General features: G+C 70.4%; 52 protein-coding genes and 1 riboswitch (1 of these 53 only partly in view). Of the genes, 38 read left to right on the top strand and 14 right to left on the bottom strand.

Going from position 1 to position 57,671, the window contains the following annotated elements; translation table 11 throughout:
* Positions 1 to 65: the 5' portion of a hypothetical protein gene (locus IEY79_RS15090; RefSeq protein ID WP_189107965.1), read on the bottom strand. It extends 148 nt beyond the left edge of the window; the window shows 65 of its 213 coding nt (coding positions 1-65); it begins with the start codon at positions 63 to 65; its stop codon lies off the left edge, out of view.
* 180 nt (positions 66 to 245) lie between these two features.
* Between IEY79_RS15090 and IEY79_RS15085 the strand changes: the two genes are divergently transcribed.
* The 3 genes from IEY79_RS15085 (at position 246) to IEY79_RS15075 (ending at position 3,932) form a co-directional block, all read left to right on the top strand.
* The gene (locus tag IEY79_RS15085; protein WP_189107964.1) at positions 246 to 1,220 is read left to right on the top strand and encodes a carbohydrate kinase family protein; all 975 of its coding nucleotides are present in this window, start codon (positions 246 to 248) and stop codon (positions 1,218 to 1,220) included.
* 297 nt (positions 1,221 to 1,517) lie between these two features.
* Positions 1,518 to 3,137: an AMP-binding protein gene (locus tag IEY79_RS15080; RefSeq protein WP_189107963.1), complete on the top strand. Its 1,620-nt coding sequence runs from the start codon at positions 1,518 to 1,520 to the stop codon at positions 3,135 to 3,137.
* 57 nt (positions 3,138 to 3,194) lie between these two features.
* Positions 3,195 to 3,932: a transmembrane-type terpene cyclase gene (locus IEY79_RS15075; protein WP_189107962.1), complete on the top strand. Its 738-nt coding sequence runs from the start codon at positions 3,195 to 3,197 to the stop codon at positions 3,930 to 3,932.
* Between the two features lie 25 nt (positions 3,933 to 3,957).
* Here the strand turns inward: IEY79_RS15075 and IEY79_RS15070 are convergent, their stop codons facing one another.
* Positions 3,958 to 4,938: a sigma-70 family RNA polymerase sigma factor gene (locus IEY79_RS15070; protein ID WP_229700877.1), complete on the bottom strand. Its 981-nt coding sequence runs from the start codon at positions 4,936 to 4,938 to the stop codon at positions 3,958 to 3,960.
* A gap of 140 nt (positions 4,939 to 5,078) precedes the next feature.
* Between IEY79_RS15070 and IEY79_RS15065 the strand changes: the two genes are divergently transcribed.
* From IEY79_RS15065 to IEY79_RS15050, 4 genes are all read left to right on the top strand, one after another.
* Positions 5,079 to 7,310: an MMPL family transporter gene (locus IEY79_RS15065; RefSeq protein WP_189107961.1), complete on the top strand. Its 2,232-nt coding sequence runs from the start codon at positions 5,079 to 5,081 to the stop codon at positions 7,308 to 7,310.
* 123 nt (positions 7,311 to 7,433) lie between these two features.
* A complete protein-coding gene (locus tag IEY79_RS15060) occupies positions 7,434 to 8,192 on the top strand; it encodes a class I fructose-bisphosphate aldolase (RefSeq protein WP_189107960.1) in 759 nt (252 codons plus the stop codon).
* 73 nt (positions 8,193 to 8,265) lie between these two features.
* Entirely contained in the window at positions 8,266 to 9,381 is a 1,116-nt protein-coding gene (locus tag IEY79_RS15055) for a 3-dehydroquinate synthase II domain-containing protein (RefSeq protein ID WP_189107959.1), read from the top strand.
* 46 nt (positions 9,382 to 9,427) lie between these two features.
* Complete coding sequence (locus IEY79_RS15050) at positions 9,428 to 9,844, top strand: FAD/NAD(P)-binding protein (protein ID WP_229700876.1); 417 nt, start codon at positions 9,428 to 9,430, stop codon at positions 9,842 to 9,844.
* A 106-nt stretch (positions 9,845 to 9,950) separates the two neighbouring features.
* Here IEY79_RS15050 and IEY79_RS15045 read toward each other — a convergent pair whose 3' ends face one another.
* Both IEY79_RS15045 and IEY79_RS15040 read right to left on the bottom strand, forming a co-directional pair.
* A complete protein-coding gene (locus tag IEY79_RS15045; RefSeq protein WP_189107957.1) occupies positions 9,951 to 10,532 on the bottom strand; it encodes a hypothetical protein in 582 nt (193 codons plus the stop codon).
* 128 nt (positions 10,533 to 10,660) lie between these two features.
* Positions 10,661 to 11,632: a UbiA family prenyltransferase gene (locus IEY79_RS15040; protein ID WP_268240590.1), complete on the bottom strand. Its 972-nt coding sequence runs from the start codon at positions 11,630 to 11,632 to the stop codon at positions 10,661 to 10,663.
* Between the two features lie 202 nt (positions 11,633 to 11,834).
* Here IEY79_RS15040 and ispH point away from each other — a divergent pair, with 202 nt between their 5' ends.
* The 4 genes from ispH to ispG all read left to right on the top strand — a co-directional run bounded on the left by ispH (position 11,835) and on the right by ispG (position 17,099).
* The gene (gene ispH / locus IEY79_RS15035; protein WP_308426671.1) at positions 11,835 to 12,854 is read left to right on the top strand and encodes a 4-hydroxy-3-methylbut-2-enyl diphosphate reductase; all 1,020 of its coding nucleotides are present in this window, start codon (positions 11,835 to 11,837) and stop codon (positions 12,852 to 12,854) included.
* A 77-nt stretch (positions 12,855 to 12,931) separates the two neighbouring features.
* On the top strand, positions 12,932 to 14,005 hold the full coding sequence (locus tag IEY79_RS15030; RefSeq protein ID WP_229700874.1) for a polyprenyl synthetase family protein: 1,074 nt from the start codon (positions 12,932 to 12,934) through the stop codon (positions 14,003 to 14,005).
* A gap of 5 nt (positions 14,006 to 14,010) precedes the next feature.
* Positions 14,011 to 15,939: a 1-deoxy-D-xylulose-5-phosphate synthase gene (gene dxs / locus IEY79_RS15025; RefSeq protein WP_189107955.1), complete on the top strand. Its 1,929-nt coding sequence runs from the start codon at positions 14,011 to 14,013 to the stop codon at positions 15,937 to 15,939.
* Positions 15,936 to 17,099, top strand: coding sequence for a flavodoxin-dependent (E)-4-hydroxy-3-methylbut-2-enyl-diphosphate synthase (gene ispG / locus IEY79_RS15020; protein ID WP_189107954.1), 1,164 nt, complete (start codon positions 15,936 to 15,938; stop codon positions 17,097 to 17,099). Before dxs ends, ispG begins: the two co-directional genes overlap by 4 nt.
* A 69-nt stretch (positions 17,100 to 17,168) precedes the next feature.
* On the opposite strand, the gene IEY79_RS15015 is transcribed toward ispG, so the two are convergent.
* Positions 17,169 to 18,551 carry a cysteine desulfurase/sulfurtransferase TusA family protein gene (locus IEY79_RS15015; protein ID WP_189107953.1) on the bottom strand — a complete coding sequence of 461 codons (1,383 nt, stop codon included), beginning with the start codon at positions 18,549 to 18,551 and terminating at the stop codon, positions 17,169 to 17,171.
* 269 nt (positions 18,552 to 18,820) lie between these two features.
* Here IEY79_RS15015 and ctaC point away from each other — a divergent pair, with 269 nt between their 5' ends.
* From ctaC to IEY79_RS14995, 4 genes are all read left to right on the top strand, one after another.
* Positions 18,821 to 19,783 carry an aa3-type cytochrome oxidase subunit II gene (gene ctaC / locus IEY79_RS15010; protein WP_189107952.1) on the top strand — a complete coding sequence of 321 codons (963 nt, stop codon included), beginning with the start codon at positions 18,821 to 18,823 and terminating at the stop codon, positions 19,781 to 19,783.
* Positions 19,780 to 21,519: an aa3-type cytochrome oxidase subunit I gene (gene ctaD / locus IEY79_RS15005; RefSeq protein ID WP_189107951.1), complete on the top strand. Its 1,740-nt coding sequence runs from the start codon at positions 19,780 to 19,782 to the stop codon at positions 21,517 to 21,519. The genes ctaC and ctaD overlap by 4 nt, the downstream gene beginning before the upstream one ends.
* Positions 21,516 to 21,914 (top strand): cytochrome c oxidase subunit 4, encoded by a 399-nt coding sequence (locus tag IEY79_RS15000; RefSeq protein ID WP_189107950.1) that lies wholly within the window; start codon positions 21,516 to 21,518, stop codon positions 21,912 to 21,914. Before ctaD ends, IEY79_RS15000 begins: the two co-directional genes overlap by 4 nt.
* A 126-nt stretch (positions 21,915 to 22,040) precedes the next feature.
* A complete protein-coding gene (locus IEY79_RS14995; RefSeq protein WP_189107949.1) occupies positions 22,041 to 23,294 on the top strand; it encodes a L,D-transpeptidase in 1,254 nt (417 codons plus the stop codon).
* Between the two features lie 33 nt (positions 23,295 to 23,327).
* Here the strand turns inward: IEY79_RS14995 and IEY79_RS14990 are convergent, their stop codons facing one another.
* Positions 23,328 to 23,729 (bottom strand): hypothetical protein, encoded by a 402-nt coding sequence (locus IEY79_RS14990; protein WP_189107948.1) that lies wholly within the window; start codon positions 23,727 to 23,729, stop codon positions 23,328 to 23,330.
* A 228-nt stretch (positions 23,730 to 23,957) separates the two neighbouring features.
* On the opposite strand from IEY79_RS14990, the gene ctaE reads away from it, so the two are divergent.
* The 6 genes from ctaE to IEY79_RS14960 all read left to right on the top strand — a co-directional run bounded on the left by ctaE (position 23,958) and on the right by IEY79_RS14960 (position 31,415).
* Positions 23,958 to 24,578 carry an aa3-type cytochrome oxidase subunit III gene (ctaE, locus tag IEY79_RS14985; protein WP_189107947.1) on the top strand — a complete coding sequence of 207 codons (621 nt, stop codon included), beginning with the start codon at positions 23,958 to 23,960 and terminating at the stop codon, positions 24,576 to 24,578.
* Positions 24,579 to 24,658: 80 nt separating this feature from the next.
* Complete coding sequence (gene qcrC / locus IEY79_RS14980; protein WP_189107946.1) at positions 24,659 to 25,468, top strand: cytochrome bc1 complex diheme cytochrome c subunit; 810 nt, start codon at positions 24,659 to 24,661, stop codon at positions 25,466 to 25,468.
* On the top strand, positions 25,465 to 26,520 hold the full coding sequence (gene qcrA / locus IEY79_RS14975) for a cytochrome bc1 complex Rieske iron-sulfur subunit (RefSeq protein ID WP_189107945.1): 1,056 nt from the start codon (positions 25,465 to 25,467) through the stop codon (positions 26,518 to 26,520). The genes qcrC and qcrA overlap by 4 nt, the downstream gene beginning before the upstream one ends.
* Positions 26,517 to 28,145 carry a cytochrome bc1 complex cytochrome b subunit gene (gene qcrB / locus IEY79_RS14970; RefSeq protein ID WP_189107944.1) on the top strand — a complete coding sequence of 543 codons (1,629 nt, stop codon included), beginning with the start codon at positions 26,517 to 26,519 and terminating at the stop codon, positions 28,143 to 28,145. Before qcrA ends, qcrB begins: the two co-directional genes overlap by 4 nt.
* Positions 28,146 to 28,361: 216 nt before the next feature.
* A complete protein-coding gene (gene trpD / locus IEY79_RS14965; RefSeq protein WP_189107943.1) occupies positions 28,362 to 29,429 on the top strand; it encodes an anthranilate phosphoribosyltransferase in 1,068 nt (355 codons plus the stop codon).
* 94 nt (positions 29,430 to 29,523) lie between these two features.
* A riboswitch (SAM riboswitch) is annotated at positions 29,524 to 29,641 on the top strand.
* 406 nt (positions 29,642 to 30,047) lie between these two features.
* Positions 30,048 to 31,415, top strand: coding sequence for an aminotransferase class V-fold PLP-dependent enzyme (locus tag IEY79_RS14960; RefSeq protein WP_189107942.1), 1,368 nt, complete (start codon positions 30,048 to 30,050; stop codon positions 31,413 to 31,415).
* A gap of 15 nt (positions 31,416 to 31,430) precedes the next feature.
* Here IEY79_RS14960 and IEY79_RS14955 read toward each other — a convergent pair whose 3' ends face one another.
* Together IEY79_RS14955 and IEY79_RS14950 are read right to left on the bottom strand one after the other, a co-directional pair.
* A complete protein-coding gene (locus tag IEY79_RS14955) occupies positions 31,431 to 31,712 on the bottom strand; it encodes an Lrp/AsnC family transcriptional regulator (RefSeq protein ID WP_189107941.1) in 282 nt (93 codons plus the stop codon).
* Complete coding sequence (locus tag IEY79_RS14950) at positions 31,709 to 32,419, bottom strand: rhomboid family intramembrane serine protease (RefSeq protein WP_229700873.1); 711 nt, start codon at positions 32,417 to 32,419, stop codon at positions 31,709 to 31,711. The genes IEY79_RS14955 and IEY79_RS14950 overlap by 4 nt, the downstream gene beginning before the upstream one ends.
* A 175-nt stretch (positions 32,420 to 32,594) precedes the next feature.
* Between IEY79_RS14950 and IEY79_RS14945 the strand changes: the two genes are divergently transcribed.
* From IEY79_RS14945 to IEY79_RS14925, 5 genes are all read left to right on the top strand, one after another.
* Positions 32,595 to 32,837: a hypothetical protein gene (locus tag IEY79_RS14945; RefSeq protein WP_189107940.1), complete on the top strand. Its 243-nt coding sequence runs from the start codon at positions 32,595 to 32,597 to the stop codon at positions 32,835 to 32,837.
* Positions 32,838 to 32,872: 35 nt separating this feature from the next.
* Complete coding sequence (locus IEY79_RS14940; RefSeq protein WP_189107939.1) at positions 32,873 to 34,234, top strand: NYN domain-containing protein; 1,362 nt, start codon at positions 32,873 to 32,875, stop codon at positions 34,232 to 34,234.
* A 339-nt stretch (positions 34,235 to 34,573) separates the two neighbouring features.
* Positions 34,574 to 35,599 (top strand): C40 family peptidase, encoded by a 1,026-nt coding sequence (locus IEY79_RS14935; protein ID WP_189107938.1) that lies wholly within the window; start codon positions 34,574 to 34,576, stop codon positions 35,597 to 35,599.
* A 281-nt stretch (positions 35,600 to 35,880) separates the two neighbouring features.
* On the top strand, positions 35,881 to 36,903 hold the full coding sequence (locus tag IEY79_RS14930) for a C40 family peptidase (RefSeq protein WP_189107937.1): 1,023 nt from the start codon (positions 35,881 to 35,883) through the stop codon (positions 36,901 to 36,903).
* 81 nt (positions 36,904 to 36,984) lie between these two features.
* On the top strand, positions 36,985 to 38,256 hold the full coding sequence (locus tag IEY79_RS14925) for a hypothetical protein (protein ID WP_229700872.1): 1,272 nt from the start codon (positions 36,985 to 36,987) through the stop codon (positions 38,254 to 38,256).
* A 49-nt stretch (positions 38,257 to 38,305) separates the two neighbouring features.
* On the opposite strand, the gene IEY79_RS14920 is transcribed toward IEY79_RS14925, so the two are convergent.
* Entirely contained in the window at positions 38,306 to 39,634 is a 1,329-nt protein-coding gene (locus IEY79_RS14920; RefSeq protein WP_189107936.1) for a glycosyltransferase 87 family protein, read from the bottom strand.
* Between the two features lie 109 nt (positions 39,635 to 39,743).
* Between IEY79_RS14920 and IEY79_RS14915 the strand changes: the two genes are divergently transcribed.
* The gene (locus IEY79_RS14915; RefSeq protein WP_189107935.1) at positions 39,744 to 40,898 is read left to right on the top strand and encodes a glycosyltransferase family 4 protein; all 1,155 of its coding nucleotides are present in this window, start codon (positions 39,744 to 39,746) and stop codon (positions 40,896 to 40,898) included.
* A 33-nt stretch (positions 40,899 to 40,931) separates the two neighbouring features.
* Here IEY79_RS14915 and IEY79_RS14910 read toward each other — a convergent pair whose 3' ends face one another.
* Entirely contained in the window at positions 40,932 to 42,728 is a 1,797-nt protein-coding gene (locus IEY79_RS14910) for an AMP-dependent synthetase/ligase (protein ID WP_189107934.1), read from the bottom strand.
* Between the two features lie 279 nt (positions 42,729 to 43,007).
* Between IEY79_RS14910 and IEY79_RS14905 the strand changes: the two genes are divergently transcribed.
* The 6 genes from IEY79_RS14905 (at position 43,008) to IEY79_RS14880 (ending at position 48,219) form a co-directional block, all read left to right on the top strand.
* Positions 43,008 to 43,877 (top strand): metallophosphoesterase family protein, encoded by an 870-nt coding sequence (locus tag IEY79_RS14905; protein WP_189107933.1) that lies wholly within the window; start codon positions 43,008 to 43,010, stop codon positions 43,875 to 43,877.
* 100 nt (positions 43,878 to 43,977) lie between these two features.
* Entirely contained in the window at positions 43,978 to 44,463 is a 486-nt protein-coding gene (locus tag IEY79_RS14900) for an SRPBCC family protein (protein WP_189107932.1), read from the top strand.
* A gap of 50 nt (positions 44,464 to 44,513) precedes the next feature.
* The gene (locus tag IEY79_RS14895) at positions 44,514 to 45,755 is read left to right on the top strand and encodes an ArsA family ATPase (protein ID WP_189107931.1); all 1,242 of its coding nucleotides are present in this window, start codon (positions 44,514 to 44,516) and stop codon (positions 45,753 to 45,755) included.
* A gap of 89 nt (positions 45,756 to 45,844) precedes the next feature.
* Complete coding sequence (locus tag IEY79_RS14890; RefSeq protein ID WP_189107930.1) at positions 45,845 to 46,321, top strand: DUF5304 domain-containing protein; 477 nt, start codon at positions 45,845 to 45,847, stop codon at positions 46,319 to 46,321.
* A gap of 66 nt (positions 46,322 to 46,387) precedes the next feature.
* A complete protein-coding gene (locus tag IEY79_RS14885; protein ID WP_189107929.1) occupies positions 46,388 to 47,329 on the top strand; it encodes an ROK family glucokinase in 942 nt (313 codons plus the stop codon).
* 143 nt (positions 47,330 to 47,472) lie between these two features.
* Positions 47,473 to 48,219, top strand: a complete 747-nt coding sequence (locus tag IEY79_RS14880) for an endonuclease/exonuclease/phosphatase family protein (protein WP_189107928.1) — start codon at positions 47,473 to 47,475, stop codon at positions 48,217 to 48,219.
* A gap of 149 nt (positions 48,220 to 48,368) precedes the next feature.
* Here IEY79_RS14880 and IEY79_RS14875 read toward each other — a convergent pair whose 3' ends face one another.
* Positions 48,369 to 49,106: a hypothetical protein gene (locus tag IEY79_RS14875; protein ID WP_189107927.1), complete on the bottom strand. Its 738-nt coding sequence runs from the start codon at positions 49,104 to 49,106 to the stop codon at positions 48,369 to 48,371.
* The gene (locus IEY79_RS14870; RefSeq protein WP_189107926.1) at positions 49,099 to 49,878 is read right to left on the bottom strand and encodes an alpha/beta hydrolase; all 780 of its coding nucleotides are present in this window, start codon (positions 49,876 to 49,878) and stop codon (positions 49,099 to 49,101) included. Before IEY79_RS14870 ends, IEY79_RS14875 begins: the two co-directional genes overlap by 8 nt.
* Positions 49,879 to 50,023: 145 nt before the next feature.
* Here IEY79_RS14870 and IEY79_RS14865 point away from each other — a divergent pair, with 145 nt between their 5' ends.
* The 4 genes from IEY79_RS14865 (at position 50,024) to IEY79_RS14850 (ending at position 53,965) form a co-directional block, all read left to right on the top strand.
* Positions 50,024 to 50,785 carry a lysophospholipid acyltransferase family protein gene (locus tag IEY79_RS14865; RefSeq protein ID WP_189107925.1) on the top strand — a complete coding sequence of 254 codons (762 nt, stop codon included), beginning with the start codon at positions 50,024 to 50,026 and terminating at the stop codon, positions 50,783 to 50,785.
* A 47-nt stretch (positions 50,786 to 50,832) separates the two neighbouring features.
* On the top strand, positions 50,833 to 52,068 hold the full coding sequence (gene macS, locus IEY79_RS14860; RefSeq protein WP_189107924.1) for a MacS family sensor histidine kinase: 1,236 nt from the start codon (positions 50,833 to 50,835) through the stop codon (positions 52,066 to 52,068).
* Positions 52,069 to 52,136: 68 nt separating this feature from the next.
* Positions 52,137 to 52,781 carry a response regulator gene (locus IEY79_RS14855; RefSeq protein WP_189108108.1) on the top strand — a complete coding sequence of 215 codons (645 nt, stop codon included), beginning with the start codon at positions 52,137 to 52,139 and terminating at the stop codon, positions 52,779 to 52,781.
* 155 nt (positions 52,782 to 52,936) lie between these two features.
* Positions 52,937 to 53,965, top strand: coding sequence for a 6-phosphofructokinase (locus IEY79_RS14850; protein WP_189107923.1), 1,029 nt, complete (start codon positions 52,937 to 52,939; stop codon positions 53,963 to 53,965).
* Positions 53,966 to 54,035: 70 nt separating this feature from the next.
* On the opposite strand, the gene IEY79_RS14845 is transcribed toward IEY79_RS14850, so the two are convergent.
* Together IEY79_RS14845 and IEY79_RS38630 are read right to left on the bottom strand one after the other, a co-directional pair.
* Positions 54,036 to 55,991 (bottom strand): anthranilate synthase family protein, encoded by a 1,956-nt coding sequence (locus IEY79_RS14845; protein ID WP_189107922.1) that lies wholly within the window; start codon positions 55,989 to 55,991, stop codon positions 54,036 to 54,038.
* Positions 55,992 to 56,115: 124 nt separating this feature from the next.
* On the bottom strand, positions 56,116 to 56,172 hold the full coding sequence (locus IEY79_RS38630; RefSeq protein WP_494338546.1) for a trp operon leader peptide: 57 nt from the start codon (positions 56,170 to 56,172) through the stop codon (positions 56,116 to 56,118).
* Between the two features lie 108 nt (positions 56,173 to 56,280).
* Between IEY79_RS38630 and IEY79_RS14840 the strand changes: the two genes are divergently transcribed.
* Complete coding sequence (locus IEY79_RS14840; RefSeq protein WP_189107921.1) at positions 56,281 to 57,636, top strand: class II 3-deoxy-7-phosphoheptulonate synthase; 1,356 nt, start codon at positions 56,281 to 56,283, stop codon at positions 57,634 to 57,636.
* Positions 57,637 to 57,671 lie beyond the last annotated feature (35 nt).

Genomic DNA, 57,671 nt, shown 5'->3' with positions numbered 1-57,671 from the left:
AGTTCGGCCAGGCTGGTGTCGGACTCACGGACGTCACGCTCACGGGGGACGGTGTCATTCCTCATGTACGCACCGTAAGCACGGAGCGCTCGGGAGGAAAGCCGTACTATCGGGTAGTTTGCCGTTTCGAGGCTCCGGGGCCGACCCGATAGCGTTGAGGTGTTCACCCTCTCTCCCGTCGCCCACCGCCACCCTCGCCGGAGCGCTGGCGCGCACACCTTCGTCTTCCCCAGGAGCAGTCAGCCGTGAGAATCGCAGTCACCGGCTCCATCGCCACCGACCACCTCATGACCTTCCCCGGTCGCTTCGCCGACCAGTTGGTCGGAGACCAGCTCCACACGGTCTCGCTTTCCTTCCTCGTCGACAACCTCGACGTGCGCAGGGGCGGTGTCGGCGCCAACATCTGCTTCGGCATGGGTCAGCTCGGCACCGCGCCGATCCTGGTCGGTGCCGTCGGCCCCGACTTCGACGAGTACCGCGCCTGGCTCGACCGCCACGGTGTCGACACCGCGTCCGTCCGGGTCTCCGAGGTGCTGCACACCGCGCGCTTCGTCTGTACGACGGACGCGGATCACAACCAGATCGGCTCCTTCTACACCGGCGCCATGAGCGAGGCCCGGCAGATCGAGCTGAAGTCGGTCGCCGACCGCGTCGGCGGTCTCGACCTGGTCCTGATCGGCGCCGACGACCCGGAGGCGATGCTCCGCCACACGGAGGAGTGCCGCACCAGGTCCATCCCGTTCGCCGCCGACTTCTCGCAGCAGATCGCGCGGATGGACGGCGAGGAGATCCGGCTGCTGCTCGACGGCGCGACGTACCTCTTCTCCAACGAGTACGAGAAGGGGCTCATCGAGTCCAAGACCGGCTGGACCGACGCCGAGATCCTTGGCAAGGTCGGCCACCGCGTCACCACCCTCGGCTCGCGCGGCGTCCGGATCGAGCGCGTCGGCGACGACCCGATCGAGGTCGGCTGCGCGGAGGAGACGGCCAAGGTCGACCCGACCGGCGTCGGTGACGCCTTCCGGGCCGGCTTCCTCTCCGGTCTGTCGTGGGGCGTGGGCCTGGAGCGCGCGGCGCAGGTCGGCTGCATGGTCGCGACCCTGGTCATTGAGACGCTCGGCACCCAGGAGTACACCCTGCGGCGGAACAACTTCATGGACCGCTTCACCAAGGCGTACGGCGACGAGGCGGCGGCCGAGGTCCGTACGCATCTGAAGTAGGACCCGCCCCGGGGGCGCGCGCCATTCACCGGACTCCCGGTGTGCGGCCCGCGCCCCCGGCACGCGCATCGTCACTCCGAGTGCTCCATGTCCCTTCGGACGCGCCTTGGCCCGTGCCGACGGCAGGTGTCACTCTTTCAGCACGTCCGGCACGCCCGAAAACAGATGACCCCCGAATCGCAGCACGTCCCGCAGGACGTCGCGGTCGGGGGTTTTCCCATGCCCGGGGGCGTGACGGACACCCGCGATACGGCCGCAACGTCCTCGCCCCCCACAGAGCCGAAGAGGTCCCGGAGTATGGCCCTGCGTACACGTCCCCCCATCAACATCGGCCTGGTCTTCGACTGGCACGCCCGGAAGAGAACCCGGACGGTGGTCCATCTCGACCGGCCGTTCGACATCGCGCCGGACGCCGGCACCACCTACGGCGCCGCATCGCTCGCCGAACAGGTCGTGGAGGTGTCGAACTGGCTCTACGCGGCGGGACTTCGCCACGGTGACCGGCTCGCCGTCGTCAAGGACAACCACTTCGACATGGTCCTGATCGCTGCCGGGGCGGCGCGGATCGGCGCGCTCCCGGTGATGATGGCGCCTGTCCAGGATCTCGACGCCGTCCGGACCATGATCGCCAGAGCCGATCCCACGGTGCTGGTCGCGGGCGCGGGTGTGCTGGAGCGGGCGGCCGCGGCCGGGGTGGCGCCCGCCGGTCCGGGCGTACGGCTGGTGGTGATCGGCGAGCCCCGGGAAGGGCCCCCGCCCGGTGCGGTGACGCTGGACGACCTGCGCGGGGCGGCCGACGCGCCCGTCCGGGTACGCGGCGACCACGAGCCGATGATCGTCACGCACACGTCGGGGACCACCGGCGTACCGAAGCTGGTCATGCACTCGCCGTACACCGCGCTCGGGGCGCTGCCCTACCGGCTGGAGTCCTCGCGGATCCCGCTGCTCACCTCGGGCCGCGGCGACGTGGTGGCCAGCGCCATCTCGTTCTGTCACATGAGGGGCCTGTCCTGGACGAGGTCCCAGTTCGCGCTGGCGCCCCGGGCCATGGTGGTGATCTCCGACCCGGGCCTGGAATCGACCGCCAGGGTGCTGGCGAAGCACCGGCCCACCTCGCTCGAAGCGCTGCCCAACGTCTTTCAGCGGTGGGAGGAGCTGGCGGACGGACAGCCCGAACTCTTCTTCCAGGTACGCCGGTTCATCAGCACCTTCGACGCCGTGCATCCGCGGACGGTGCGCACGTTCCTCGGCCTCTCACGTGCCCGCTTCCCGGTGTGGGCCTGGGGGCTCGGCCAGTCCGAGATCGCCGGCATCTCGGCGAACCTCTTCACCCGCGGAACCGTGCGCGGGGCGCGTACCACCCGCGACGACGTCACCAACGTGGGCTGGCCCACCCTGGTCCGGGTCAAGGTCGTCGACCCGGACACCGGCCGCAGGCTGCCGAGGGGCGAGCCGGGCCTTCTGATGGTCAACACCCGGACCCGCTGCCTGGACTACCTCGGCGAGAGCGACCGGCACCGGATGAAGACCGAGGGCGACTGGTGGAACACCGGGGACCTCGGCGAACGGACCGCCTTCGGCCGGGTCCGGCTCGTCGACCGCGAGGTCGACATGATCCCCGGCATGAGCTGCATCGAGGCGGAGAGCACCCTGCTCGACCGGCTGGAGCGGGCCCAGGAGGTGGTCGTGCTCGGCGTGCCCGACGGGCTGCCCGTGCCCGTCCTGTGCATGCGCGACGACCGGCTGGACCCCGGGGAGTGGAAGCGGGCGACGGAGGGGCTGCCCGACTTCGGCGAACCGCGGCTCGTCCCCTGGGAGGACGTGCCGCGCACGGCCACCTGGAAGGTCCGCCGGGTCCAGCTGCGCGAACAGCTGCTGGGCGAGAAGAGCGGCCGGGGGACCGGCAGATGGACGTGACCGGCACCGGAACAGGACGACACGCACCGACCCCCTTACGAGACGAGGAGACCGACAGTGTGGCCATCCCCTTTGTTCGGCGATGAGGGACGGATCCGGCTGGAGGAGGCGCGCGGCCTCCCCGACTGGTACTACGTGGGGCTCGTGCTCGTCGTCGGGGCCTTCTGGCTCGCGGCGTACGTGTTCGCGATCCACCGGGCCCGGATCGACCGCCGGGTGGGCATCCCGGCGGTGGCGGTCGCCTTCAACATCGCCTGGGAGTTCAACGACACCTTCATCGTCCCGCACGCCGGCTGGCAGCGGCCGTTCAACTTCGCCTGGTTCCTGCTCGACATCTACATCGTCGCGCAGGTGCTGAAGTTCGGCCTGAAGGACTACCCGTCCTTCACCGCCAAGGAGTTCAGACGCTTCTTCGGCGGTGCCTTCCTCTTCGCGGTGCTCTTCATCCCCGCCGCGGAACTGGAGATCAACGACTTCTACGGCGCGTACGCGGGCCTCGGCGTCAACTGTGTGATGAGCATGGCCTTCATCTCCATGCTGCGGCGCCGCCGATCGTCGGCCGGCCAGTCGATGTACATCGCGGGCTGCAAGGGCATCGGCTCGGCGCTCGGCGTACTCATGTCCGTCTCGCTCTACCCGCAGAGCATGATGATCCCGGTGCTCGGCGCGACGGTGATCGTCCTGGACGTCGCCTACGCGCGGATGCTCTACCGCCAGATCAAACGGGAAGGCCACTCGCCCGCCGCGCTCAAGAGGCCCGCCATAATTCCGGCGGAGACGCCGGCCGAGGTCTGACATCACGACCGGCGGATCAACACGCCTACGCGACATGGGGGAGGTTCTCGGGATCGACGACACCGTAGATCCCGCTCACCCGGTCGCCCGCCGGCGTCAGTTCGAGCACGACGACGGTGTGCAGCCGGTCACCGGCGAACAGCAGCACCGCCGGTTCCCGGTGCGCATTCACATAGCGGACCGTCAGACCGGCGGGCAGTCTCGGGGCCTTGGCCCGTACAAGACGTACGACCCGGTCCCGGCCCGCCACGACGCGCCGCGCGACGTGCAGCGTGCCGGCGCCGTCCGTCCACATAGCCACGTCCGGGGCGAGGACCTCCATCAGTGCGGCGAGGTCCCCGCCGAGCGCCGCCGACATGAAGCGTTCGGTGACGGCCCGGCGCAGCTCGGGTCCCGGCGCCCCCCGGGGCCTGCGTGAGCGCACATGGGTCCGGGCCCGGCGGGCGGTCTGGCGGACGGCGGCCGGGCTGCGTCCGAGCAGGGTGGCGATCTCGTCGTGGTCGTAACCGAACACCTCGCGCAGCACGAACACGGCACGCTCCAGCGGCGTCAGCGTCTCCAGCACCACCGTGAGCGCCAGGGACACCGACTCCTCACGGAGCGCGCCGTCCTCGGCGCCCGCCGTGCTGAGGAGCGGCCGGGGCAGCCAGGGGCCCAGGTCGCTCACCTGGTCGCGGCGTGCGTGCCGCAGCCGCGCGAGCGCCTGGTTCACCGCGATACGGACCAGATAGGCGCGGGCGTTGGCGATGTGGGAGCGCCGGGCCGAGGCCCAGGAGAGCCAGGTCTCCTGGAGGACGTCCTCGGTGTCGGTGACGGTGCCGAGCAGATTGTGGACCAGCGAGAAGAGGAGCTCGCGATGGGCGGCGTACACCTCGGTCGCGGCGTCGAGCGCGGTGGGGCCGCAAGAGAGTTCGAGACCGGGGCGCTCTTCTGGAACGGGGCACTGTTCCGGATCGGTGGTGACCGGGCGACCGATCGTGGGGGAGTCCGGGCGGGCGTCCTGCACAGGCGGTGCCTCCTGTCCGGGCGGGAGTGATGTGACGCCGGACACATTATGACCCGTCACGTCACAAGCGCGGGCTGTCGCTTCTCGTATACCTGGCGCATGCCGACATCCATCGATATTACGAGGAATGAGAAGCGACAATGCTGGAAACCCTTGCGGGGCTCGCCCTGCGCAGGCGCAGGGCGGTGGTCGTCGTCGCCCTGCTGCTCGCCGTGCTGGGAGGCGCGGCGGGCTCGACACTGTTCACCAAACTCACCGCCGGAGGGTTCGACGACCCGCAGTCGGAATCCGGACGTGCGGCCTCCACGCTCACGTCGGACTTCGGCCACGCGCAGTCGAATCTGACGCTGCTCGTCACCGCGCCGGGCGGCGTGGACAAACCGGCGGCCACCGCCGCAGGCGTCTCGCTCGGCAAGAAACTGGCCGCCGAACCGCGGATCGCCGACGTCATCAGCTACTGGGGCGGCGCCCGCGCTCCCCAACTGCGCGGTGCGGGCGGCGACAAGGCCCTGATCCTGGCCACCATCACCGGCGACGAGACCGAGGTGGAGAAGCGGGTCAAGGAGCTGCTGCCCCGCTACCAGGGCACGCACGACGGTCTCGGTGTCAAGGTCGGCGGCTACGCCCCGCTCCAGCACGAGATCATCGACCAGGGCCAGAAGGACGCCACCAAGGGGGAGATGATCGCCTTCCCGGTGACGCTCGTCCTGCTGGTGTTCGTCTTCGGCAGCCTCGTCGCCGCCGCGCTTCCGCTGCTGATCGCGCTCGTCACCGTGCTGCTCTGCATGGGCTTCATGTGGGTGCTGGCCAGTCTGACCACGCTGTCGTCGCTGTCCGTCAGCGTCATCACCCTGCTGGGCCTCGGCCTGGCCATCGACTACAGCCTGCTGATCGTCAACCGCTACCGCGAGCAGCTGCGCGCGGGGCACGACGAACGTGAAGCCGTCCACGGCACCCTGCTCTCCGCCGGCCGTACGGTCGTCTTCTCCGCGATCACGGTGGCCGTGGCCCTCGCGGGCCTGGCCTGGTTCCCGCTGCCCGCCGTGCGATCCATGGCGTACGCGGGAGTGGCGACGGCCCTGCTGGCCGCCCTCGCCTCGGTCACCCTGCTGCCGGCGGTGCTGGTGGCACTCGGCCCCCGGATCGAGAAGGGGCGGGTGTTCCGGCGCCGCGAGCGGCCGGCGACGGCGGAGCTGGAGAACGGCTTCTGGCACCGGCTCGCGACCTTCGTGATGCGCAGGCCGCTGCCCATCGCGACCCTCGTGACGGCCTTCCTGCTGCTGCTCGGCGCACCGTTCCTGGGCATCAAGCTGGGAATGCCGGACGAGCGCACGCTGCCCGAGTCGTGCATGTCCCGGCAGGTGGTCACGGAGATCCGCGCCGACTTCGACACCAGCGAGCAGAGCGCGCTCCAGGTCGTCGTCCCCGACGCCCCGGCGAGCGGTGAGATCGCCTCGTACGCCACCGCGCTCTCCCGTCTGGACGACGTGGCGCGCGTGGACACCTCCACCGGCAGCTACGTGAACGGGGCCCAGGCCGGGCCGGCCGCCGAGGCGCACCAGCGGTTCGGCGGCGACGGCTCGGTCTTCCTCTCGGTCACGCCCACGTCGGCGGACGCGGATCTGACGGCGGGGCTGGTGCGGGAGATCCGCGACGCGCCCGCGCCGTCCGGGACCCTCGTCGGTGGCACGGCCGCCGTCAACGAGGACGCGACCAGCTCGATCATCCACTGGCTGCCGTACGCACTGGTGTCGGTGGTGCTGGCGATGCTGGTGCTGCTGTTCCTGGTGACCGGCAGCGTGTTGGTGCCCTTCATCGCCGTACTGCTCAGCGGGCTCAGCCTCACCGCGACCTTCGGCGCACTGGTCTGGATCTTCCAGGACGGTCATCTCTCGGGCCTGCTCGGGGGATTCACCGTCACGGGGGACATCGCGGCGACTGTGCCGGTGATGCTCTTCGCGCTGTCGTTCGGTCTGGCGATGGACTACCAGATCTTCCTGCTCGCCCGGATCCGCGAGGAGTACGAGATCACGGGCGACGGGAACGCGGCGGTCGCCCGGGGCCTGGAGCGCATCGGACGGATCGTCACCGCCGCGGCGGTTCTGATCTCGGTGGTGTTCCTGGCCTTCGCCGTCTCCGACATCACCCTGTCCAAGGCGTACGGCATCGGACTGCCGCTCGCCGTCCTGATGGACGCGACCCTGATCCGCGGGCTGCTGCTGCCCGCCCTGATGCGGCTCGGCGGGCGCGCCACCTGGTGGGCACCCGCTCCGCTGCGGCGCCTGCACGCCAGGTTCGGCCTGAAGGAATCGGACGGCGGACCCCACACCGTCCACGCGATGGCCGAGCCGGCACCGGCGGCACACCGGTAGTGCCATGAGTTGTCCGTAGCAACCCGAACCGACCGGTCGCCCGAAGGGGCCGGCCCCGGCGCCCCGTGCGCCGGAGCCGGCCCCTTCGGCGTGCCGGAGACCAGCAACGGAAGAGGTAGGGCAGTGACACTGGTGAACGGAAAACAACGACGGCTGCGCCGGCTCGTCGGCGAGGACGGCAGAACGCTGCTCGTCGCACTCGACCACTCGGTGACCACGGGTGTCGCCGGGGGGCTCGCCAACATGGGCGCCGTCATGCGCTCGGTGATCAGCGGCGGCGCCGACGGCATCGTCGCGCACCGGGGATCGGCCGCCAGGGAGATGCCCGTACAACGGGACACGGCGATGATCGTGCACCTGTCGGGCAACACCGCTCTCAGCGCCCAGCCCGAACTCAAGGCCACCGTCTGCGAACCGGAGACCGCCGCCGCGCTGGGCGCCGACGCGGTGTCCGCGCACATCACCCTCGGCTGCGGCCACCGGGAGGACCGCGACGCGCTCGTGGGGCTCGGCGCCATCGCCCGCTCCTGCGACCGGCTCGGCATGCCGCTGCTGGTGATGACGTACATCAGGACCGAGGCGGCGGACATCGGTCCCCAGGTGCTGCACGCCTCACGGATAGCGGCCGAGCTGGGCGCCGACATCGTCAAGGCGGCGCACCCCGGCGAGCAGTACCTCACCGATCTGGCCAGCCAGGTGCCGGTGCCCGTCGTGATCGCCGGCGGGGCCGCGGACGGGACCTGGGAGGACTTCCTCAGCTCCGCCAAGAACGCCATCGGCGCGGGCATCGGCGGTCTCTGCGTCGGCCGGTGGGTGTTCGGCAGCCCCGACCCGGCGGCGGCCACCGCCGAACTGCGCGGCATCGTGCACGGCTCCGGCTGAGCCCGGCCGCACACGCCCACCTCTCGTGAATCCCTCACCACCTCTCGGAACACCTCTCAGAAACGGATGGCACGTGGACACGGAACAGGAACTCTGGGCTGACGTCACCGGACTCGGCCCCGACGGGACGGCGGCGGCCCTCGCCCACGCGCGGTCCTCCGCCGCCACGACGGTCCTGCTGCGCCCCGACCAACTGGAGGGCTGGGAGCCGCTGGAGCGGATCACCCTGGCCGCCCTGGTGGACACCGGGAGTGCCGCGGCCGCCCTCGCCGACCGGCGGGTGAGCGTCCTGCTGGTGCGGGGGCCGGCCGAGCTCGACGCCGTACGGGCCCTGGCCGGGGGCCGCCCCGTCGGCGTCCGCTGCGAGATCGTGGACGGCGACACCATGAACGCCGCGGCCGGCCTCTGCGGCAGGGTCGACGTGCTGGTGGCCGCCTTCGTCGACGAGACCAACATCCCGCTGGAACTGCTTCTCGCCCGCGCGCAGGACGGCACGACCCGGGTGCTCAAGGAGCTGCTCAGCTCCGCCGAGACGGCCAGTGTCGCCGGTGTGCTGGAGAGCGGACCCGCCGGTCTGGTGGTCCGCGGCGACCAGCTCGCCGACATCGACCGGGTGGGCGAGGCGCTGCGGCTGCGCCGGCAGTCCCGCGAGGACCTCGTGCCGCTGGAGGTCTTCCGCGCGGTACCGATCGGCATGGGCTACCGGGGCTGCGTCGACACGGCCACGCTGTTCGCCGAGGACGAGGGCATGATCGTCGGCTCGACGTCGTCCGGCGGCATCCTGGTCTGCGCGGAGGTGCACCACCTGCCGTACATGAATCTCCGCCCGTTCCGGGTGAACGCGGGCGCCGTGCACAGCTACGTCTTCGGCTCGGAGACCACCGCCTACATCACCGACCTCGCCGCCGGGGAGCGCACGCACGCCGTCTCGGCGGACGGCACGTTCCGCGAGGTGGTGGTCGGCCGGGTCAAGGTCGAGCTGCGTCCGCTGCGGCTGGTCGAGGCCGTCCACGGGGACGTCAAGGTCAACGTCCTCCTCCAGGACGACTGGCACGTGCGCGTGATGAGCGCCGACGGCAAGCCGCTCAACCTCACGGAGGTGGTGCCCGGCACCAAGCTCCTGGGCCATGTCACCGAACCGGGCAGGCACGTCGGAATCAAGGTCGCCGAGCGGATCAGCGAATTCTGACCGCCGCCGGCGCCTCGAAGGACCACCGCGACACGGGGAGACCGAGGTGACGGAGAACGGAGCGCCGGCAGCCCGCACCGAGATCTGTGTGGTCGGCGCGGGACCGCGGGGGATCAGCGTGACCGAGCGCCTCCTCGCCAACGCCCGACAGCGCGACCCGTCGGCCGGACGGCTCGTCGTCCATCTCGTCGACACCATGCTCGGGGCGGGCGGACGGGTGTGGAGCGTCGATCAGCCGGACGTGCTGCTGATGAACACGATCGCCTCGCAGATCACGATGTTCACCAACGACAGCGTCACCTGCCGGCCGTACGAACTGCGCGAGACGCGGGGCACCGCCTACCGCACAGGAGCACCCCGCAGGGAGCGGGTGACCCCGGCCCGGGGCGGTCAGCGGCCCGGCCCCCTCGCTATCTCGGTCAGTTCGCCTATGTCGAACTCGGCGCGGCCGGGAGTTCCGTAGCGGGTGAGCTTTCCTCTGCGTACCCACTGTCTGATCGTCGCCTCCGGAACGCCCACGGCGAGTGCGGCCACCTTCGTCGGTACGCGTCGGTGGCGCGGTGGTCTGGTCATGCGGTGCCGGCCTCACCCTTCTGTTCGATACGGCTCTGGAGAAGGAACCATTCATGGGTCTTCCAGGAATGTCCCGCCGTGCAGCTGATACCGCCCGAAGCGGAAATTCGCCGGCCCGGTTCGGCGGCGCTCAGGATTTCCGAGCAGCCGGGCTCCACACAGAGTCCGAGTGTGACGAGCCGGGTGTCCGGCGCGGGATCCAGGGTCCGGCGCGCCTGGGCCACGAGATTGTCCGTCTCGTCGGCGAAGAGCGCGGCTGCCAAGTGGCCCGCGAGCCAGGTCAGATGGTGGATGAGAAAGTCGGTCAGACACCGTACGGAAGGTCCCGGAGCCGACACTCCTCTCTCCTCGGTCACGGCGCTCGCCCATGAGGTGAGCACACCGGAGATATTGGTGCGGGTCTCGATGGCCGAATCGTTGAGAGGAGCCACGTCCCGGGTTCCCGCCACCCGTTGCCGGGCGGGGTTCCTGGGGGCGCCGAAGACATGGTCCACGCACTCGTCGTACAGCGCGGGAAGCGCGGTGAGATTCTGCTCCGTCTGTCGGAGACAGGAGCCGCACAGGCGGAGTCCGGGCACGGGCTCCCTTTCTGAGGGATGTTCTCGATGGCAGAGCGCTCCGGGCATTCTTCTCCCCCTGGTCATGAACGGAATTCGCCGAAGTCGGCCTGGTCTCGCGGGCTTCGGCATTTTCACCGGTTTTACGGCTACCGGTGAAGGGCGAAGAACGTCGGTACGGCTATGCCGACGAATCCGAGGTTGTACGCGATGAGCCCGAGCTTCCTGGCCCGCAGCCACCGGCGCCTGACCGGTCCCTGATAGAGCTGCGCCGCGTGCAGGACGGTGGCCGGAAATGCCGCGAGGAGCAGCCACGACGGCCAGCCGTCGGTGAACGCAAGCGCGGTGAGAAGCCCCGCCGATATCAGGAAGAAAACGGTCATGGCGGCGCTCTGCAGGGCCCTTCCCGTGGTCACGGCCAGGGTCCGGCGGCCCGCCATCCGGTCGCCCGCGACGTCGTTGACGTTGGAGTAGCTGCTGACCATGACCAGCCAGATGCCGAGCAGGAGGGCCTGGGCGACGGCCGGCCAGGTCCACTCACGGTTCACCGCGAGAAAGGGTGCGAGCAGCCCCGCGGCGGTGGCGAGACAGAGCAGCGTCTCACCGCCGCCCCGCCGGTAACTCACCTTCAGGCCCACCGAGTACTGCACGCTGAAGACGAATCCCAGCAGGTAGAGCACATAGGAGCTGAGTGGGGAGTCCCAGCCGAGAACCCAGAACGCGGCCGTCCCTGCCAGGAGGGCCACGACGCCCGATCCGGCGGCGAAGACAAGAGCCTGCCTCTCGGTGACGGTGCCCGTCAGCAGAGGCTTCGCGCGAATGTCGCGCAGCTTTTCGTCCGACCGGTAGTTCATCAGGTCGCTGCCGTCGCGGAATCCCGCTATGTCGTCACTGGCACAGGCGCACGCGACGATGGCGACCGAGCCGAGCAGGAAGAGGAACATGGCGGCCGTGGCGCCCGGTCGGGCCAGTGCCTCCGGGCTGAGCAGCAGCCACGCGAGAAAAAGGCCGAAGTAATGCTGGAATACGCGGATTTTCGAAAGTCTGAGTAATCCGCGAAAGACGGTTCTGCTGGATACTCCTGAGGCTGCCTCAGATATTTGGGCAGGCTTGGTTTCCATGCTGGACCCCCGGTTTCGAACTGACCCGTAGATTCAACTCGGGACAATAAGAAAACGATCGTCCCACGGTCATATTGGGCCTGTCAACGGGACCCCGGGCAGGGGGAGTTGTGACCTGGTGGCGGGTGAGCGCGGGCGTACGCCCGGCGGCGGTGAATTACCGGCCCGCAATTGAACCGACTTCTCATGGAGAGAGAGTTTCGTGGAATTCGAAGTTACTGTCGAGCCGGGTGCCCCCATGACGGGCCCCGCACGGAAGAGAGTCGTCCTCGCCGAACCGCGCGGTTTCTGCGCGGGCGTGGTGCGCGCCATCGCGATGGTGGAGCGGGCGCTCGAGGTGTACGGCGCCCCGGTCTACGTCCGCAAGCAGATCGTCCACAACCACCATGTCATCGCGACGCTGGAACGCAAGGGCGCCCGCTTCGTGGAGTCGGAGGAGGAGGTACCGGAAGGGGCCGTCTGTCTCTTCTCCGCACACGGGGTGTCACCCCAGGTACGGGAGGGTTCGGCCGCGCGTGGACTGGAGGTCATCGACGCCACCTGCCCGCTCGTCTCCCGGGTCCACCAGCACGCGCGCCGTGTGACCAGGGACGGCCGGGTGCTCCTGCTGATCGGACACGAGGAGCACGAGGAGACCGAGGGAACCCGCGGTGAGGCGCCCGAGGTGACGATCGTCGTCGAGTCCGCCGACGACGTGGACCGCCTGGAGCTGGACCCCGCCACCCCCGTCGCGTATCTGACCCAGACCACCCTTTCCATGGACGAGACGGCCGGCATCGTCGAGCGGCTCAGGAGCCGGTTCACCGACATCGTCTCGCCCGCCCACGACACCATCTGCTACGCCAGCCAGAACCGGCAGAACGGCGTCAAATCACTGCTCGACCGGTGCGACCTGGTGCTGGTCGTCGGTTCCCGCAACTCCAGCAACTCCCTGCGGATGGTCGACGTGGCCCGCGACGGCGGCGTCGCGGCCCATCTGACCCCCGACGTCTCGCACCTCGACGAGAGGTGGCTGCGCGGCGTCACGTCGATCGGCGTCAGCTCCGGCGCGAGCGTGCCCGAGATCCTCGTCGGGCAACTCGTCGACAGGCTGGCCGAACTCGGCTTCAGGGATGTCGAGATCGACGTGACCTCCGTCGAGGACGTCACGTTCTCCATGCCCACGCAACTCGCGACCGCCGACGCCGCGACCGCAGACGCCGCCACGGCCGGCGGCCCCTGACGGAGACATGGACCCAAGGGCGGCAGGAAGCACCGCCCCGTGTTCGTCCGCGACAGCTTCTAGACCAGGAGAGACGTGTGACCACCGAAGTGACCGCCAGGCCCGACGACCGCGTGCTGACGACGGACTCCGCCCGCCGCACCACACAGCACCTGCTGAAGCGGGTGGAACACCACCTGCGTGACTTCCTCACCGCCGAGAACGAACTCTGGACCACCGTCGACCCACGCGCGACGGTCCCCGTCACGGCCGTGGCCGGCCTGATCGACTCCGGCGGCAAGCGCCTGCGGCCCGCCTTCTGCGTCATGGGATATCTGGCGGCGGGCGGCGACGCCGACGCCCCCGGCGTCGTACCGGCCGCCGCCGCCCTGGAGATGCTGCACGCCTGCGCCCTCATCCACGACGACGTCATGGACGCCTCCGGACAGCGGCGCGGCGCGCCCACCGTCCATGTCACACACTCGGCGAGGCACCGGGACAGTGCCTGGCGGGGCGAGGGGCGCCGGTTCGGCGAGAGCGTGGCGATCCTCGCCGGCGATCTCGCGCTCGTCTACTCCGACCAGTTGATGGCCGAAGCGCCTTCCGCGGTCGTCCCCGTCTGGAGCGAACTGCGCGCGGAGCTGATCATCGGGCAGTACATGGACGTCGCGGCGGCGGCCGAGTTCGCCGTCGACCCCGAGCTCTCCCGCTGGATCGCCCTCGCCAAGTCCGGCCGCTACACCATCCACCGACCCCTGGTCGTCGGCGCCACCCTCGCCGGATCCACCGCGCTCGGCACGGCCTTCGAGGAGTACGGGGCCACCGTCGGCGAGGCGTTCCAGCTCCGCGACGACCTGCTGGGCGCGTTCGGCAACTCCGCCGATACCGGCAAGCCCGCCGGACTCGACTTCACCCAGCACAAGATGACGCTGCTCCTCGGCTGGGCTATGCGGCGCGACGAGCGGGTCCACGACCTCGTCACGACGCCCGGTCACGACCCCGACGAACTGCGCGACCTGCTCCTCGGCACAGGAGTGCCCGACGACGTCGAGAGGCATATCGCCGGACTGGTCGAACGCGGCCGTGCGGCGCTCGACGACGCACCCATGGACCAGGTGTGGCGCGACGAACTCGGCGCCATGGCCCTTCGCGTCGCCTACCGGAAGGCCTGAGCACCGTGGGACAACTCGACAACCTCACAGGACCCGCCGCCCTGAAGAAGCTCGACCACGGCGAACTGCTCGACCTGGTCAGGGAGACCAGGGAGTTCCTGATCCACCAGGTCTCCCGCACCGGCGGCCATCTGGGACCCAACCTGGGCGTCGTCGAACTGACCATCGCCCTGCACCGGGTCTTCACCTCACCGCGCGACAGCATCCTCTGGGACACCGGCCACCAGACGTACGTCCACAAGATGCTCACCGGCCGGGCCGACCGGTTCGACGCGCTGCGCAAACGCGGCGGCCTCTCCGGCTACCCCTCCCGCGCCGAGTCCGAGCACGACCTCATCGAGAACTCGCACGCCTCGACCGCGCTGTCCTACGCGGACGGCCTGGCCAAGGCGTACGCCCTCCAGGGGGCCACGGACCGCGCCGTGGTCGCCGTGATCGGCGACGGCGCCCTCACCGGCGGCATGACCTGGGAGGCGCTCAACAACATCGCGGCGGGGCAGGACCGGCCCATGGTCATCGTCGTCAACGACAACGGCCGCTCCTACGCCCCCACCGTCGGCGGCTTCGCGGAACACCTCGCCGCGCTCCGCACCTCCCACCGCTACGAGTCCCTGCTGGAGTGGGGCAAGAAGGTGCTGGCGCCCGCGCCGGTGGTCTACGACGCCCTGCACGGGCTCAAGAAGGGGATGAAGGACGTCTTCACCCCACAGGGGATGTACGAGGGTCTCGGCCTGAAGTACATCGGTCCCGTCGACGGACACGACATCAAGGCGGTCGAGTTCGCGCTGCGCCGGGCCCACCAGTTCCGCGCGCCCGTGATCGTCCACTGCGTCACCCGCAAGGGGCAGGGCTACCCGCACGCCGAGAACGACGAGGCCGACCGCTTCCACGCGGTACGGGTGATGGACCCGGAGACCGGGAGAGCGGCGCCCGCCCCGGGCACCTCCTGGACCTCGGTCTTCGCGAGGGAACTCATAGCGGTGGGGGAGGAGCGCGACGACGTGGTCGCGATCACGGCCGCCATGCCCGGCCCCACCGGACTCAGCTCCTTCGCCGAACGCTTTCCCGAGCGGTCCTTCGACGTGGGGATCGCCGAACAGCACGCCGTGACCTCGGCGGCCGGCCTGGCGACGGCCGGTCTGCGCCCGGTCGTCGCCGTCTACTCCACCTTCCTCAACCGCGCCTTCGACCAGGTCCTGATGGATGTGGCGATGCACCGCTGCCCCGTCGTGTTCGTACTGGACCGGGCCGGGGTGACCGGCGACGACGGCGCTTCCCACAACGGCATGTGGGACGTACCGCTCCTCACCCTGGTCCCGGGCCTGCGCATGGCCGCACCGCGCGACGCGGCCACACTCCGCGCCGCCCTACGCGAGGCGGTGGAGGTGACCGACGGACCCACCGTCATCCGCTTCCCGAAGGGACAGGTCGGCCCCGACATCCACGCCCTCGCGGTGAGCGGCGGGCTCGACATCCTCCGGCAGGGCGCACCCGGCGGGCCACTGCTGATCGCCACCGGTTCGATGGCGGGCCTCGGCCTCGCCGTCGCCGACCGGCTCAGCGAACTGGGCACCGAGACGACCGTCGTCGACCCCGTCTGGATCGCCCCCCTGAATCCGGCGCTCACGGCGCTGGCCGCCCGGCACTCCCTGGTCGCCACCGTCGAGGACAACCTCCGCACAGGGGGGCTCGGCTCGGTCCTCACCCAGGCTCTCCAGGACAGCGGGGCGGCCACCGCGGTCTGCTCCTTCGGCATCCCCCGCCGGTTCCTCGAACACGGCAGCCGCGGCGAGGTACTGGCCGACTGCGGTCTCACCGAGGAGCACATCGTGCGGACCCTCACCGAGCGGCTGACGGAGCGGACGATCGGACACCAGGCCGGGCCCGGCCGCGGACACGAACACACCGAAGCCTTGGACAAGGAGCAGTCATGACGGTGAACCTCGGCGTGCCCGAACTGCCGCCCCGGACCCTCGCCCCCCGGCGCACCACCCGTCAGCTGACCGTCGGCACGGTCGGCGTCGGCAGCGAGTCACCCGTCTCCGTGCAGTCCATGACCACCACCCTCACCGCCGACATCAACGCGACGCTCCAGCAGATCGCCGAGCTCACCGCGAGCGGCTGCGACATCGTCCGCGTCGCCTGCCCGAGCCAGGACGACGCCGACGCGCTGCCCGACATCGCCAGAAAGTCGCAGATCCCGGTGATCGCGGACATCCACTTCCAGCCGAGATACGTCTTCGCCGCGATCGAGGCGGGATGCGCCGCCGTACGCGTCAACCCCGGCAACATCCGTAAGTTCGACGACCAGGTCAAGGAGATCGCGCACGCCGCGCGCGACCGCTCGACCCCGATCAGGATCGGCGTGAACGCCGGCTCGCTGGACCCCCGGCTGCTGGCCAGACACGGCAGCGCCACGCCGGAGGCGCTCGTGGAGTCCGCGCTCTGGGAGGCGTCCCTCTTCGCCGAGCACGACTTCCACGACATCAAGATCTCGGTCAAGCACCACGACCCGGTGGTGATGGTGCGGGCGTACGAGCTCCTCGCCGAGAGCTGCGACTACCCGCTGCATCTCGGCGTCACCGAGGCGGGCCCGGCCTTCCAGGGCACCATCAAGTCGGCCGTCGCCTTCGGCGCGCTGCTGCGGCAGGGCATCGGCGACACCGTCCGGGTCTCGCTGTCGGCCCCGCCGGTCGAGGAGGTGAAGGTCGCCACCCAGATCCTCCAGTCGTTCAACCTGCGGCCCCGGAAGCTGGAGATCGTCTCCTGCCCGTCCTGCGGCCGGGCCCAGGTGGACGTCTACAAGCTGGCCGAGCAGGTGACCGCGGGGCTGGAGGGGATGGAGATCCCGCTGCGGGTGGCCGTCATGGGCTGTGTGGTCAACGGGCCCGGCGAGGCCCGGGAGGCCGACCTCGGAGTCGCGTCGGGCAACGGCAAGGGCCAGATCTTCGTCAAGGGCGAGGTCATCAAGACGGTGCCCGAGTCGAAGATCGTCGAGACGCTCATCGAGGAGGCGATGAAGATCGCGGAGGAGACCGCGCACAAGCCGGGGACGGGCCGGCCGTCCGGCCCTCCTGTCGTCACGGTCTCCTGACGCTCGCGCACGCGCGCGTGCGCACGCAGAGATACGGAGAAAGGGATCCGGGCCGGGCACGGGCGGGGGTCAGACGAGGCGCCGCACCAGGAACGAGGTGCCGTCCCGGCCGCCGTACTCGTGCCCGCGCATCTCGCACCACGCCGGGATGTCCAGGCGGGCGGCCTCGTCGTCGGACAGCACGGTCACCGTGCCCCCCACCGGCACGTCCCCGATGACCTTCGCCAACTCGATCACCGGGATCGGGCACAGCTTGCCGAGCGCGTCCACGACCAGCGAGGGAGCGCCGTCGGCGCCGGCGGACTCCGTACGTACGACAGGCGCGCCCAGCGTTTCCCGTACGCGCGCCACCACCCCCGGCAGCACCTCCAGGAAGCGGTCCACCTCCGCCCCGGCCGTACCGGAGGGCAGCGACACCCTGACGTTGCCCTCGGAGAGCACCCCCATCGCCCGCAGCACATGGCTCGGCGTCAGCGTGCTGCTCGTGCAGGAGGAGCCCGACGACACGGAGAAGTCCGCCCGGTCCAGCTCGTGCAGCAGAGTCTCTCCGTCGACATAGAGACAGGAGAAGGTCACGAGATGGGGGAGCCGGCGCACCGGGTCGCCCACCACCTCCACATCGGGGACCAGCTCCGGCACCCGCGCCCGGATCCGGTCCACCAGTACGCGAAGCCTGGCCGCCTCGTCCGCCGCCTCCGCACGTACCGCCCGCAGTGACGCGGCGGCGGCGACGATCGCCGGCAGATTCCCGAAACCGGGCACACGCCCCGACTCCCGTTCGTCCACCGGCCCTTGGGGAGCGAACCGGACCCCCTTGCGCACGGCGAGCAGCCCCACCCCGGCGGGCCCGCCCCACTTGTGCGCGCTCGCGGTCAGCAGCGACCACCCCCCGTCCACCGGTCCCCACCCCAGCGACTGCGCCGCGTCCACCAGCAACGGCACCCCGGCCGCCCGGCACACCTCGGCGACGGCCGCGACCGGCTGCACCGTGCCGACCTCGTGGTTGGCCGACTGGAGGCAGGCGAGCGCCGTGTCCGCGCGCAGGGCCGCCGCGTACGTGTCCGGGGAGACCGCGCCCGTACGGTCCACCGCGACCTCCGTCACCGCCGCGCCGTCCCGGTCGGTGACCCGCGTGTGGCCGGCATGGAGCACCGACGAGTGCTCGACCGCCGAGACCACCACATGGCTCCCGACACGCCGACGGCCCGCGAGCGCTCCCGCCATTCCCGCGTGCACCGCGTACGTCCCCGAAGGAGTGAAGACGAGTTCGTCGGGGCGGCAGCCCACGGCCTCCGCCGCGGTCTCGCGCGCGGCGTCCAGCAGCAGCCTGGCCCGCCGCCCCTCCCGGTACAGCCGCGCGGGGTCGGCCCAGCCCTCGTCCAGGGCGGCACGCAGGGCCTCGTGTGCGACGGGATGCAGGGGCGCGGAGGACGCGGAATCGAAGTAGGCCACGCCGCAACGCTAAGCCTTGCCCGCCGGACAACACGGCCCGCAGGTATGCGGGACGAGGTCTGGAGAAGCGTCAGAAGTGCCCCGGAGCCAGGCATTCCACCCCTTCGGGGCCCCGGACGGCGCGTTGGGCACCCTCCATGCGCGACCCCAAATTGCGTCCAGTAGGGTTTGGTCCGCATAAACATCCAAACCCCTGCCCGCGTCAGGGCCGGCGACGACCGTGACGGCCGCAGCCGGCCGTGCGGGCGAGACTCTCGGGAAGGCGCTACGTGAGTCCCAACGGCTCCGACCGCTCGTCGCGGCGCCCGATGCGGCGGAAGCTGCCGCAGGTGCTGACTGCGGGCCTGATCCTCGCGACCGCCACCGGTTGCACATACAGGGATTTCCCCCGCCTTGGAATGCCCACACCGGTGACCGAGGAGGCCCCCAGAATCCTCTCCCTCTGGCAGGGCTCGTGGGCGGCAGCGCTCATCACGGGCATCCTGGTGTGGGGGCTGATCGTGTGGAGCGTCATCTTCCACCGGCGCAGCCGCACCAAGGTGGAGGTACCCCCACAGACCCGTTACAACATGCCCATCGAGGCCCTGTACACGGTCGTTCCGCTCATCATCGTGTCGGTGCTCTTCTACTTCACCGCACGTGACGAGTCGAAGCTGATCTCCCTGGAGGACAAGCCCGCCCACACGATCAATGTGGTCGGCTACCAGTGGAGCTGGGGCTTCAACTACGTCGAGAACGTGGACGGCAGCTCCACCACCGGCGCGAAGGTTCCCTCGGAACTCGCCGACATCCCCCAGAAGTTCCAGGACGACTTCCCCGCCGGCGCCGAAGGCGTCTACGACGCCGGAATCCCGGGCACGAAGAATCCCCAGAACGGCAACCCGGGTCCGACCCTGTGGCTGCCGAAGGGGGAGAAGGTCCGGTTCGTCCTTACGTCACGTGACGTCATCCACTCCTTCTGGGTCGTGCCGTTCCTGATGAAGCAGGACGTCATCCCGGGTCACACCAACGCCTTCGAGGTGACTCCCAACCGGGAGGGCACGTTCATGGGCAAGTGCGCCGAACTGTGCGGCGTGGACCACTCCCGGATGCTCTTCAACGTCAAGGTCGTCTCCCCGGAGCGCTACCAGCAGCACCTGAAGGAGCTGGCCGAGAAGGGGCAGGACGGCTACATCCCGTCGGGCATCGAGCTGACGGACCCGGCCAGGAATGCGGAGAAGAAACAACTGTGAGCATCCTCAACGAACCCAAGGGTGCCGCCGTAGCAGCTGACGACTCGTACGAGGACGAGCTGCCGGTGCGGCGCAAGCAGCCCGGCGCTGTCGTCGTCAAATGGCTGACCACCACCGATCACAAGACGATCGGCACGCTCTACCTGGTCACGTCGTTCGTCTTCTTCTGCATCGGTGGTGTGCTCGCGCTCTTCATGCGCGCCGAGCTCGCCCGTCCCGGCACGCAGATCATGTCGAACGAGCAGTTCAACCAGGCGTTCACGATGCACGGCACGATCATGCTGCTGATGTTCGCGACGCCGCTGTTCGCCGGTTTCGCGAACTGGATCATGCCGCTCCAGATCGGCGCGCCCGACGTGGCGTTCCCGCGGCTGAACATGTTCGCCTACTGGCTCTACCTGTTCGGCTCGATCATCGCGGTGGCCGGTTTCGTCACCCCGCAGGGCGCGGCCGACTTCGGCTGGTTCGCGTACTCCCCGCTCTCGGACGCGGTCCGTTCACCGGGTGTCGGCGCCGACCTGTGGATCATGGGTCTGGCCCTCTCCGGCTTCGGTACGATCCTCGGCTCGGTCAACTTCATCACCACGATCATCTGCATGCGCGCACCCGGCATGACGATGTTCCGCATGCCGATCTTCTGCTGGAACGTGCTGCTGACCGGTGTGCTGGTCCTGCTCGCTTTCCCGGTGCTGGCCGCCGCGCTCCTCGCCCTGGAGGCCGACCGGAAATTCGGTGCGCACATCTTCGACGCCGCGAACGGCGGCGCGTTGCTCTGGCAGCACCTCTTCTGGTTCTTCGGGCATCCAGAGGTGTACATCATCGCCTTGCCCTTCTTCGGGATCGTCTCCGAGATCATTCCGGTCTTCAGCCGGAAGCCGATGTTCGGTTACATCGGTCTGGTCGGCGCGACGATCGCCATCGCCGGCCTTTCGGTGACGGTGTGGGCGCACCACATGTATGTGACGGGCGGCGTCCTCCTGCCGTTCTTCTCCTTCATGACATTCCTGATCGCGGTGCCGACAGGGGTGAAGTTCTTCAACTGGATCGGCACGATGTGGAAAGGCTCGCTGTCCTTCGAGACACCGATGCTCTGGACCATCGGCTTCCTTGTCACCTTCACCTTCGGTGGTCTGACGGGGGTCATCCTGGCCTCGCCGCCGATGGACTTCCATGTCTCCGACTCGTACTTCGTCGTCGCGCACTTCCATTACGTCGTCTTCGGCACGGTGGTCTTCGCGATGTTCGCCGGCTTCCATTTCTGGTGGCCGAAGATGACGGGCAAGATGCTGGACGAACGGCTCGGGAAGATCACGTTCTGGACGCTGTTCATCGGATTCCACGGCACGTTCCTGGTCCAGCACTGGCTGGGCGCGGAAGGCATGCCGCGGCGTTACGCGGACTATCTCGCCGCCGACGGCTTCACCGCCCTGAACACCATCTCCACGATCAGCTCGTTCCTGCTCGGCATGTCGGTCCTGCCGTTCGTCTACAACGTCTGGAAGACCGCCAAGTACGGGAAGAAGGTCGAGGTGGACGACCCGTGGGGCTACGGCCGTTCACTCGAATGGGCGACTTCCTGCCCGCCGCCGCGGCACAACTTCATCACGCTGCCGCGGATCCGCTCCGAATCCCCGGCGTTCGACCTGCACCACCCGGAGATCGCGGCGCTCGAACACCTTGAGAACGACGGACAGAAGGACGCCGCTCTGCTCGGTGGCAAGGAGGTCGGCAAGTGAAGGTCCAAGGCTGGATGTTCCTCTGGCTGAGCCTCTTCATCCTCGTCGTCGCCGTCGTCTACGGCGCGTGGTCGAAGGAGCCCGTCGGTACCACCGCGCTCTTCCTGGCGTTCGGCCTGAGCCTGATGATCGGCTTCTACCTGGCCTTCACGGCCCGGCGGGTCGACGCGATGGCGCAGGACAACAAGCAGGCCGACGTCGCGGACGAGGCCGGCGAAGTGGGGTTCTTCTCCCCGCACAGCTGGCAGCCGCTCTCGCTGGCCGTCGGCGGAGCGCTCGCGTTCCTCTCGATCGCCATCGGCTGGTGGCTGCTGTTCTTCTCCTTCCCGCTGCTCCTGGTCGGCCTGTGGGGCTGGGTCTTCGAGTACTACACCGGAGAGAACCAGAACCAGTAGGCACGGCGGCGGACAGCCGCACCTGAGACAAGGGGCCCGGTCCTCCTCACCCCTGAGGAGGATCCGGGCCCCTCGTTTGCAGTCACACAGCGCGCCGTAACCGGACATTCTTCATAACGTGTGCATATGAACCACACGCCGCGCTTTCGCACCGTTCTCGGCTGCACTCTGCTGGTCCTGTCCCTCGGGGCGGCAGCGACCGGCTGTGGCGGCCCGGACGGACACCCGCTGTCCGGCAAGCCCTACGACGCAGCCGACCAGGTCTCCCTGAACGCACCCAAGGGCGACGCAAAGGCGAACCCCGACAAGCCGCTGGAAGTCGTCGCCAAGGGCGGTGACGCACGCATCACCGACGTGACCGTCACGGACGCCTCCGGCCACCACCTGGCGGGCGAACTGGCCGCCGACGGGGCCCGCTGGCACTCCACGGCGCCGCTGGCCGCCGGTGCCCGCTACACCGTCAAGGTCTCCACGGAGGACGACGACGGCGCCCCGGGCAGCCGCACGCTCGACTTCGAGACGTCCCCGGTGAAGCGGAACCTGGCCGTGAAGTTGGGCCCCAAGGCCGGCAAGTACGGCGTCGGCCAGCCCATCACCGCCGAGCTCAGCGCACCGGTGAAGGAGAAGGAGGCCAGGGCCGTCGTCGAGCGGGGCCTCAAGGTCCGCTCCAGCCCCGCCGTGGAGGGCACCTGGCACTGGGTCGACGACAAGACCCTGCACTTCCGGCCCAGGGAGTACTGGCCCGCCAACGCGTCCATCAACGTCAGCAGCACGCTCGACGGCATCAAGGTCGGCAACAAGCTGTACGGCGGCCCGGTGAAGGCCCTCAAGATCACCACCGGCGACCGGCTCGAAGCCGTCGCCGACGCCGGTACGCACCACATGACGGTGATGCGCAACGGCGAGGAGATCAAGACGATGCCGGTGACCACCGGCAAGCCCGGCTTCTCGACCCGTAACGGCATCAAGGTCGTACTGGAGAAGCAGGCGTTCGTCCGGATGCGCGGCACCAGTGTCGGCATCGCGGCCGGCAGCAGCGAGTCGTACGACCTGCCGGTCCACTTCGCGACGCGGGTCACGTGGAGCGGTGAGTACGTCCACGCCGCCCCGTGGTCCGTCGGCTCACAGGGGTCGGCGAACGTCAGTCACGGCTGTGTCGGTATGTCCACCGACAACGCCGAGTGGTTCTTCGACACCGTCCGCGAAGGCGACATCGTCAAGGTCGTCAACAGCGAGGGCGAGGACATGGACCCGTTCGGCAACGGTTTCGGCGACTGGAACCTGGACTGGAACGAGTGGCGCCAGGGCAGCGCGCTGCTGGGCGGGACCAAGGACGGCAGCGGCCCGGTGGAAGCCGCCCGGCTGCGTCCGCACTTCTGACGCGGGCCGGGTGACCGGTCCCCGGTGGAGCCCTCAGGCCTCCACGGCGAGCCTGGTGCGCAGCAGCGCGGCCAGTGCCTCCGGGAAGCCCACCGGCTCCACCGGCAGCGTCACAGCGGCCTCCGCGCGGCTCCAGGTGGCCAGCCAGGCGTCCTGCGGGCGGCCCATCAGCAGGAGCACGGGCGGAGAGTTGAAGATCTCGTCCTTGATCTGCCGGCACAGGCCCATACCGCCGATGGGCGTGGCCTCACCGTCGAAGACACAGGCGTCGACGCCGCCCTTGTCGAGCACCTTGAGCACGGCGTGCATCGTCGCGCACTCCACGTACTCGACCGGCGGCAGGTCGGCGGCCGGCCGGCGTCCCGCGGCCGTCCGCACCTGCTCGCGGGTGTTCGCGTTGTCGCTGTAGACCAGGACCGTGGCGGTCGGCTGCATTGTTCCTCCGTGACATCCGTCGTGACATCCGCACATCCGCGTCTGCGAGGGCTTCAGGGCTTCAGCGCCGAGACCCGCTGCGCGGATGCTACTCCGTCGCACACCATGTCAGCACGGGTCCGGCCCCTCCCGCGATGGGCCGTTCGGTCCCGGCCCGGCTCCCGTCCGGAGCCGCTGACACTCCGAAGGGCACCCCCGGGAGTGAGGGCGGGATAAGCGACCGACATAATGTCGGTCGTGGCGACAGCAACGACAGTAGAAACCGGGCACGCGCACCCGACGGTCAATCGGCCGAACCTCACCAGTGTCGGAACAATCATCTGGTTGAGCTCCGAGCTGATGTTCTTCGCGGCCCTCTTCGCGATGTACTTCACCCTGCGGTCGGTGACAGGGGAGGCGTTCTGGTCGGAGAAGGCCGGTTCGCTGAACATTCCGTTCTCCGCGGTCAACACCACGATCCTGGTGCTTTCCTCGCTCACCTGTCAGCTCGGCGTCTTCGCCGCCGAGCGCGGCGACGTGAAGAAGCTCCGCTCGTGGTTCGTGATCACGTTCGTGATGGGTGCGGTCTTCATCGGTGGTCAGATCTTCGAGTACACGGAGCTCGTGAAGCACGAGGGCCTCTCGCTCTCGTCCGACGCCTACGGCTCCGCGTTCTATCTGACCACCGGCTTCCACGGTCTGCACGTGACAGGCGGTCTCATCGCCTTCCTGCTGGTTCTCGGCAGAACGTACGCGGCCAAGAGGTTCACCCACGAGCAGGCAACCGCCGCCATCGTCGTGTCCTATTACTGGCACTTCGTCGATGTCGTCTGGATCGGCCTCTTCGCCACGATCTATCTGATCAAGTAGCGGGCCACAGCGCCCGAAGCGCTTGCACACAGTCCAGTCCAGAAGCACCGACGCAGAAGATCCTGACACCGGGGTAATCCGTGAAAAAGCTCTCCGCACGACGACGCCATCCGATGGCGGCGGTCGTCGTCCTACTCCTCGCGCTGGCGGCCACCGGGGGGCTGTACGCCGCGTTCGCGCCCGCGGGCAAGGCACAGGCAGACGACACCGCCCAGTCCCTCGCCATCGACGAGGGCAAGAAGCTGTACGCCGTTGGCTGCGCGAGCTGCCACGGCGTCGGCGGTCAGGGTACGTCCGACGGTCCATCGCTGACCGGCGTCGGCGCCGCGGCCGTGGACTTCCAGGTCGGCACCGGCCGGATGCCGGCGCAGCAGCCCGGCCCGCAGGTACCCAAGAAGAAGGTCATCTACGATCAGAAGGAGATCGACCAACTCGCGGCGTACGTCGCCTCGCTCGGCCCCGGTCCCTCGGTCCCGTCCGCCGAGCAGTCCAACCCGGAAGGGGCGGACGCGGCCAGGGGCGGCGAGCTGTTCCGCTCCAACTGCGCGCAGTGCCACAACTTCGGCGGTGAGGGCGGCGCGCTGACGAACGGCAAGTACGCCCCGAGGCTCGAAGGCGTGACCCCGAAGCACATGTACGAGGCCATGCTGACCGGTCCTCAGAACATGCCCTCGTTCCCCGACTCGACGATGCCCGAGCAGCAGAAGCAGGACATCATCAAGTACATCGAGTCCGTGAACAGCGACGAGGCGGCGAACCCCGGCGGGTTCAAGCTCGGTGGCATCGGGCCCGTCAGCGAGGGGCTCTTCTCCTGGGCCATCGGTCTGAGCGCACTGATCGCACTTGCCGTCTGGGTCGCGGCGCACACCGCTAAGGCCAGGAAGTCATGAGTGACAACGGGATTTCACACGAGAACCTGCCGAGCAGCGAGCAGGAATCCGCGCACGGCGAGGTCGAGCGGGCACACGACCCGTTCGTCGACCCCGGGATGCCGGCCCACCGGCCGCGTATCCAGGACATCGACGAGCGGGCGGCCAAGCGCTCCGAGCGCACGGTGGCGGGACTCTTCACCCTGTCGATGCTGGCCACGATCGGCTTCATCGCCTGCTTCGTCGCCTTCCCCGTCGACAAGATCGTGTACGTGTGGCCCTTCGGCCATGTGAGCGCGCTCAACTTCTCGCTGGGACTGACGCTCGGAGTCGCCCTGTTCGCCGTCGGCGCGGGAGCGGTCCACTGGGCCCGCACGCTGATGAGCGACGTGGAGATCATCCAGGAGCGGCACCCGATCGAGGCCACCCCCGAGGTCGCCGCGCAGGCGAAGCGGGACTTCCTCCAGGGTGCGGCGGAGTCCGGCTTCGGTCGCCGCAAGCTGATCCGCAACACGATGTTCGGCGCGCTGGCCCTGGTGCCGCTCTCCGGCGTCGTCCTGCTGCGTGACCTCGGTCCGCTGCCCGAGGACAAGCTGCGCAAGACGTTCTGGAAGAAGGGCCTGATGCTCATCAACCAGAACACGAACGAGCCGCTGCGTCCCGAGGACGTCACGGTGGGGTCGCTGACCTTCGCCCAGCCGGAGGGGCTGGACGAGCACAATGAGAACTTCAACAATGAGATCGCCAAGGCGGCTCTCATGATCGTTCGCATTCAGCCGGCCGACATCAAGGACAAGCGCGAACTCGAGTGGTCGCACGAGGGCATCGTGGCCTACTCGAAGATCTGCACCCATGTCGGCTGCCCCATCAGCCTGTACGAGCAGCAGACGCATCACGTGCTCTGCCCGTGCCACCAGTCCACCTTCGACCTCTCCGACGGCGCCCGCGTCATCTTCGGCCCGGCCGGCCACGCCCTTCCGCAGCTGCGGATCGGTGTGAACGGTGAGGGTTACCTCGAAGCGCTCGGCGATTTCGACGAGCCCGTCGGTCCTTCCTTCTGGGAGCGCGGATGAGTACAGCGTCTGACGAAAAGAGCCGCCAGGCTCCCGCGGGAGAGCGGGTCGCCGACTGGGCGGACGGTCGTCTCGGGATCTACGGTGCCGCCAAGGGCATGGTGCGGAAGGTCTTTCCGGACCACTGGTCCTTCATGCTGGGCGAGATCGCCCTGTGGAGCTTCGTCGTCATCATCCTCACGGGTGTGTATCTGACGCTGTTCTTCCACCCGAGCATGAACGAAGTGGTGTACGACGGCAGTTACGTGCCGATGCAGGGTGTCCGGATGACCGAGGCGTATGCCTCGACCCTGGACATCAGCTTCGACGTACGCGGCGGTCTGCTGATCCGCCAGATCCACCACTGGGCCGCGCTGATCTTCGTGGCGGCCATGCTGGTGCACATGATGCGCGTCTTCTTCACGGGCGCGTTCCGCAAGCCGCGCGAGATCAACTGGGTGTTCGGCTTCCTGCTGTTCGTGCTGGCCTTGTTCACCGGACTCACCGGTTACTCACTGCCCGACGACCTGCTGTCGGGAACCGGTGTCCGCTTCGCACAGGGCGCCATCCTGTCCACGCCGATCGTCGGCACGTACATCTCGATGTTCCTGTTCGGCGGCGAGTTCCCCGGTCACGACATCGTGGCGCGGTTCTACTCGATCCACATCCTGCTGCTGCCGGGCATCATGCTCGGCCTCGTGGTGGCGCACCTGATCCTGGTCTTCTACCACAAGCACACGCAGTTCGCGGGTCCCGGCAAGACCAACAACAACGTCATCGGCGCGCCGTTCATGCCGATCTACATGGCGAAGGCCGGCGGCTTCTTCTTCCTGATCTTCGGCGTCATCGCGATCATCTCCGCGATCGCCACGATCAACCCGGTGTGGGCGATCGGCCCCTACCGTCCGGACCAGGTCTCCACCGGAGCCCAGCCGGACTGGTATCTGGGCTTCTCCGAGGGCCTGATCCGAGTGATGCCCGGCTGGGAGATCAACGTCTGGGGCCATACGTTCGTCCTGGGCGTCTTCATCCCGCTGATGATCTTCCCGATGGTCCTCGTGGTCCTCGCGGTCTATCCCTTCATCGAGTCCTGGGTCACCGGCGACAAGCGCGAGCACCACATCCTGGACCGGCCGCGCAACGCGCCGACCCGGACCGGTATCGGTGTGGCATGGCTGACCTGGTACTTCGTCATGCTGGTCGGTGGCGGAAACGACATCTGGGCGACCCATTTCCATCTGTCGATCAATACGATCACCTGGTTCGTCAGGATCGCGTTCTTCGTCGCGCCCGTCGTCGCGTTCGTCGTCACCAAGCGGATCTGTCTGGGACTTCAGCGCCGCGACGCCGAGAAGGTGCTGCACGGACGCGAGTCCGGCATCATCAAGCGGCTGCCGCACGGTGAGTTCATCGAGGTCCACGAGCCGCTCGACCAGAGCGCGCTGCACACGCTCACCGCGCACGAGCAGTACAAGCCGGCCGAGATCGGCCCGACGGTCGACGAGAACGGTGTCGAGCGCAAGGCCTCTCCGACGGAGAAGCTGCGGGTGAAGCTGAGCAAGGGCTACTACGGCGAGGGGAACCAGATCCCCAAGCCGACGGCCGAGGAGTACAACGAGATCACGAGCGGCCACGGCCACCACTGATCCTTCTCACGCGTCGGGCCCCGGCCCGGTCCCTCTCCAGGGACCGGGCCGGGGCCTTCGTACGCCCGGTGCGGGTACCTCCCACGGATGGCTCCGGCAGCCGGTTCGTCCGCCCTTCGGGCGGCGGGTCCGGGATCCGGGCCGACGCCGCTAGGCTGACGCCCGGCAGAACGGGCCACATGGCCGTGCGCCCGTCCACAGACCCCAGGAGCGAGCATGAGCAGCGCTGTCACACCGGCCGGAGGCGACACCATGGCGGCGCGTTCCTGGCCGGGTGTACTGAACCCGCTGCTGCGCGGTGAGGACCTCGGCGCCGAGGACACCGCCTGGGCCATGCACCGCATCATGAGCGGCGAGGCCACCGACGCGCAGATCGCGGGCTTCGCCGTCGCGCTGCGCGCCAAGGGCGAGACCGTCGACGAGGTCACGGCGCTCGTCAACGCCATGTACGAGCACGCCCACACCATCGAGGTACCCGGTGACACGGTCGACGTCGTCGGCACCGGAGGGGACCTGGCCAAGACCGTCAACATCTCCACGATGGCGGCGATCGTGGTGGCCGGATCGGGAGGCAAGGTCGTCAAGCACGGCAGCCGGGCCGCCTCGTCCGCGAGCGGCGCCTCCGACGTGCTGGAGAAGCTCGGCGTCAATCTGGAGCTGACGCCGCAGCGGGTCGTGGAGGTCGCGGAGGAGGCCGGGATCACCTTCTGTTTCGCGGCCAAGTTCCACCCGGCGCTGCGGTACGCGGCAAAGGCCCGCAAGGAACTGGGCGCGCAGACCACGTTCAACATCCTGGGCCCGCTCACCAACCCGGCGCGGGTCCGCTCCCAGGCGGTCGGCGTCGCGGACATCCGGATGGCGCCGATCGTGGCCGGGGTGCTCGCGGCCCGGGGCAACTCCTCGCTCGTCTTCCGCGGCGACGACGGTCTGGACGAGCTGACCACGACCGCCACCTCACACGTATGGGTGGTTCGGGACGGGCGCGTCACCGAGCAGGCCTTCGACCCCAGGGACATCGGTCTGGAGATGGTCCCGGTCGAGGCCCTGCGTGGTGCGGACGCCTCGTACAACGCGGACGTGGCGCGCCGGCTGCTGGACGGCGAGACCGGCCCCGTACGGGACGCGGTCCTGCTGAACGCGGCGGCGGCGCTGGTGGCACTCGAACCGGCCGACACCACGCTGAACGACCAGCTCGCGGAGAAGATCAAGCGGGCGGCCCGCGCGGTGGACTCGGGCGCGGCGAAGCAGGCGCTGGACCGCTGGGTGGCGGCGAGCAACGCGTAACCGGAGCCGTACGACGGCTTCTGACGGCCCGGAGGTGTCCCGTATGACGGACGCCGTCTGGGCCGTCTCGCAGTGGTGGGGTAATCTCACCCCAGGTCATGAGTGACAGCGACTACGGCCCCGGCCCGCTGTCCGGCAACCCTCCGTCCGTGGCGGGGTGCCCCGGGTGAAGACCAGGCCGTGGGCAGCGAGGCCCGCGGCAAGCGCGGACCCCGCCATCCCTGGGGTCCTGGTCCTCAAGGGAGCAGTCTCGTGAGCAATCGAATGCAGTAGGTCGTTTCTGCGGAGTCCCGCCTGGCCACGACGCCTGGCGCGGCACCTCGCGACGTGGCCGGAGTCGTGCGGGTACGACCGTACGAGCCTGATCCCCCCGCCTTGCGACGCACCGGACCGGACGCCGCGGACCCCGCCCCTCGGGCGGACGGGCCGCTCCGCAGACACGACCCAGGGCTTTCGGCCCTCTCCCGCGCGTGTCGCGCCGGAGTGGGAGCCGGCCCTCTTCAGTGAGCCCCACCCCAGGCGACTTCCCGCGCCGTCACGGCATCCGCCGTCATGACGACGTGCCCGTCTGCCGGGTCCTGATGCCGTTTCCGCCTTGTCCCGCCGGGAGATACCGCCATGTCCGCACAGACCGACACGCCGCACCGCGCCACCACCGACCAGCCGCTGCCCGTCCTCGGACGTGACGTCACCGTCCCCCTCGTCACCGGCGGTGAGGTCACCTACGCCGCGCTCGACTACGCGGCCAGCACCCCCGCCCTCCAGCGTGTCTGGGACGACATCGCCGCCTACGCCCCGTACTACGGCAGCGTCCACCGCGGTGCCGGATACCTCTCGCAGCTCTCCACCGACCTCTTCGAGAACAGCCGCCGCACCGTCGCCGGCTTCCTCGGCTGTCGCGAGGACGACCAGGTCGTCTTCACCCGGTCCACCACCGACTCGCTGAACCTGCTGGCCGCCGTGCTGCCCGCCGGCTGCGAGGTGTTCGTCTTCGAGACGGAGCACCACGCGTCACTGCTGCCCTGGCGCGACGCGCCCGTCAGCTTTCTGAACGCGCCGCGCACCCCCGAGGAGGCCGTCGCCACGCTGGAGCGGGCACTGGCCGGGCGCGACCCGAAGGGCCCCGCGCTGGTCTGCGTCACCGGCGCCTCCAACGTCACCGGCGAGCTGTGGCCCGTACGGGAACTGGCCGCCGTCGCGCACGCCCACGGCGCCCGCGTGGTCCTCGACGCCGCGCAGCTCGCCCCCCACCACCCCGTGGACATCACGGAGCTGGACGTGGACTGGGTCGCCTTCTCCGGTCACAAGCTGTACGCGCCGTTCGGCTCCGGGGTGCTCGCGGGCCGCGCCGACTGGCTCCGGGAGTCAGAGCCCTATCTCGCCGGCGGTGGCGCCAGCCGCAAGGTCGCGCGCCGGGCCGACGGCGGTGTGGACGTCGAGTGGCACACCACCGAGGCCCGCCACGAGGCCGGCTCGCCGAACGTCATCGGCGTGTACGCGATCGCCTCGGCCTGCAAGGCGCTCACCGAGGCCGGGTTCGACCGGCTCGTCGAGCGCGAGCAGGAGCTGGTGGCCCGGGTGCGCGAGGAACTCGCCGAGGTCCCCGAGGTCCGGGTGCTCTCGCTCTTCGGTGACGACGCGCCGCGCGTCGGCGTCATCTCCTTCGTCGTGGAGGGGTGGAACAGCTCCCACTTCGCCGCCGCGCTCTCGGCGGAGTACGGCATCGGCGTACGCGACGGGCTCTTCTGCGCCCACCCGCTCGTCCGGACCCTGCTGGGCGGCGACGCCGGGGACCCGGGGGAGTGCGGCGCGCCGGACGCCGGTCCCGGGGAGAGGTCGCTCAACGCGATCCGGGTCAGCTTCGGGGCCGGTACACCGGACGAGCACGTGGCACGGTTCACCGGCGCCGTCAGGGAACTCGTCCAGCACGGCGCGCGCTGGAACTACCGCACCGAGGACGGCCGTTGCGTCCCCGACCGCGGCTGAACCACCCCGCTCGGATCAGGCGTCGAGGCCGATCGCGAAGGCCGCTTCCAGGTCGTGCTGGGAGTACGTACGGAACGCCACGTGCGTGTCCGTGGCCTCGACGCCCGGGATCTTGCTGATGCTGCCGGGGATGACGTCGGCGAGGTCGTCGTGGTTGGCGACCCGCACCATGGCGATCAGGTCGTAGGTGCCGGTGACGGAGAAGACCTCGCTGACGCTCTCCAGCGCCGCGATCGACTCGGCGATCTCGGGGATCCGGTCGACGCTGGTCTTGATGAGCACGATCGCGGTGATCACGGTTGACGTTCTCCCTCGGGGGCCGCTGAACGGGACTTCACTCTAGCCGTACGCCGGAAGAGCCCCCAGGCGGCGACGAAGCCCAGGGCGAAGCCCACCAGATGCGCCAGATACGCGACGCCGGGGCCCGGCTCGGCGTTGTGGGCCGCCAGCCACTGGAGCACGAACCAGAAGATCAGGACGATCCAGGCGGGGAAGCGCAGCGGCAGGAAGAAAAGGAACGGGAAGAGGCTGGTGACGCGCGCGCGGGGAAAGAGACAGAGGAAGGCTCCCAGCACGCCGGAGATCGCGCCCGACGCCCCCACCAGGGTCTGGTCGGAGTCCGCGTTCACCGCCGCGTAGGCGAGAAGGGCGAGATAGCCGCAGACGAGATAGAAGAGGGTGAACCGCACCCGCCCCATCCGTTCCTCGGCCATCGCCCCGAAGACATAGAGGAAGAGCAGGTTCCCGAGCAGATGGAGCCAGCTGCCATGGACGAAGAGCGCGGTGAAAGGGGTGAGGAGCGCGTGGGAATCACCGCTGGTCAGCTGGTCGGGGATCACCCCCCAGCGCTCGAAGTACGCGCTCTGCGCCGCGAGCAGCGTGTCACCCGTCCCGTACGCGGGGTTGAACCCCGACAGCGGGCCGGTCAGGAAGGCCAGGGCGCACAGGCCGATCAGACCGTAGGTCATCACCGGTGCCGCGCCCGCCGCCCGCCAATTGATCATTCACGGATCATCCCGTACGCGGACAGACAGGTACGGACCGCCTCGCCGCGACATGGGACACGCGGGAGGCCGTAGGGTTACGGGCGCGTACTTCCGCGGAACGGTGCCGTACCGGAGAGCGGTGCGGCAGGCTCGACCTCACGACATCAGGGCTCGACGAGATGAGGACGGCACGATGACGACGGTTCCCTTGCCGACCGAAGCCACCCGGTGGCGCTGCACCCTGTGCGGCAACCTCACCAGGTTCGACGTGACGCGCTCGTCCAAGGTGGTGGAGTACGTCCATCTGGACCTGGCCGGGACGTCGAAGGTCGAGGAGCGCGACGTGGTCAGTGAGACCATCGAGTCCGTCCGCTGCCGCTGGTGCAACGCGGTGGATCAGATCGAACTGGTTGACAGGCCGGGCGCCGGTTCCTGAGGGAGCCGCCCGAAAGGGTAGTGGGGTGACGGATCGTGGAGCAGCCCGCGAATGGCGCTGAGCCGGCCGGTGCGGCCGGCGGCGACGCCGAGGCGCTCGACAGGCCGCTGCCCGAGGGAGTACGGCGCCGGGTCGTGGCGCTGGTCTCGGACGCCTTCGGCGGTCTGACCGTCACCGAACTGCCCCCGCAGCTACGACAGTACGCGCGTTTCACACCGACCAGGCGGGCCCGGTACGCCGGCAACGCGATGGCGGCCGCCCTGGAGAGCGACCCGGTGTTCCGGCAGCGGATCGGTGAGCGGTTCGGCCAGGCGGACCCGGAGCTGGCCGCCGCGGTGGAATCCGGGTCGCCGCCCCCGGCCGCCGACCCCGTCGACGTGGCGGCCGCCGCCTATGTCCTGCGGCCCGTCGGCTGGGTGAAGCTGGTGGCCGCCGCCGGCGAGGAGGTCCAGCGCGCCGACGCCGAGCGCGTCGACGAGGAGAACCGCCGCGAGCTGGAGCGGCTGCGCGAGGAGCTCGCCCAGGCCCGCGCGGCGACGAGGAGTGAGACGGAGCGGCTGCGTACGGAGCTGGACAGCGCCCGCAAGGAGGCCGAGTCCACGCACCGCAAGCTGCGCAGCGCCCTGAGCGACGTGAAGCGCGGCGAGGCCGCCCTGCGCCGTACGGCCGCCGAGATCGAGGCCGCCCGCGCGGAGGCCGCGGTCCAGGTGTCCGCGGCGGAGAGCGAGACACGGCGCCTCAAGGCGCGGCTCGCGGAGGCGGAGTCGGCGGTGGAGGCCGGCCGCCGGGCCGCCCGTGAGGGGCGTTCCGTGGAGGACATGCGGTTGCGGCTGCTGCTGGACACCGTCCTGGAGTCGGCGCAGGGCCTGCGGCGGGAGCTGGCGCTGCCCCCGGCCGCCTCGCACCCCGCCGATCTGGTCGACGCCGTGGCGCCCGGCCGGATGTCTCCCAAGGACGTCGCGGCCCGCGCGCTCTCCGACATGGACCCGGCGCTGCTGGACCAGTTGCTCGCGCTGCCGCAGGCGCATCTGGTCGTGGACGGCTACAACGTCACCAAGACCGGCTATCCGACGATGCCGTTGGAGAAGCAGCGGCTGCGGCTGCTGGGCGGGCTCGCGATGCTCGCGGCCCAGTCCGGCGCCGAGATGACATGCGTCTTCGACGGGGCCGAACTGGCCGCTCCCGTACTGCTCGCGCCGCCGCGCGGGGTACGGGTGCTCTTCTCGAAACCGGGTGTGACGGCGGACGAGTTGATCCGCCAGCTCGTACGGGCGGAGCCGCCGGGCCGTCCGGTGGTGGTGGTCTCCACCGACCGGGAGGTCGCCGACGGAGTGGCGCGGGCCGGCGCGCGGCCCGTCGCGTCCGCCTTGCTGCTGAAGCGGCTTTCGCGCGTCTAGTAACTCCTGTGGCCAATGCGGCATTTGGTCACCCCATGTCACACCACAGCGTCAATTGCTCATCACTGTCGGTGCGATGTATGTGAAGAAACCACTCCGAGGCCAAATTTTTTCTCTTCAGGATTTGAACTGATCACGAGAAGGTCACTAGGGTCAGGCCTCGAACCTTCGCGCGGTTGATCACCCATCCGGGGTGGCGGCGAAGGAACCGCCGAATTCGTGCGGTTCAGTCCGGTTGTACCGGATTCCCGGCCCCGCCGGGAACGCTGAACTCACGGAGCCGGGGACCCGCTCCCCACGCACCCGGTAGGCGGCTCGAGGAAGAAGGAGCTCGCCTTCGTGGCGTCCCACCGTCGTCCCAAGCAGCCGAGCCGCGCCCGCGTGACTGTGCTCTCCGCGACCGCAGCCGCAGCTGTCGCTCTGACGTCCCAGGCCGCGCAGGCCGACCCGAAGCCGACCGTCGAAGACGTCAAGGAAAAGGTCGACAAGCTCTACCACGAGGCCGAGGCCTCGACGGAGAAGCACAGCGGCGCCGAAGAGAAGGAAAAGAAGCTCGAGAAGCAGGTCGAGGCGATCCAGGACAAGGTCGCGCGCGGCCAGGACGAGCTCAACGAGCTGCGTACCGGCCTCGGTTCGATGGCCAGCGCCCAGTACCGCTCCGGCGGTATCGACCCGGCCCTCCAGCTCTTCCTCTCCTCCGACCCGGACGACTATCTGGACAAGGCCTCCGTGCTCGACCAGATGGGCACCAAGCAGGTCGGCGCGCTGGAGAAGATCCAGGCCAAGCAGCGGACCCTCGCGCAGCAGCGCAAGGAGGCGTCCCTCAAGCTGAAGGATCTCGAGGCGACCCGGGTCGAGCTGGCGAAGAAGAAGAAGGACGTCCAGACCAAGCTCAACGCCGCGAACAAGCTCCTCAACACGCTGACCGCGCAGGAGCGGGCGAAGCTCGAGGCCGACGACGTGAAGCGCGCGGCCCGTGGCAACGAGCGCGTCAACCTCGGCAACGAGTCGGCCTCTTCGGGTCGCGCCGCCGCCGCGCTGGCCGCCGCCGACACCCAGGTGGGCAAGCCGTACATCTCCGGTGCCGAGGGGCCCAACTCCTACGACTGCTCCGGTCTGACCCAGTGGGCCTACGCCCAGGCGGGTGTGGCCCTCACCAGGACCACGTACACCCAGGTCAACGACGGCGTCAGGATAGGCCGGGGCGAACTCGCCCCCGGCGATCTGGTCTTCTTCAGCGGTCTGAGCCATGTCGGGCTGTACGCGGGCAACGGCCAGGTGCTGCACGCCCCCAAGCCGGGCACCGTGGTGCGGTACGAGGCCATGGAGTGGGCCGGCAGCTTCCAGTTCGGCGTCCGCGTCTGACGCACCGCTCGGCGCGGGTGCTCCGTACGGACACCCGCGCACATCCACGGACACGACCGCGACCGCCCGTACGGGCGAATTCCGGTTACTCCCGCTGACGCGCGCCCCGCCGGTGACCTGTGATCTCCGGCGGGGCATCACTGTCTGTGCCCGGCGCGGTCTTTGGTCACTCCGTGTCCGCACGGTTACTGTCTGCTGCGCCGCGGCTCCCGGTCATGGTTCCGCCCGTCGGGCGGCAGGGGGCTGCGTAATGCGTCCAGCGGAAGGAAGTGCGGCTTCCTGTGGTGTCCCATCGTCGTTCCTCACACCCCGGCCACAGCCGGGGCACCCGGGTCACGGTCCTGTCCGCCGCGGCTGTCACGGCCGCGGCCGCCCTCGGGACGGCGCCGGCGGGCGCGGACCCGAGGGAGGCGACCGAGGCGACCCGGTCGACCGTCGACAGGCTGTACGAGGAGGCCGAGAAGGCCACCGAGCGGTACAACAAGGCGGGCGAGCGGGCCGGTGTGCTGCGCAAGCGGGTGGACCGGGTGCGGGACAGCGCGGCCCGGGGCCAGGAGCGCGTCAACCGGATGCGTGGCGCACTCGGTTCGATCGCGAGCGCCCAGTACCGCTCCGGCGGGCTCGACCCGGCGCTCGCGCTGCTGCTCTCCTCCGACCCGGACAGCTACCTCGGCAGGGCCGAGGCCCTCGACCGGCTGAGCGACCGCCAGGCGGTGGCCCTGCGTGAACTCGGGCTGGCCCAGCGCAAGCTCGACCTGCAGCGTGACGAGGCGACCAAGGACCTCGCCGAGCTGGAGCGCAGCAGGGCGGCCGTCGCCCGCCACAAGCGCACCGTCGAGACCAAGCTCGCGGAGGCGCGGCGGCTGCTGAACGCGCTGCCCGACGCCGCGAGGGACACCGACCGGGCCTCGCGCTCCGGGCGTGACGCCGGCCTGTCGTTCGGGGAGGCGCCCGCGTCCGCGCGGGCCGCGGCGGCCGCCCGCGCCGCCCGAGGCGTCGTCGGCCTGCCGTACGTGTGGGGCGCCAACGGCCCCTCGGGGTTCGACTGTTCGGGCCTGACCCAGTGGGCGTACGCGCAGGCCGGGGTCTCGCTGCCGCGTACGTCACAGGCGCAGCGGTACGCGGGGCAGCAGGTGCCGCTCTCCCGGGCGAGGCCGGGCGACCTGGTCGCCTACCGCGACGACGCCAGCCACATCGGGATGTACATGGGCAACGGCCAGGTGGTGCACGCGCCTTACCCCGGCGCCTCGGTCCGCTACGACCCGGTCGGCATGATGCCGGTCTCCTCGGTCACCCGGATCTGAGCGCGGTCCGGCCCTGCCGGAGCACCCGTCACCGACGCATCGTCGGGATTCGTCCTCGCGGCGCCCCGTACGATCGGCAGGGTGGCAGGTCAGGGACGTACGACTCGAAGACGTGCGGCGGGTCGCGGGCGTACGCCCGCCCGTGGCACGGTGCGCCGCCGTGCGGCGGCCTCGCTGCTGGGGTGTCTGCTCGTCGCCTCCGGCTGTTCCGCGCCCACCGCGACCGACGCCGCCACCGGCGCGATCGAGCACACCCTCGACCAGCGGGCCGACGCCCTCCTCGACCGTGACGAGAGCGGCTATCTGGCCGCCGTCGACCCCGCCGCCGACGCGCTGCTCGCCGCCGAGCGGCGGACCTACCGCAACCTCGTCGACGTGCCCGTGCGGTCGTGGGAGTACGAGGTGCGGGACGTCGAGCGCTCCGGGATGCACGCGACGGCGCGGGTCGAGCTGCGTTACCGGATGGAGGACTACGACAGCGCGCCCGTCACCTCGGCCCGCACCATGGAGCTGACCGAACGGGACGGGCGCTGGTACGTGACGGCCGACCGGCCCGGCGAGGGCGGGGTGCAGCAGCTCTGGCAGCAGGGCGCCGTCGACGTCGTGCACGGCAGGCGCAGCCTGATCCTCGGCGTCGGCCAGGACAACGACCGGCTGCGTGAGATCGCGGCGGCCGCCGACCGGGCGGTGCCCGCCGTGGACGAGGCCTGGCCGGGCGAGTGGTCGGGGCGCGTCGTGGTGCTGGTGCCGGAGTCGGTGGAGTCGATGGCGGGTCTGCTGGGCGCCACCACGACGAGCTACCGGGGCATCGCCGCCGTCACGACCGGTGAGACCCGGCAGCAGGAGGGCTCCTCGCCGGCGGACCGGGTGATCGTCAACCCAGACGCGTACAGCATCCTGGGCGACTTCGGGCGCCGGGTGGTCCTCACCCACGAGACCACCCATGTGGCGACGCGGGCGGACACCTCGAAGGCCACGCCGATGTGGCTGTCGGAAGGTTTCTCCGACTGGGTCGCCTACCGGGACACCAGCCCGGTCGACGGCCAGGCCGCCCCGGAGCTCGAACGGTCCCTGCGCGGCGGGAACCTGCCCGCCGCTCTTCCGGAGGACGGTGACTTCGCCTTCGACGCGAAGGCGGACGAGCTGGCCCGGGCGTACGAGGGCGGGCGGCTGGCGTGCGAGCTGATCGCCGAGCGCTGGGGCGAGTCGAAGCTGACGGACTTCTACCGGGCGGTGGGGGAGCACGAGAAGCGCGAGGGCGCCGTCGAGGACGCGATGAACGAGGTGTTGTCGGTGACGCCCGACGAATTCGGCGGGCTGTGGCGGGACTACATGCGCGAGCGGCTGCGCTGAGACGCGGGCCCCGGCCCGCCTGCCGCCGTACGGGCCCTGGGCGGGCGTCTCAGGAGCCGAGCAGCCGGTAGGTGGACTCCTTGCTCCCCTCCTCGCCGCCGGGCGCGCCCGCCACCCTCTGGCCTTCGCGTGGGCGTGCGCCGGGCACCGTCCCGCGCCACAGCCGGGCGCACGCCGTCAGCGTCGCGGCGACCAGCAGCCCGTTGCGTACGACGAGCAGGGTCACGCCCAGCCAGTCGCTCGCCGTCACGTTGGAGAAGAACAGCGGGAATTCGAGCATCGTGACCGCCGAGGCCGCCACCACGAGCACCGCGGGCCGCGTCATCGTGCTCGACCTCGGGAGCAGACAGACGGCCGCCAGGCCCACCAGCCAGATCATGTACTGCGGGCTGATCACCCGGCTGGTCACGGTGAAGAGCAGGACCGCGACGAACGCCGCGTCGCACAGGGTGCTCGCGGTGAACGTGGCCGCTTTCACCCGCCAGACGAGCAGCCAGCCGAAGGCCGCCACGCTGAGGACCAGGGCCAGCGCGCTGACGAGCGGGACGTACGGCCCCCGGAACTCCACCGAACCGTAGGAGAACATCACCGCCCCGTCCCAGCCGAGATGCCGGGCCACATGGAAGACCAGCGCGCCCAGCGACTCGATCTCGGTGCCCCGGTCGCGCTGCGCGGTGAGGAAGTCCAGCGCGCCGGGCAGCACCGCGGACACCACCGCCAGCAGGGCGAGCGCCGTCGCGACGGCGGCGGACCAGGACAGCCGGGTGGCCCGGCCCCGCGGCGTACCGATCAGCAGCAGCACCGGCCACACCTTCAGCAGCGCCCCGAACCCCGCGAGCGCGCCGAGGAGTTGGGGCCTGCGGAGTCCCACGAGGAGGGCGCCGACGGCGACGGCGGTGACCATCACGTCGTAACGGGCGTACACCGTGGGACCGAGCAGTGCCACGCCCGCCACCCAGACCCAGGCGCCGCGGAGCGAGCGTCCCGGTCGCCGGCCCGCGTGGAGCAGCAGCACGAGGACCAGCGCGTCGCAGAGCAGACAGAGGGTGAAGAACGCCGTGGCGTAGCCGAGGAAGGGCAGCAGGGCGGGGGAGAGGATCGCGAACGCGGCGCCCGGCGGGTACTGCCAGGTGACGTCGGACTGCGGAAAGGTGCCGGCGCGCAGGACGTCGTACCAGCCCTCGTAGGTGACGGAGACGTCCGGAGTGACGTCGACGCCCGGTGTGACGAGGATCCTGAGGACGCAGAGCATCAGTACGGTCCTGGTGAGAAGCCAGACCGTGACCGGCCAGGCCGCGCGGCTCCCGGTGCCGCCCGCGGCCCTCGCGACCCTCGCTCCCGCTCCGGAGCGGGAGCCTGTCGTGTCCTCGACCGTCATGAACACCTGCCCGTTTTGACGTATATGTCTTACCTGTTGGCGGGAGCCATCATGCGGGGGAACGGGCGCGGGAACGGTGAGGCGGGGCCGTTCGGTACTGTCGGCGGCGATGCACAAGACCTTGATCGTGACCAACGACTTCCCGCCCCGGCCCGGCGGCATCCAGGCGTTCCTGCACAACATGGCGCTGCGGCTGGACCCCGACCGGCTCGTCGTCTACGCCTCCACCTGGAAGCGCGGCGCCGAAGGCACGGAGGCGACGGCGGCCTTCGACGCCGAGCAGCCCTTCACGGTCGTGCGCGACCGTACGACGATGCTGCTGCCGACCCCGGGGGTGACCGGGCGGGCGGTGGGACTGCTGCGTGAACACGGCTGCGAGTCCGTCTGGTTCGGGGCCGCTGCCCCGCTCGGTCTGATGGGCCCCGCGCTGCGCCGGGCCGGTGCCCGGCGGATCGTCGCCACCTCGCACGGCCACGAGGCGGGATGGGCGCAACTGCCCGGGGCCCGCCGACTGCTGCGCCGTATCGGCGAGGGCACGGACACGATCACCTATCTCGGCGAGTACACACGCTCGCGCATCGCCGCCGCGCTCACAGCGGACGCGGCCGGGCGCATGGTCCAACTGCCGCCCGGCGTCGACGAGAAGACGTTCCACCCGGAGTCGGGCGGCGACGCGGTGCGCGAGCGGCTGGGACTGGCGGAGCGGCCGGTCGTGGTCTGCGTCTCACGGCTGGTGCCGCGCAAGGGCCAGGACACCCTGATCCTCGCCATGCCGGCGATCCTGGCGCGGGTCCCGGACGCCGTCCTGCTGATCGTCGGCGGCGGACCGTACGACAAGGAGCTGCGGAAGCTGGCGGCGGAGACCGGCGTCGCCGACTCCGTACGCTTCACCGGCGCCGTGCCCTGGTCCGAACTGCCCGCACATTACGGCGCGGGCGACGTCTTCGCGATGCCCTGCCGCACCCGCCGCGGCGGCCTCGACGTGGAGGGCCTCGGCATCGTCTACCTGGAGGCGTCCGCGACGGGCCTCCCGGTGGTGGCGGGCGACTCCGGGGGCGCGCCGGACGCGGTACTGGACGGCGAGACGGGCTGGGTGGTGCACGGGGGGCCGCCCGCGCTCGCGGCGCGGGAATCGGCGGACCGCATCGCGACGCTCCTGCTCGACCCCGGCCTGCGCCGGCGGATGGGCACCCGCGGCCGCGAATGGGTCGAGGAGCGCTGGCGCTGGGACCTCCTGGCGGACCGCCTCCGGGAGCTGCTGTAGAAGCTCCCGGCCCGGCGGGGGCCGGGGCCTCTGTCAGCTCCGGTACAGCGACTCGATCTCGTCCGCGAAGTGCTTCGCCACCACGCCGCGCTTGAGTTTCAGCGACGGCGTGATGTGGCCCGCGTCCTCCGTGAACTGCGCGTCCAGGACCCGGAACCTCCGTACCGACTCCGCCTTCGAGACCGCCGCGTTGCCGTCGTCCACCGCCTGCTGGACGGCCGCCAGCAGATCCGGGTCGTCGTGCAGCGACGCCGCCGTCGAGCCCGCCGGCTTGCCGTGCTCCCTGGCCCAGCGCTCCAGGAACTCGCCGTCGATCGTCACCAGCGCGCCCACGAACGGACGGCCGTCGCCGACCACCATGCACTCGGCGATCAGCGCGTGCGCGCGGATGCGGTCCTCGATCACGGCGGGGGCGACGTTCTTGCCGCCCGCCGTCACCAGGATCTCCTTCTTGCGGCCGGTGATCGCGAGATACCCGTCCTCGTCGAGGGTGCCGATGTCGCCGGTGTGGAACCAGCCGTCGGCCAGCGCCTCCGCCGTCGCCGCCTCGTTGTTCCAGTAGCCCGTGAACACGTGCTCGCCGTGCAGCAGCACCTCGCCGTCGTCGGCGATACGGATCACCGAACCCGGCAGCGGCTGCCCCACCGTGCCGATCTTCTGCCGGTCCCACGGGTTGAACGCCGTGGCCGCGCACGTCTCCGTCAGGCCGTACCCCTCCAGCACCGTGAAGCCGATGCCGCGGAAGAAGTGACCGAGCCGCATCCCCAGCGGGGCGCCGCCGGAGATGGCGTACTCACCCCGGCCGCCGAGAACCGCGCGCAGCTTGCCGTACACGAGCGCGTCGAAGACCTTGTGCTTGATCCGGAGCCCGAGGGACGGTCCCCCCGCGCTGCCCATCGCGCGGCTGTAGGCGATCGCCGTCGTCGCCGCGCGGTCGAAGATCTTGCCCTTGCCGTCCGCCCGGGCCTTGGCGCGCGCCGAGTTGTAGACCTTCTCGAAGACGCGCGGCACCCCGAGGATCAGCGTCGGCCGGAACGTGGCCAGTTCCTCCGTCAGATTCTTGATGTCCGGTACGCAGCCGAGCTTGATCGGCGCCATCACGGCGGCCACCTCGACCAGCCGGCCGAAGACATGCGCGGCGGGCAGGAACAGCAGGACGGAACACTCGCCCGTACGGAACAGCGGTTTCATGCGCTCCACCACGTTGCCGCACTCCGCGAAGAACGCGCGGTGCGTCAGCACGCAGCCCTTGGGGCGGCCGGTGGTCCCCGAGGTGTACACGATCGTCGCCGGATCGTCCGCCTTCGCCGTCGCGCTGCGCTGATCGACGACCGCTTCCGTGATCTCCGCGCCGGCGGCGGTCAGCTCGGCCACACAGTCCTTGTCGATCTGCCAGACGTGCCGCAGCTCCGTCAGCCCGTCCGAAACCGACCGCACGGCCGCCGCGTTCGCGTCGGACTCCACGATGACGGCGGCGGCGCCGGAGTCGCCGAGGACCCACTGCACCTGCTCGGCGGAGCTTGTCTCGTAAACCGGCACGGTGACGGCGCCCGCGCTCCAGATCGCGAAGTCGAACAGCACCCACTCGTACCGGGTCCGGGACATCAGGCCGATCCGCTCACCGGGGAGGATGCCGGACGCGATCAGCCCCTTGGCCACCGCCCGCACCTCGGCGAGGAACTGGGTGGCCGTGACGTCCGTCCAGACGCCGCCGACCTTGCGGCCAAGGACGGCGACATCCGGATGCTGAGCGGCGTTGCGGCTGATGAGATCCGTCAGATTGCCGTCCGAGGGAACCTCGTACAGGGCCGGAAGGCTGAACTCGCGCAAGACTGCTGCTCCTCGTCGGGCGCCGGTGGCACGGCACTGGGCCGAACCGGCTGCGGTCCACATCGGGCAGGTGCTCTCGGGGGTGAGCACGACGGGACCGCCCGGACGTTACCCACCGGTACACGGTTCCGGATAGAGGGCGCCGGCCAGATGTTCCCTGCGTCACACGTTTTTTGACGGTCCTTCGCGCAGAGTAGTCCACAGCTGTGCGGACATGCGAGTAATCGCAGGTCCGGACCCCTCTACTCAGTCGGAAGGCGGCGATCTAGGGTGAGCGGCATGCGTGGTGGCGGGAACATCGGCGGGGACAGCGGCGGCAGCGGCAGCGGCGGGGCGAACGGCGGCGACGCCGGGACCGCGGGTGACGGCCGCCGCACCCGTACCCGCGTCCATGTCGTCAGCGACGTGCACGGCAACGCCCGCGACCTCGCCACGGCGGGCGACGGCGCCGACGCCCTGATCTGTCTCGGCGACCTCGTCCTCTTCCTCGACTACGCCGACCACTCGCGCGGCATCTTCCCCGACCTCTTCGGCAAGGAGAACGCCGACCGCATCGTGGAGCTGCGCACCGCCCGCCGCTTCGACGAGGCCCGTGACCTGGGCCGCGGACTCTGGGCCGGGCTGGAGGCCGACCGCGAGACGGCCATCGAAGCGGCGGTGCGCCGCCAGTACGCCGAAATGTTCGCCGTCTTCCCCACCCCGACGTACGCCACCTACGGCAACGTCGACATCCCCGCCCTCTGGCCCGAGTACGCCCGACCGGGCACGACCGTCCTCGACGGCGAGCGCGTCGAGATCGCCGGACGCGTCTTCGGCTTCGTCGGCGGCGGCCTGCGCACCCCGATGCGCACCCCCTACGAGATCTCCGACGAGGAGTACGCCGCCAAGGTCGAACAGCTCGGCGACGTCGACGTGCTCTGCTCCCACATCCCGCCCGAGGTACCGGAGTTGACGTACGACACCGTCGCCCGCCGCTTCGAGCGCGGCAGCCGCGCGCTGCTCGACGCCCTGCGCCGGACGAAACCGAGGTACGCGCTCTTCGGCCATGTCCACCAGCCGCTCGCCGCCCGGATGCGCGTCGGCTCGACGGAGTGTGTGAACGTCGGACACTTCGCGTCCACCGGACGGCCCTGGGCCATGGAATGGTGACCGGCGCACACGCGATAACCTGCACGCTGCACGGGCGGTACCGGTAAGCGTGACCGTCGCCCCGCACCACCGGGGAGACACCATCTGGAGGAGCACGTCGATGGCGGAACACACCAAGTCGAGCATCACGATCGAGGCGGCACCCGCCGACGTGATGGGCGTGATCGCCGACTTCGCCCGCTATCCCGAGTGGACCGGCGAGGTGAAGGAGGCCGAGGTGCTCTCCACCGACGCCGGGGGCCGCGCCGAACAGGTACGACTGGTGCTCGACGCCGGCGCGATCAAGGACGACCACACCCTCGCGTACACCTGGACCGGCGGTGACGAGGTCAGCTGGACGCTGGTCAAGTCCCAGATGCTGCGCTCGCTCGACGGCTCGTACCAGCTGGTGCCGACGGACGGCGGCGCGCGCACCGAGGTCACCTACCGGCTGACCGTCGACGTCAAGATCCCGATGCTCGGGATGATCAAGCGCAAGGCCGAGAAGGTCATCATCGACCGCGCCCTGGCCGGTCTGAAGAAGCGGGTCGAGAGCGCCCCCGGAAGCGCCGGGTCCGCCGGAGCGTTCGAGAAGCCCGGCGCCTGATGGCGGCGAGTACGGCCGATTCCGCACCTGAGGCATGTACGACGAGGGCGATGCGAACGGTCCTGGTCACCGGCCCCGGCGGCGCGGGCCGTACCACCGTCGCGGCGGCGACCGCCGTGGCCGCCGCCCGGCGCGGCGACCGTACGCTGCTGCTCTGCGCCGACCCGGCGGGCCCCGGCGCCGTCCTCGGCGGGGCGGCCGGTCTCGGAGCCGAACCGGCGGAGGTGACCCCCGGCCTCTGGGCCGCGCGCGTCGACCCCGCCGACTACTTCCGCACGGAGTTCCTCGCCCTCCAGGACCGCGCCGCCACCGTGCTCGACATGCTCGGCGCCCGGCGCCTCGACGGCGAAGAGCTGACCGAGCTGCCGGGCAGCGAACAGTTCGCCCTGCTCCAGGCGCTGCGCCGGGCCTCGGCCGGTGACTGGGACGTACTCGTCGTGGACCTGCCGCCGCTGCGCGACGCCCTCTGCGTACTCGCGCTGCCCGAGCGGCTCCGCCGGCTGATCGGCCGTCTCCTGCCGGTGGAGCGGCAGGCCGCGCGTGCGCTGCGGCCGATCATGGCGCAGCTCGCCGGGGTGCCGATGCCCGCGGAGTGGCTGTACGGCGCCGCCGCCCGCAGGGACGAGGAACTGGCCGCAGTCCAGACGCTGATCGAGGCCGGCACCACGACGGTGCGGCTCGTCGCCGAGCCGGGCCCGGCCGCCGGGGACGCCCTGCGCGTGGCCCGTGACGGGCTCAGCCTGTACGGGCTGCGCGTCGACGCCCTCGTACCGAACAAGGTGCTGCCGACGGACTCGTCCGACGCCTGGCTCGCGACGCTCGCCGCCCAGCAGCAGAAGTGCCTGGACGAGTGGGGCAAGGAGTACGGCTCCATGTGGCCGCTGCGTCCGGTGGGCCATCTCGGCCGGGATCCGCGCGGAGCCGCCGACCTCGCGGAGATCGCGGACCTCGCGGACCTCGGCGATCTCGCGGATCGCGGGGGCCCTGGTCCGGACCAGGACGCGGGCCGGGGACCGGGCCCCGCCGCGTACGGCGATCCCTGGTGGGTCGAGGACCGGCGGGAGGAGGACGGCCTGCTGGTGTGGTGCCTGCCCCTGCCCGGCGCCGTGAAGTCGGACGTCGGCCTGATCCGGCGCGGCGACGAACTCCTGCTGACCGTGGGGCCGTTCCACCGCATGGTGCCCCTCGAAGCCGCCCTGCGGCGCTGCACCGTCTCGGGGGCCGCGCTCACGGACGGTGTCCTGAAGGTCCGGTTCACGCCGGACCCGGGGCTCTGGCCGCGCACTCCCTGAATGTCCCCCCGGGGTTCAGGTACCGTCGAAGGTACACAGCCTCCGCTCCGCCCCGGACGAGGCGCCTTGTCCCGATGCGGGAGTAACCCATGAGTGATGCCATCGAGCGTCCCGCCGCCGACCCGGACGCCTGGGCCACGGCCTGCGCCGAGGACCTCGCCGCCGAGAAGGCCCGTCGTCGCGCCGTGCACGGTACGCCGCCCGGCTCGGCCTCCGAGGAGCTGCGCAAGTTCGTGGACGCGGTCGCCGACAAGGTGTCCTCGTTCCAGAGCCCGCTGCTCGGCATGGCCGCACAGGGCGCCGTCCAGCAGTTCATCAATCAGGCCAAGTCCGCCGTCGAGCCGGTCATCGACCGCAATCCAGACCTTTTCGACCATCTCGCGGCGGCTGGAAACGAACTGCTCGCGGCCTACCGCTCCGCGGTCGAGGGCGACGAGCGCCGCTGGACGCAGGGACCGTCGGAGGCGCCCGACATCAGTCTGAACAAGTCGGACGAAAAGGCCAACGACCCCTCGGACCCCCGTGATGAGGGGCCCACTCCCGGTACCCACATCGACCTGGACTGACCAGCCGGGCGCCCGCCCTCGGGTACGGTTGGGCCCAGCGGGGCTCGACCGAAAACTGAGGGACACATGGGACTCACCATCGGCGTCGACATCGGCGGCACGAAGATCGCGGCGGGCGTGGTCGACGAAGAGGGCGCGATTCTCGATACGCATCAGGTGCCCACCCCGCCGACCGCTGAAGGCATCGTCGACGCGATCTGCGCGGCGGTGTCCGGGGCCGGCAAGGGACACGACATCGAGGCCGTCGGCATCGGGGCCGCCGGCTACGTGGACGACAAGCGCGCCACCGTCCTCTTCGCGCCGAACATCGACTGGCGTCACGAACCGCTCAAGGACAAGGTCGAGCAGCGGGTCGGTATGCAGGTCGTGGTGGAGAACGACGCGAACGCGGCGGCCTGGGGCGAGTACAAGTTCGGGGCCGGACAGGGCCACGACGACGTCATCTGCATCACGCTCGGCACCGGGCTCGGCGGCGGCATCATCATCGGCAACAAGCTGCGCCGGGGGCGCTTCGGTGTGGCGGCGGAATTCGGCCATATCCGAGTCGTTCCCGACGGGTTGCTCTGCGGCTGTGGCAGCCAGGGCTGCTGGGAGCAGTACGCCTCCGGGCGCGCCCTGGTCAGATACGCGAAGCAGCGCGCCAACGCCACCCCCGAGAACGCGGAGATCCTGCTGCGTCTCGGCGACGGCACACCCGACGGCATCGAGGGCAAGCACATCAGCACCGCCGCCCGCGAGGGCGACCCGGTGGCCGTCGACTCCTTCCGGGAGCTGGCCCGTTGGGCCGGCGCGGGCCTGGCCGACCTGGCCTCGCTCTTCGACCCGTCGGCGTTCATCGTCGGCGGTGGCGTGTCGGACGAGGGCGAACTGGTCCTCGACCCGATCCGCAAGTCCTTCCGCCGCTGGCTGATCGGTGGTGAATGGCGTCCGCACGCGCAGGTGCTCGCCGCCCAACTGGGCGGCAAGGCCGGGCTGGTGGGCGCCGCGGACCTGGCCCGCCAGGGCTGAGCCGTACCGGCCCCGTCCGGAATCGCGGACGGGCTCGGCAATCCGGATGATCACGCCCGCCGTGCCCCTCAGGGGTGCGGCGGGCGTTGGCCTATCGTGGTCCGGTGACAACTCCGGTGAGTGGACAGGGTGGACCCGTCCCCATGATTTCGCTGCCCGACTCCCGTACCGAGCCCGACGGTTCGGCGGTGATCCGCGTGCTCAGCTACAACGTCCGTTCCATGCGCGACGATTGCGACGCGCTGGCCCGGGTGATCAGCGCGTGCGAGCCCGACCTGGTCTTCGTCCAGGAGGCGCCGCGCTTCTTCCGCTGGCGCAAGCGTGCCGCGTGGCTGGCCGCCCGGACCGATCTCGTCGTCCTCAGTGGCGGCGGCACCGCCGCGGGCCCGCTGCTGCTCTGCTCGCTGCGCGCGACCGTGGAGCGTACGGAGGACGTACTGCTGCCGCTGACGCCCGGGCTGCACCGGCGCGGCTTCGCCACCGCCGTCGTACGGATCGGCGGAGCCCGTATCGGGCTGCTCAGCTGCCATCTGAGCCTTCAGACCGACGAGCGCCTCACCCAGGCCGGGATGCTGCTCGACCGTGTCAGGGCGATGAAGGTGCCGCACGCGGTGGTGGCCGGTGACCTCAACGACCGGCCCCAGGGGCGTTCCTTCCGGCGGATCGCCAAGGAGCTTCAGGACTGCTGGGCGGTCAAGCCCTGGGGGAGCGAGTACACCTCGACGCCCGGCGATCCGCATCAGCGCATCGACGCGATCTTCGCGACCGAAGGTGTCGAAGTACTGGGCTGCGGAGTGCCGTTGGGGCTGCCGGGCATCGAGGAGAGCGACCTGCGGGCGGCCACGGATCACCTTCCGGTGCTGGCCGCCCTGCGCGTGCCCGCGTCCTGAACGCACGTCCCGGGCAGGGGGACTGAGCTCGGGTCAGGTCCGACAGGGCGTCAAGACGGCGCGCTGCACGCTCTGTCGGGCCCGGGCCGTCGGACCCGCTGGCCGGAGCACCCCTGTTCGGACCACCCGCTGTTCGGACAACGCGCTGTTCAGACGACCGCGCCGCGCCCCGGGTCGTCGTCCTCCTCGTCGTCGTGCTGCATCCGCGCCACCAGCGTGACGAAACCGCCCAGGAAGCCGCCGATACAGACCGTCGTCAGCCACCAGGTCATCTCCCACTGCAACAGCACGGCGAGGAGCATGAGCACCGGGCCGCCGATCACCGCGAGCCAGGCGAACTTCGCCGTGACATCGGCCTCCGGCAGCGGCGGCGGCTCCGGCGGTACGAAATGGCCCTCGTCGCTGTCGTCGAGGTCCTCTTCCCTGGGCTCGGCCACCGAGTAGTCGCGCGGCCCCCCGCCGGCCACGCCCGGCGCGAAGACGACCGAGCTGCCGAGCGATGACTTGTCCGGCTTGTCGAACTTGCTCGGTTTGACGGGATCGCCCGTCTCGGTGCCCGGCTGACGCTCCGGCGTGGGCGCCACGACGGATTCGGCGTCGGCGCCCGGGGTGGTGCCCGACGCGGTGCCCGGCCCCGCCTCCGGCCCGGCCTCCGACCGGTTCACCGGCCCGAGGTCCGCCTTCGTGGTCCCGGACCCCTTGTCCTTGGGCGGAGCCGGCTCGGAGCTGTTCCGGTCGCTCTCCAGGAGTGCCAGGTCCTCGACCGACTTGAAGGGCTTGGCACCCGGCGGATCGGCCGGCTCCTCGCCGTAACCCGCGACGATCGCCGCCCATGCGGCGTCCTCGTCGATCGGCTGCGGCTCGCGGTCCGCGTCATGCTCAGCCACCGGTTGTGCTCCCCTTCTTCCCGACGATCGGAGCGAGTCGGCCGATGAACGCGTGACTCTCCTCGAAAATCCGCTCCGCATCGTGGTCCAACGTCGCCACGTGGTAGCTCTGTTCCAGAATGACTTCACGGATGTCTGTCGAGGAGACCCGGCCGAGGATCCTGGCCGAGTCGGCCGGGGGCACGACATGGTCCCGCGGACTGCGCATCAGCAGCAGCGGCTGGGTGACCTGGGGCAGCTCCCGGTCCACCAGCCGGAAGAAATCGCGCACCGAGTGCGCGGCGTGCAGCGGCACCCGGTCGTAACCGATCTCCTCGCTGCCCGGCATCGCGATGTCGTTGCGCAGCCCCTTCGTCGTCCGGACGAAATGACGCGCGACGGGGAGGGCGTACGCCGAAAGGCCGTGCACCTTGTTCCCCGGGTTGACGACCGCGACGCCGGTGACGGCGTGCCCGTGCTTGGCCGCGAGGCGCAGCGCCAGCGTCCCGCCCATGGAGAGACCGAAGACGAAGACCCGCTCGCACCGCTCGACGATCTCCCGCAGCGCGCGGTCCACCTCCGCGTACCAGTCCTGCCAGCCGGTGATCTGCATGTCCTCCCAGCGTGTGCCGTGCCCGGGGAGCAGCGGCAGGGACACGGTGAGATCCCGGGCGGCCAGATACTCGGCCCAGGGGCGCAGCGACTGCGGGGAACCGGTGAATCCGTGGCAGAGGAGCACGCCGACATCCCCGCCCTCGTGGCGGTACGGCTCGGCTCCAGGAAGGACCGGCACAGGGTCTCCTGTTCGTCAGTCTCGAAGTGGTACTTCACCGTACGCGACCGGACCGACACCGACCAGAGCCGTCGGCGGCCCATGACGGAACCCGCGCGTCCCCCGCGGGTTAAGGTCGGTCGACAGCACACAGGAGGCACCCGAGTTGATCTACCGCGCGATGAAGTTCTCCATCGGAGGGCCGCTCAAGCTTGCGTTCAGACCTTGGGTGGAGGGCATCGAGCACATCCCCGAGGACGGGCCGGCGATCCTCGCCAGCAACCATCTCTCCTTCTCGGACTCGTTCTTCCTCCCCGCGGTCCTGAGCCGGAAGGTCACCTTCATCGCCAAGGCGGAGTACTTCACCTCGCCGGGTGTGAAGGGCCGGCTCACGGCCGCGTTCTTCAAAGGTGTCGGCCAGCTCCCGGTGGACCGCTCCGGGGCGCGCGGCGCGGGCGAGGCGGCCGTCAAGAGCGGCATAGCGGTACTCCGGAGCGGCGAGCTCTTCGGTATCTACCCCGAGGGCACCCGGTCGCCCGACGGGCGCCTCTACCGCGGCAAGCCGGGCGGTCTGGCACGCGTGGCGCTCGCCTCCGGCGCGCCCGTGATCCCGGTCGCCATGATCGACACGGAGAAGATCCAGCCGCCGGGCACGGTGATGCCGAAGCTGATGCGCCCGGGGATCAGGATCGGGCGACCGCTGGACTTCAGCCGGTACCAGGGCATGGAGAGCGACCGCTTCATCCTGCGTTCGCTGACCGACGAGGTCATGTACGAGATCATGAAGCTCTCCGGTCAGGAGTACGTCGACATCTACGCGACGGCCGCCAAGCGCAGGATCGCGGAAGAGGCCAAGGGCGCGAAGGCGTCGAAGCCGCTCAGACCGGAGAAGACGGAGCAGCCCGGGAAGACGGGGCAGCCGGGGTAGGCGGGACGGACAGGGCAGCCGGGCCGACCGGGGGGTTGGGGGAACACGTGGCCGGACGCGAACGGGTCGTACGGATGTCGGTCGAGCAGCCGCTGTGGCGTGCGCTCACCGCGTACCGCCTGCTGACCATGGTCTACGCGACCCTGATCGCCGCCTTCGCGCGGGACACCTTCGAACGCCCCTGGCTCGCCGCCGGATACCTCGCCGTCCTCGTCGTCTGGACGGTCGCCACGCTGCCCAAGGTGGCCAACGCCGTCAGCTGCACCAAGCGCTTCCTCGGCGTCGATCTCACCATCGCCCTCGCCGGCGTTCTGCTCACACCGGTCGCCGACGTGCAGTCCCGGTACACCGACGGACCGACCCTGCCGAGCATATGGACCGCCGGCGCCGTCCTCGCCTTCGCCGTCAAGGGCGGCTGGCGCTGGGCGGCCTTCGCCTCCTCCCTGGTCGCCGCCGCCAACCTGGCCGGGCGCGGCAACCCCAGCCGGGACACCCTGCACAACGTCCTGCTCGTCTGGGTGGCGTCCATCGCGATCGGCTACATCGTGGAGGTCGCCCGCGCCTCCGAACGTACCCTGGCGCGCGCCCTGGAGATCGAGGCGGCGACCCGGGAGCGTGAGCGGCTGGCGCGCGACATCCACGACAGCGTGCTCCAGGTCCTGGCCATGGTGCAGCGGCGCGGTACGGCGCTGGGGGGCGAGGCCGCGGAACTGGGCCGGATGGCCGGGGAACAGGAGGTCGCCCTGCGGACGCTGGTCTCCAGCGGCCTCGTGCCCACCACACGCGCCTCCGAGGACGCCTCGCTGGGCGCGGTGGTGCGCACGGTCGACGACCCGGAGTACGCGGACGGGCCGGGGGACGACGGTGGCCCCGACGGGTCCGAGCTGTGGGATCTGCGCACGCTGCTGGCGCCGTTCTCGGGCTCCGCGGTGACACTCGCCGAGCCGGGCGCTCCGGTCCTGCTCCGGCCCGCGGCCGCCAGGGAACTGGCCGCGGCCGTCAACGCCGCCCTGGACAATGTCCGTCGGCACGCCGGAGACGGCGCGCGGTCGTGGATCCTGGTCGAGGATTCGCCGGACGAGGTGATCGTGACAGTCAGGGACGACGGCCCCGGCATTCCGGAGGGCCGTCTCGCCCAGGCCGAGGGGGAGGGGCGTCTGGGTGTCGCCCTCTCGATCCGGGGGCGGCTGCGGGAGTTGGGCGGTACGGCCGAGCTGATCTCGGTCCCCGGCCAGGGCACGGAAGTCGAGTTGAAGGTTCCACGGGGGAAGGCGGAGCGATGAGCGAGCAGACGGAGAAGAACGAGCGGGGCGGGGGCGCGGCCGGCGCCGGGGAGGTTCCGACGCGCGTGATGGTCGTCGACGACCACCCCATGTGGCGCGACGCCGTCGCCCGCGACCTGACCGAGGCCGGCTTCGACGTCGTGGCGACGGCAGGCGACGGCCCCCAGGCGGTGCGCCGCGCGACGGCCACCACCCCCGACGTGATCGTCCTCGACCTCAATCTGCCCGGCATGCCCGGCGTCCAGGTCTGCAAGGAACTGGTGGGCTCCCGGCCCGGTCCGCGGGTCCTGGTCCTCTCGGCGAGCGGTGAGCACGCCGACGTACTCGAAGCGGTGAAGTCCGGCGCCACCGGCTATCTGCTGAAGTCGGCCAGTACGGCCGAGCTGACCGACGCGGTACGCCGTACCGCCGCGGGCGACCCGGTCTTCACCCCCGGGCTCGCCGGACTGGTCCTCGGCGAGTACCGCAGGCTCGCCTCGGAGCCCGCCCCCGCCGCGTCGGACGAGCCCAAGGCGCCCCGACTGACCGACCGCGAGACCGAGGTGCTGCGTCTGGTCGCCAAGGGGCTCTCGTACAAGCAGATCGCCGAGCGCCTGGTCATCTCGCACCGCACGGTGCAGAACCACGTACAGAACACCCTCGGCAAGCTCCAGTTGCACAACCGTGTGGAGCTGGTGCGGTACGCGATCGAGCGCGGCCTCGACGACGTGTGAGCGCCCCCGTTCCACCCTGCGTGCCCCAGTTGATCGGCAACCGCCTCCCACCGCCCTCTGGTGTTACGGAAATGAGCCTGCGCACCATGCCGGGGTGACCTGTGTCACTCAGGTGTGGCTCAGGTGCGTCACCGACGGCGAAGGGAAGTGTTTCCATGCGGGTCGGAGTATTGACCGGGGGCGGCGACTGCCCAGGGCTCAATGCGGTCATTCGAGGAATCGTACGCAAAGGCGTCCAGGAGTACGGGTACGAGTTCACCGGCTTCCGGGACGGCTGGCGCGGACCGCTGGAAGGCGACACCGTACGGCTCGACATCCCCACGGTGCGGGGCATCCTGCCCCGCGGTGGCACCATCCTCGGATCCTCACGCACCAATCCCCTCAAGACGGCCGACGGCATCCGCCGGATCAAGGAGAACCTCGCGGGCGGCGGGGTCGACGCGCTCATCGTGATCGGCGGCGAGGACACCCTGGGCGTGGCGGCCCAGCTCTCCGACGTGCACGACGTGCCCTGTGTCGGCGTGCCCAAGACCATCGACAACGACCTGTCGGCGACCGACTACACCTTCGGCTTCGACACGGCGGTCGGCATCGCGACCGAGGCCATCGACCGCCTCCACACCACCGCCGAGTCGCACATGCGCGTCCTCGTCTGCGAGGTGATGGGGCGGCACGCGGGCTGGATCGCCCTGCACTCGGGTCTCGCGGGCGGCGCGAACGTCATCCTCATCCCGGAACAGCGCTTCGACGTCGACCAGGTCTGCGCCTGGGTGACCTCCCGTTTCAAGGCCTCCTACGCGCCGATAGTCGTCATCGCGGAGGGCGCGATGCCCAAGGACGGCGATGTGATCCTCAAGGACGGGACGCTGGACTCCTTCGGTCATGTGCGGCTGTCGGGCGTCGGCGAGTGGCTCGCCAAGGAGATCGAGAAGCGCACCGGCAAGGAGGCGCGGACCACCGTCCTCGGCCATGTGCAGCGCGGTGGTACGCCGAGCGCCTTCGACCGCTGGCTGGCCACGCGCTTCGGGCTGCACGCGATCGACGCCGTACGGGACGGCGATTTCGGCAAGATGGTCGCCCTGCGCGGCACGGACATCGTGCGGGTCCCGATCGCGGAGGCCATCGCGGAGCTCAAGACCGTCCAGCCGGAGCTCTACAAGGAAGTCGGCGTCTTCTTCGGCTGACCGGTCACCGGCCCCGGCCGTACGTACGCGCGGTGGCGTACGGACGGCCGGCCCTGCGCCGGTCGGTCGGTCAGCGCAGGCGCTCCGCCCCACTGCCGCGCATCGCGCCGGCGACGAGATCACCGACGATCTCCGGCCCGCGCAGCGTCAGTACGGACTCCGGGTGGAACTGGACCCCGGCGAAGCCCGGCCCGCGCAGCGCGTGCACCTCTCCCGCACCGTCCCGGCTCACCTCGATGCCGCGCGCCGCCAGCGCGGCCGCACCCGCGTCGTCGCAGCGGGCGGTGAAGCTGTTGTAGAAGCCGACGGTCTCCGTGCGGCCGAAGAGCTCGATCGTGGTCTGCGCGCCCTGGTACGGCAGCCGTTTGCGCGCCGTCCCGAGCCCCAGCTCCGCCGCGATCAGCTCGTTGCCGAGGCAGACTCCCAGCAGCCCGTGCCGGTGTTCACGCAGCAACGCGGCGGTCAGCGCGCGCAGCGTGCGCATCCGCGGATCGGCCGCGTCGGACGGGTCTCCCGGCCCCGGGCCGAGCACCACGGGCCCCCGGTGCGCGAGCGCCGCCTCCGTACTGAAGCCCGGTTCGTCGTACCGCCGTACGGTCACCTCCAGACCGGCCGATCGCAGCAGGTGCGCGAGCATCGACGTGAAGGTGTCCTCGCTGTCGACGACCAGCGCGTGCCCCGTCAGCGACGCCGACCGCTCCTGCATCCTCAGCCAGAACGGCGCCAGCCGCACGCGCCGCGAGTCCAGCGCCGCCCGCACACGCGGGTCGTCCGCGAGCGCCTTCCGTACGGAGGAGCCGCCCGGCCGCCCGGCGTGCACGCCCAGCGCCGTCAGCACCCCCGCCGCCTTGGCGTGCGTCTCGGCGACCTCGCTCGCCGGGTCGGAGTGGCGTACGAGCGTGGCTCCGACCGGCACGCGCAGTCCGCCGTCGGCGTCGATGTCGGCCGTCCGGATCAGGATCGGGGAGTCGAGGGTCTGCGCCCCGCCCGGGTCCCTTCCCACGAGGGCCAGTGCTCCCGCGTAGTAGCCGCGCCCCTTGCCGTCCGGCCCCGGCGGTTCGTGCCGCGCGATGACGCGGCACGCGTTCTGCACGGGCGACCCGGTGACGGTCGCGGCGAACATCGTCTCCCGCAGGACGTCACGCACGTCGAGCGAGGTCCGCCCGCGCAACTCGTACTCCGTGTGCGCGAGATGAGCCATCTCCTTGAGCCGGGGACCGATCACCACCCCGCCCATGTCGCCGACGGTGCACATCATCTTGAGTTCCTCGTCCACGACCATCGACAGCTCGTCGGTCTCCTTGCGGTCACCGAGGAAGTCGAGCAGCCCCTCGGCGGTCGGCCCCTCGGGCGGATAGCGGAAGGTCCCGCTGATGGGATTCATCACGACGGTGCCGCCGCTCATCCGCACATGCACCTCGGGGCTCGCCCCGACCAGGGTCCGACCGCCCTCGTTCCCGGTGTGCACCACATAGGTCCAGTACGCGCCCCGCTCACCGGCCAGCAGCCGCCGGAAGAGCGCGAGCGCGTCGGCGCGCCCGAAACCGGGGATCCGGCCCTCGAAGGTCCGCCGGATGACGAAGTTGGCGCCCTCGCCGCGCCCGATCTCGTCCTCGACGACACGCCGGACGATTTCCGCGTATCGCTCGTCGTCGACGTCGAAGGCGCCGTCCTCGACCTGGACGCGGTGCGCGGGAAGACGCGCGAGTACCTCGGCGAGCGGCAGCTCGTACGACTCGTCGGCGACCAGCACCGCCAGCGGGGTGCCGTCGTCGTGCGCCTCGAAGCCGCGCTCCCGGATCTGCCGGAACGGCACCAGGGCGAGCGAGGGGCGCTCGTCGTCGGCCGGGATGTCGGCCAGCCGCGCCGCCTCGCGCACGTCGCCGACGAGCAGCTCGACGGTGTCGTGGTCGCGCCCCGGCGCGCGGCGGCGCAGCAGGGCGAAGGGCGGGCAGTCGTCGTCGAGGAGTCTCGCCAGGAGTGCGCGGGTGTCGGTGCGGATGGTGTCCGTGCGAGTGGTGTCCATACGGGGTGGGTTCCTTCCGGAGGAGAGGAACGGCCCCGATTCCCGGTCCGTGCCGGCCGACGGGCCGGGAAACACGGAAGGCCGCCCCTCGGGCGGCCTTGCGATTCGGTGTCGAGCGCGTGAATCAGCGGACCGCCGGATGTGCGGTCCACCACCAAGCCTGGTTCAGCTGCGTCAACATGCCGCGGAGCATAACCGACATCCCCCGCCCGTGAAACGACCGCGCGCGGACGTCTCAACCACTGAGAGAGGGCATGGACGGCTCCCGTGACCCCGTAATGTTGTCCGCGTGACCGTGAACGCTGACACCCGAGCACCCGCCGAGCAGGCGACCTGGCGAGACCTCCCCGCGGCGCAGCAGCCCGAGTATCCCGATGCCGAGGCCCTGCGCGCCGCCGTCGCGGAGCTCGAAAGCTATCCGCCGCTCGTCTTCGCGGGCGAGTGCGACCAGCTGCGCGCCAGGATGGGAGCCGTCGCCAAGGGCGAGGCATTCCTGCTCCAGGGCGGCGACTGCGCCGAGGCCTTCGACGGCGTGTCCGCCGAGCAGATCCGCAGCAAGCTCAAGACCCTGCTCCAGATGGGCGCCGTCCTCACCTACGCGGCGTCCGTGCCGGTGGTGAAGGTGGGCCGGATCGCGGGCCAGTACTCGAAGCCGCGTTCCAAGCCCACCGAGACGCGTGACGGCGTGACGCTGCCGACCTACCGCGGCGACTCCGTCAACGGCTTCGCCTTCACCGAGGCGGCCAGGGTCCCGGACCCCGAGCGTCTGAAGCGGATGTACCACGCGTCCGCCGCGACGCTCAACCTGGTGCGTGCCTTCACCACCGGTGGCTACGCGGACCTGCGCCAGGTGCACGCCTGGAACCAGGACTTCGTGAAGTCGTCACCGTCCGGCCAGCGTTACGAGCGGCTCGCCCGCGAGATCGACAACGCGCTGAACTTCATGAAGGCGGCGGGCACCGACCCGGCGGAGTTCCGTACGGTCGAGTTCTTCTCCTCGCACGAGGCGCTGCTCCTCGACTACGAGTCGGCGCTGACCCGCGTCGACTCGCGCACCGGCAAGCTCTACGACGTCTCGGGCCACATGGTCTGGATCGGCGAGCGCACCCGTCAACTGGACGGCGCGCACATCGAGTTCGCCTCGCGGATCGCCAACCCGATCGGCATCAAGCTCGGCCCCACGACGACCGTGGACGACGCGCTCAGCTACATCGACCGGCTCGACCCCGAGCGGGAGCCCGGCCGGCTGACCTTCGTCGTCCGGATGGGCGCCGACAAGGTCAGGGACAAGCTCCCCGAGCTGGTCGAGAAGGTCACCGCCTCCGGTGCGACCGTGGCGTGGGTGACCGACCCGATGCACGGCAACACCTTCGAGGCGGCGTCCGGCCACAAGACCCGCCGGTTCGACGACGTGCTCGACGAGGTCAAGGGCTTCTTCGAGGTCCACAAGGCCCTCGGGACGCACCCGGGCGGCATCCACGTCGAGCTCACCGGCGAGGACGTCACCGAGTGTGTGGGCGGCGGCGACGAGATCTTCGTCGACGACCTGCACCAGCGGTACGAGACGGCCTGCGACCCCCGGCTCAACCGGAGCCAGTCGCTCGATCTGGCCTTCCTGGTCGCGGAGATGTACCGGGCGCAGTAGGGCGTCACGGGGCCGCGGCAGGCACGCGGACAGAT

Origin of the sequence: Streptomyces camponoticapitis (assembly GCF_014646115.1) — a bacterium.
GTDB classification, from domain to species: Bacteria; Actinomycetota; Actinomycetes; order Streptomycetales; family Streptomycetaceae; genus Streptomyces; species Streptomyces camponoticapitis.
The sequence above is the reverse complement of the archived record's forward strand: the minus strand, read 5'-3'. Positions and strand labels throughout refer to the sequence as shown.

What these genes read in the sequence shown, in the direction of transcription:
- IEY79_RS14950 (WP_229700873.1), bottom strand. Translation starts at nt 32,419, where the DNA reads ATGATCAATTGGCGGGCGGCGGGCGCGGCACCGGTGATGACCTACGGT.
- IEY79_RS14920 (WP_189107936.1), bottom strand. Translation starts at nt 39,634, where the DNA reads ATGACGGTCGAGGACACGACAGGCTCCCGCTCCGGAGCGGGAGCGAGG.
- IEY79_RS14890 (WP_189107930.1), top strand. Translation starts at nt 45,845, where the DNA reads ATGAGTGATGCCATCGAGCGTCCCGCCGCCGACCCGGACGCCTGGGCC.
- IEY79_RS14945 (WP_189107940.1), top strand. Translation starts at nt 32,595, where the DNA reads ATGACGACGGTTCCCTTGCCGACCGAAGCCACCCGGTGGCGCTGCACC.
- IEY79_RS14850 (WP_189107923.1), top strand. Translation starts at nt 52,937, where the DNA reads ATGCGGGTCGGAGTATTGACCGGGGGCGGCGACTGCCCAGGGCTCAAT.
- trpD (WP_189107943.1), top strand. Translation starts at nt 28,362, where the DNA reads ATGAGCAGCGCTGTCACACCGGCCGGAGGCGACACCATGGCGGCGCGT.
- IEY79_RS14900 (WP_189107932.1), top strand. Translation starts at nt 43,978, where the DNA reads ATGGCGGAACACACCAAGTCGAGCATCACGATCGAGGCGGCACCCGCC.
- IEY79_RS14960 (WP_189107942.1), top strand. Translation starts at nt 30,048, where the DNA reads ATGTCCGCACAGACCGACACGCCGCACCGCGCCACCACCGACCAGCCG.
- ispG (WP_189107954.1), top strand. Translation starts at nt 15,936, where the DNA reads ATGACGGTGAACCTCGGCGTGCCCGAACTGCCGCCCCGGACCCTCGCC.
- IEY79_RS14990 (WP_189107948.1), bottom strand. Translation starts at nt 23,729, where the DNA reads ATGCAGCCGACCGCCACGGTCCTGGTCTACAGCGACAACGCGAACACC.
- IEY79_RS15040 (WP_268240590.1), bottom strand. Translation starts at nt 11,632, where the DNA reads ATGGAAACCAAGCCTGCCCAAATATCTGAGGCAGCCTCAGGAGTATCC.
- qcrA (WP_189107945.1), top strand. Translation starts at nt 25,465, where the DNA reads ATGAGTGACAACGGGATTTCACACGAGAACCTGCCGAGCAGCGAGCAG.
- IEY79_RS14880 (WP_189107928.1), top strand. Translation starts at nt 47,473, where the DNA reads ATGATTTCGCTGCCCGACTCCCGTACCGAGCCCGACGGTTCGGCGGTG.
- IEY79_RS15065 (WP_189107961.1), top strand. Translation starts at nt 5,079, where the DNA reads ATGCTGGAAACCCTTGCGGGGCTCGCCCTGCGCAGGCGCAGGGCGGTG.
- IEY79_RS14855 (WP_189108108.1), top strand. Translation starts at nt 52,137, where the DNA reads ATGGTCGTCGACGACCACCCCATGTGGCGCGACGCCGTCGCCCGCGAC.
- IEY79_RS14895 (WP_189107931.1), top strand. Translation starts at nt 44,514, where the DNA reads ATGCGAACGGTCCTGGTCACCGGCCCCGGCGGCGCGGGCCGTACCACC.
- ctaE (WP_189107947.1), top strand. Translation starts at nt 23,958, where the DNA reads ATGTCGGTCGTGGCGACAGCAACGACAGTAGAAACCGGGCACGCGCAC.
- IEY79_RS14845 (WP_189107922.1), bottom strand. Translation starts at nt 55,991, where the DNA reads ATGGACACCACTCGCACGGACACCATCCGCACCGACACCCGCGCACTC.
- qcrB (WP_189107944.1), top strand. Translation starts at nt 26,517, where the DNA reads ATGAGTACAGCGTCTGACGAAAAGAGCCGCCAGGCTCCCGCGGGAGAG.
- IEY79_RS14995 (WP_189107949.1), top strand. Translation starts at nt 22,041, where the DNA reads ATGAACCACACGCCGCGCTTTCGCACCGTTCTCGGCTGCACTCTGCTG.
- IEY79_RS15080 (WP_189107963.1), top strand. Translation starts at nt 1,518, where the DNA reads ATGGCCCTGCGTACACGTCCCCCCATCAACATCGGCCTGGTCTTCGAC.
- IEY79_RS14915 (WP_189107935.1), top strand. Translation starts at nt 39,744, where the DNA reads ATGCACAAGACCTTGATCGTGACCAACGACTTCCCGCCCCGGCCCGGC.
- IEY79_RS14885 (WP_189107929.1), top strand. Translation starts at nt 46,388, where the DNA reads ATGGGACTCACCATCGGCGTCGACATCGGCGGCACGAAGATCGCGGCG.
- IEY79_RS14905 (WP_189107933.1), top strand. Translation starts at nt 43,008, where the DNA reads ATGCGTGGTGGCGGGAACATCGGCGGGGACAGCGGCGGCAGCGGCAGC.